General features: G+C 44.4%; 57 protein-coding genes and 1 pseudogene (2 of these 58 cut by a window edge). 26 read left to right on the top strand and 32 right to left on the bottom strand.

Going from position 1 to position 56,976, the window contains the following annotated elements:
- A protein-coding gene (gene glgX, locus NLZ44_RS17495; protein ID WP_315639163.1) for a glycogen debranching protein GlgX crosses the window boundary here: on the bottom strand, positions 1-2,088 show its 5' portion. 36 nt of this gene lie to the left of the window's left edge; 2,088 of the gene's 2,124 nt are visible here — the first part of the coding sequence; it begins with the start codon at positions 2,086-2,088; its stop codon lies off the left edge, out of view.
- Between the two features lie 25 nt (positions 2,089-2,113).
- Positions 2,114-3,148, bottom strand: a complete 1,035-nt coding sequence (gene tilS, locus NLZ44_RS17490; protein WP_493750595.1) for a tRNA lysidine(34) synthetase TilS — start codon at positions 3,146-3,148, stop codon at positions 2,114-2,116.
- A 101-nt stretch (positions 3,149-3,249) separates the two neighbouring features.
- On the opposite strand from tilS, the gene NLZ44_RS17485 reads away from it, so the two are divergent.
- Positions 3,250-4,290: a glycosyltransferase family 2 protein gene (locus tag NLZ44_RS17485; protein ID WP_008056460.1), complete on the top strand. Its 1,041-nt coding sequence runs from the start codon at positions 3,250-3,252 to the stop codon at positions 4,288-4,290.
- A 204-nt stretch (positions 4,291-4,494) separates the two neighbouring features.
- Here the strand turns inward: NLZ44_RS17485 and NLZ44_RS17480 are convergent, their stop codons facing one another.
- The 6 genes from NLZ44_RS17480 to NLZ44_RS17455 all read right to left on the bottom strand — a co-directional run bounded on the left by NLZ44_RS17480 (position 4,495) and on the right by NLZ44_RS17455 (position 9,522).
- Entirely contained in the window at positions 4,495-4,728 is a 234-nt protein-coding gene (locus tag NLZ44_RS17480) for a hypothetical protein (protein WP_008056462.1), read from the bottom strand.
- Between the two features lie 155 nt (positions 4,729-4,883).
- The gene (locus NLZ44_RS17475; protein WP_008056464.1) at positions 4,884-5,273 is read right to left on the bottom strand and encodes a hypothetical protein; all 390 of its coding nucleotides are present in this window, start codon (positions 5,271-5,273) and stop codon (positions 4,884-4,886) included.
- Positions 5,274-5,410: 137 nt separating this feature from the next.
- Positions 5,411-7,027 carry a 2-isopropylmalate synthase gene (locus NLZ44_RS17470; protein WP_046319062.1) on the bottom strand — a complete coding sequence of 539 codons (1,617 nt, stop codon included), beginning with the start codon at positions 7,025-7,027 and terminating at the stop codon, positions 5,411-5,413.
- A 33-nt stretch (positions 7,028-7,060) separates the two neighbouring features.
- Complete coding sequence (locus NLZ44_RS17465; protein WP_006618367.1) at positions 7,061-7,582, bottom strand: LabA-like NYN domain-containing protein; 522 nt, start codon at positions 7,580-7,582, stop codon at positions 7,061-7,063.
- 671 nt (positions 7,583-8,253) lie between these two features.
- A complete protein-coding gene (locus NLZ44_RS17460; protein WP_493750594.1) occupies positions 8,254-8,904 on the bottom strand; it encodes a response regulator transcription factor in 651 nt (216 codons plus the stop codon).
- A gap of 165 nt (positions 8,905-9,069) precedes the next feature.
- Positions 9,070-9,522 (bottom strand): (2Fe-2S) ferredoxin domain-containing protein, encoded by a 453-nt coding sequence (locus NLZ44_RS17455; protein WP_493750593.1) that lies wholly within the window; start codon positions 9,520-9,522, stop codon positions 9,070-9,072.
- 329 nt (positions 9,523-9,851) lie between these two features.
- Here NLZ44_RS17455 and groES point away from each other — a divergent pair, with 329 nt between their 5' ends.
- The 11 genes from groES (at position 9,852) to NLZ44_RS17400 (ending at position 19,841) form a co-directional block, all read left to right on the top strand.
- The gene (gene groES / locus NLZ44_RS17450) at positions 9,852-10,163 is read left to right on the top strand and encodes a co-chaperone GroES (RefSeq protein WP_006618364.1); all 312 of its coding nucleotides are present in this window, start codon (positions 9,852-9,854) and stop codon (positions 10,161-10,163) included.
- A gap of 110 nt (positions 10,164-10,273) precedes the next feature.
- Complete coding sequence (groL, locus tag NLZ44_RS17445) at positions 10,274-11,911, top strand: chaperonin GroEL (protein WP_006622402.1); 1,638 nt, start codon at positions 10,274-10,276, stop codon at positions 11,909-11,911.
- Between the two features lie 338 nt (positions 11,912-12,249).
- Positions 12,250-13,278: a chlorophyll a/b binding light-harvesting protein gene (locus tag NLZ44_RS17440; protein ID WP_111890900.1), complete on the top strand. Its 1,029-nt coding sequence runs from the start codon at positions 12,250-12,252 to the stop codon at positions 13,276-13,278.
- Positions 13,279-13,410: 132 nt separating this feature from the next.
- The gene (locus tag NLZ44_RS17435; RefSeq protein WP_164468737.1) at positions 13,411-13,578 is read left to right on the top strand and encodes a hypothetical protein; all 168 of its coding nucleotides are present in this window, start codon (positions 13,411-13,413) and stop codon (positions 13,576-13,578) included.
- A gap of 37 nt (positions 13,579-13,615) precedes the next feature.
- Positions 13,616-14,365: an alpha/beta fold hydrolase gene (locus NLZ44_RS17430; protein WP_493750592.1), complete on the top strand. Its 750-nt coding sequence runs from the start codon at positions 13,616-13,618 to the stop codon at positions 14,363-14,365.
- A 102-nt stretch (positions 14,366-14,467) separates the two neighbouring features.
- Positions 14,468-14,767 carry a hypothetical protein gene (locus NLZ44_RS17425; protein WP_493750591.1) on the top strand — a complete coding sequence of 100 codons (300 nt, stop codon included), beginning with the start codon at positions 14,468-14,470 and terminating at the stop codon, positions 14,765-14,767.
- Between the two features lie 282 nt (positions 14,768-15,049).
- Positions 15,050-17,614, top strand: coding sequence for an exonuclease domain-containing protein (locus NLZ44_RS17420; RefSeq protein ID WP_493750590.1), 2,565 nt, complete (start codon positions 15,050-15,052; stop codon positions 17,612-17,614).
- Entirely contained in the window at positions 17,602-17,745 is a 144-nt protein-coding gene (locus NLZ44_RS17415) for a hypothetical protein (protein WP_190490184.1), read from the top strand. The genes NLZ44_RS17420 and NLZ44_RS17415 overlap by 13 nt, the downstream gene beginning before the upstream one ends.
- Positions 17,726-18,883, top strand: coding sequence for a magnesium chelatase ATPase subunit I (gene bchI / locus NLZ44_RS17410; protein WP_006670057.1), 1,158 nt, complete (start codon positions 17,726-17,728; stop codon positions 18,881-18,883). The genes NLZ44_RS17415 and bchI overlap by 20 nt, the downstream gene beginning before the upstream one ends.
- Positions 18,884-18,928: 45 nt before the next feature.
- Positions 18,929-19,447 carry a crossover junction endodeoxyribonuclease RuvC gene (ruvC, locus tag NLZ44_RS17405; RefSeq protein ID WP_493753027.1) on the top strand — a complete coding sequence of 173 codons (519 nt, stop codon included), beginning with the start codon at positions 18,929-18,931 and terminating at the stop codon, positions 19,445-19,447.
- A gap of 10 nt (positions 19,448-19,457) precedes the next feature.
- The gene (locus NLZ44_RS17400; RefSeq protein WP_006622410.1) at positions 19,458-19,841 is read left to right on the top strand and encodes a hypothetical protein; all 384 of its coding nucleotides are present in this window, start codon (positions 19,458-19,460) and stop codon (positions 19,839-19,841) included.
- A 53-nt stretch (positions 19,842-19,894) separates the two neighbouring features.
- Here the strand turns inward: NLZ44_RS17400 and NLZ44_RS17395 are convergent, their stop codons facing one another.
- Both NLZ44_RS17395 and def read right to left on the bottom strand, forming a co-directional pair.
- Positions 19,895-20,095: a hypothetical protein gene (locus tag NLZ44_RS17395; RefSeq protein ID WP_006622411.1), complete on the bottom strand. Its 201-nt coding sequence runs from the start codon at positions 20,093-20,095 to the stop codon at positions 19,895-19,897.
- A 46-nt stretch (positions 20,096-20,141) separates the two neighbouring features.
- A complete protein-coding gene (gene def / locus NLZ44_RS17390; protein WP_008056475.1) occupies positions 20,142-20,705 on the bottom strand; it encodes a peptide deformylase in 564 nt (187 codons plus the stop codon).
- Between def and NLZ44_RS17385 the strand changes: the two genes are divergently transcribed.
- Together NLZ44_RS17385 and NLZ44_RS17380 are read left to right on the top strand one after the other, a co-directional pair.
- Complete coding sequence (locus NLZ44_RS17385) at positions 20,704-20,880, top strand: hypothetical protein (RefSeq protein WP_493750589.1); 177 nt, start codon at positions 20,704-20,706, stop codon at positions 20,878-20,880. The genes def and NLZ44_RS17385 overlap by 2 nt on opposite strands.
- Before the next feature lie 430 nt (positions 20,881-21,310).
- Positions 21,311-21,637: a hypothetical protein gene (locus NLZ44_RS17380; RefSeq protein ID WP_006622414.1), complete on the top strand. Its 327-nt coding sequence runs from the start codon at positions 21,311-21,313 to the stop codon at positions 21,635-21,637.
- On the opposite strand, the gene NLZ44_RS17375 is transcribed toward NLZ44_RS17380, so the two are convergent.
- Positions 21,638-22,075, bottom strand: coding sequence for a hypothetical protein (locus NLZ44_RS17375; protein ID WP_493750588.1), 438 nt, complete (start codon positions 22,073-22,075; stop codon positions 21,638-21,640).
- A 202-nt stretch (positions 22,076-22,277) separates the two neighbouring features.
- Between NLZ44_RS17375 and NLZ44_RS17370 the strand changes: the two genes are divergently transcribed.
- From NLZ44_RS17370 to NLZ44_RS17360, 3 genes are all read left to right on the top strand, one after another.
- Positions 22,278-22,901 (top strand): esterase/lipase family protein, encoded by a 624-nt coding sequence (locus NLZ44_RS17370; RefSeq protein WP_493750587.1) that lies wholly within the window; start codon positions 22,278-22,280, stop codon positions 22,899-22,901.
- A gap of 6 nt (positions 22,902-22,907) precedes the next feature.
- Positions 22,908-23,705, top strand: coding sequence for a TIGR00297 family protein (locus NLZ44_RS17365; RefSeq protein ID WP_111892730.1), 798 nt, complete (start codon positions 22,908-22,910; stop codon positions 23,703-23,705).
- A 123-nt stretch (positions 23,706-23,828) separates the two neighbouring features.
- Positions 23,829-24,593, top strand: coding sequence for a peptidylprolyl isomerase (locus NLZ44_RS17360; protein ID WP_493750586.1), 765 nt, complete (start codon positions 23,829-23,831; stop codon positions 24,591-24,593).
- A 1-nt stretch (position 24,594) separates the two neighbouring features.
- On the opposite strand, the gene NLZ44_RS17355 is transcribed toward NLZ44_RS17360, so the two are convergent.
- From NLZ44_RS17355 to NLZ44_RS17330, 6 genes are all read right to left on the bottom strand, one after another.
- Entirely contained in the window at positions 24,595-26,253 is a 1,659-nt protein-coding gene (locus tag NLZ44_RS17355; RefSeq protein ID WP_493750585.1) for an alpha/beta hydrolase, read from the bottom strand.
- 365 nt (positions 26,254-26,618) lie between these two features.
- Positions 26,619-26,969, bottom strand: coding sequence for a photosystem II reaction center protein Psb28 (psb28, locus tag NLZ44_RS17350; RefSeq protein ID WP_006622421.1), 351 nt, complete (start codon positions 26,967-26,969; stop codon positions 26,619-26,621).
- Between the two features lie 80 nt (positions 26,970-27,049).
- A complete protein-coding gene (locus NLZ44_RS17345; protein WP_493750584.1) occupies positions 27,050-28,339 on the bottom strand; it encodes a hypothetical protein in 1,290 nt (429 codons plus the stop codon).
- A gap of 31 nt (positions 28,340-28,370) precedes the next feature.
- Positions 28,371-28,799 carry an NUDIX hydrolase gene (locus NLZ44_RS17340; RefSeq protein ID WP_493750583.1) on the bottom strand — a complete coding sequence of 143 codons (429 nt, stop codon included), beginning with the start codon at positions 28,797-28,799 and terminating at the stop codon, positions 28,371-28,373.
- Positions 28,800-28,832: 33 nt separating this feature from the next.
- Positions 28,833-29,291, bottom strand: a complete 459-nt coding sequence (locus NLZ44_RS17335) for a DUF3531 family protein (RefSeq protein ID WP_493753026.1) — start codon at positions 29,289-29,291, stop codon at positions 28,833-28,835.
- A 140-nt stretch (positions 29,292-29,431) separates the two neighbouring features.
- Positions 29,432-30,430, bottom strand: a complete 999-nt coding sequence (locus NLZ44_RS17330; RefSeq protein ID WP_493750582.1) for a Sll0314/Alr1548 family TPR repeat-containing protein — start codon at positions 30,428-30,430, stop codon at positions 29,432-29,434.
- Between the two features lie 138 nt (positions 30,431-30,568).
- Here NLZ44_RS17330 and NLZ44_RS17325 point away from each other — a divergent pair, with 138 nt between their 5' ends.
- Both NLZ44_RS17325 and rsmG read left to right on the top strand, forming a co-directional pair.
- Positions 30,569-31,237, top strand: coding sequence for an ABC transporter ATP-binding protein (locus NLZ44_RS17325; RefSeq protein WP_317264391.1), 669 nt, complete (start codon positions 30,569-30,571; stop codon positions 31,235-31,237).
- 5 nt (positions 31,238-31,242) lie between these two features.
- The gene (gene rsmG / locus NLZ44_RS17320; RefSeq protein WP_493750581.1) at positions 31,243-31,998 is read left to right on the top strand and encodes a 16S rRNA (guanine(527)-N(7))-methyltransferase RsmG; all 756 of its coding nucleotides are present in this window, start codon (positions 31,243-31,245) and stop codon (positions 31,996-31,998) included.
- A 92-nt stretch (positions 31,999-32,090) separates the two neighbouring features.
- On the opposite strand, the gene aroH is transcribed toward rsmG, so the two are convergent.
- Both aroH and sppA read right to left on the bottom strand, forming a co-directional pair.
- A complete protein-coding gene (gene aroH, locus NLZ44_RS17315) occupies positions 32,091-32,477 on the bottom strand; it encodes a chorismate mutase (RefSeq protein ID WP_006670050.1) in 387 nt (128 codons plus the stop codon).
- Between the two features lie 92 nt (positions 32,478-32,569).
- Positions 32,570-33,391 carry a signal peptide peptidase SppA gene (gene sppA / locus NLZ44_RS17310; RefSeq protein ID WP_008056380.1) on the bottom strand — a complete coding sequence of 274 codons (822 nt, stop codon included), beginning with the start codon at positions 33,389-33,391 and terminating at the stop codon, positions 32,570-32,572.
- A 361-nt stretch (positions 33,392-33,752) separates the two neighbouring features.
- Between sppA and NLZ44_RS17305 the strand changes: the two genes are divergently transcribed.
- Genes NLZ44_RS17305 through treY form a run of 3 tightly spaced genes read left to right on the top strand, consistent with a single transcriptional unit; the run spans position 33,753 to position 39,504 of the window.
- The gene (locus tag NLZ44_RS17305; protein ID WP_006670049.1) at positions 33,753-34,799 is read left to right on the top strand and encodes a DMT family transporter; all 1,047 of its coding nucleotides are present in this window, start codon (positions 33,753-33,755) and stop codon (positions 34,797-34,799) included.
- 22 nt (positions 34,800-34,821) lie between these two features.
- Positions 34,822-36,642 carry a malto-oligosyltrehalose trehalohydrolase gene (treZ, locus tag NLZ44_RS17300; RefSeq protein WP_493750580.1) on the top strand — a complete coding sequence of 607 codons (1,821 nt, stop codon included), beginning with the start codon at positions 34,822-34,824 and terminating at the stop codon, positions 36,640-36,642.
- Between the two features lie 51 nt (positions 36,643-36,693).
- Positions 36,694-39,504, top strand: coding sequence for a malto-oligosyltrehalose synthase (gene treY / locus NLZ44_RS17295; RefSeq protein WP_493750579.1), 2,811 nt, complete (start codon positions 36,694-36,696; stop codon positions 39,502-39,504).
- Between the two features lie 4 nt (positions 39,505-39,508).
- On the opposite strand, the gene radC is transcribed toward treY, so the two are convergent.
- The 5 genes from radC to NLZ44_RS17270 all read right to left on the bottom strand — a co-directional run bounded on the left by radC (position 39,509) and on the right by NLZ44_RS17270 (position 45,811).
- The gene (gene radC, locus NLZ44_RS17290) at positions 39,509-40,240 is read right to left on the bottom strand and encodes a RadC family protein (RefSeq protein ID WP_111892010.1); all 732 of its coding nucleotides are present in this window, start codon (positions 40,238-40,240) and stop codon (positions 39,509-39,511) included.
- Between the two features lie 206 nt (positions 40,241-40,446).
- The gene (locus tag NLZ44_RS17285; RefSeq protein WP_493750578.1) at positions 40,447-42,438 is read right to left on the bottom strand and encodes a calcium-binding protein; all 1,992 of its coding nucleotides are present in this window, start codon (positions 42,436-42,438) and stop codon (positions 40,447-40,449) included.
- Positions 42,439-42,942: 504 nt separating this feature from the next.
- Positions 42,943-44,205 carry a glycosyltransferase family 4 protein gene (locus NLZ44_RS17280; protein ID WP_493750577.1) on the bottom strand — a complete coding sequence of 421 codons (1,263 nt, stop codon included), beginning with the start codon at positions 44,203-44,205 and terminating at the stop codon, positions 42,943-42,945.
- Between the two features lie 18 nt (positions 44,206-44,223).
- Positions 44,224-44,940, bottom strand: a complete 717-nt coding sequence (locus tag NLZ44_RS17275) for a class I SAM-dependent methyltransferase (protein ID WP_035759987.1) — start codon at positions 44,938-44,940, stop codon at positions 44,224-44,226.
- Positions 44,941-45,007: 67 nt separating this feature from the next.
- Positions 45,008-45,811 carry a sulfotransferase domain-containing protein gene (locus NLZ44_RS17270; protein ID WP_493753025.1) on the bottom strand — a complete coding sequence of 268 codons (804 nt, stop codon included), beginning with the start codon at positions 45,809-45,811 and terminating at the stop codon, positions 45,008-45,010.
- A 103-nt stretch (positions 45,812-45,914) separates the two neighbouring features.
- Between NLZ44_RS17270 and NLZ44_RS17265 the strand changes: the two genes are divergently transcribed.
- Positions 45,915-46,622 carry a methyltransferase domain-containing protein gene (locus NLZ44_RS17265; RefSeq protein ID WP_493750576.1) on the top strand — a complete coding sequence of 236 codons (708 nt, stop codon included), beginning with the start codon at positions 45,915-45,917 and terminating at the stop codon, positions 46,620-46,622.
- 83 nt (positions 46,623-46,705) lie between these two features.
- On the opposite strand, the gene NLZ44_RS17260 is transcribed toward NLZ44_RS17265, so the two are convergent.
- Together NLZ44_RS17260 and NLZ44_RS17255 are read right to left on the bottom strand one after the other, a co-directional pair.
- The gene (locus tag NLZ44_RS17260; protein WP_493750575.1) at positions 46,706-47,290 is read right to left on the bottom strand and encodes an NADPH-dependent FMN reductase; all 585 of its coding nucleotides are present in this window, start codon (positions 47,288-47,290) and stop codon (positions 46,706-46,708) included.
- Positions 47,291-47,296: 6 nt separating this feature from the next.
- Complete coding sequence (locus NLZ44_RS17255; protein WP_493750574.1) at positions 47,297-48,034, bottom strand: pirin family protein; 738 nt, start codon at positions 48,032-48,034, stop codon at positions 47,297-47,299.
- 633 nt (positions 48,035-48,667) lie between these two features.
- On the opposite strand from NLZ44_RS17255, the pseudogene NLZ44_RS17250 reads away from it, so the two are divergent.
- Both NLZ44_RS17250 and NLZ44_RS17245 read left to right on the top strand, forming a co-directional pair.
- A pseudogene (locus NLZ44_RS17250) lies at positions 48,668-49,059 on the top strand (zinc ribbon domain-containing protein); the annotation flags it as partial.
- A gap of 105 nt (positions 49,060-49,164) precedes the next feature.
- A complete protein-coding gene (locus NLZ44_RS17245) occupies positions 49,165-50,745 on the top strand; it encodes an NAD(P)H-quinone oxidoreductase subunit N (RefSeq protein ID WP_493750573.1) in 1,581 nt (526 codons plus the stop codon).
- A 94-nt stretch (positions 50,746-50,839) separates the two neighbouring features.
- Here the strand turns inward: NLZ44_RS17245 and cmoB are convergent, their stop codons facing one another.
- A complete protein-coding gene (gene cmoB / locus NLZ44_RS17240; RefSeq protein ID WP_493750572.1) occupies positions 50,840-51,829 on the bottom strand; it encodes a tRNA 5-methoxyuridine(34)/uridine 5-oxyacetic acid(34) synthase CmoB in 990 nt (329 codons plus the stop codon).
- Between the two features lie 35 nt (positions 51,830-51,864).
- Entirely contained in the window at positions 51,865-52,620 is a 756-nt protein-coding gene (gene cmoA / locus NLZ44_RS17235) for a carboxy-S-adenosyl-L-methionine synthase CmoA (protein WP_006622443.1), read from the bottom strand.
- A gap of 151 nt (positions 52,621-52,771) precedes the next feature.
- On the opposite strand from cmoA, the gene NLZ44_RS17230 reads away from it, so the two are divergent.
- Entirely contained in the window at positions 52,772-53,383 is a 612-nt protein-coding gene (locus NLZ44_RS17230; RefSeq protein ID WP_108615160.1) for a LysE family translocator, read from the top strand.
- On the opposite strand, the gene NLZ44_RS17225 is transcribed toward NLZ44_RS17230, so the two are convergent.
- From NLZ44_RS17225 to NLZ44_RS17210, 4 genes are all read right to left on the bottom strand, one after another.
- On the bottom strand, positions 53,354-54,001 hold the full coding sequence (locus NLZ44_RS17225; RefSeq protein ID WP_493750571.1) for a cyclase family protein: 648 nt from the start codon (positions 53,999-54,001) through the stop codon (positions 53,354-53,356). The genes NLZ44_RS17230 and NLZ44_RS17225 overlap by 30 nt on opposite strands.
- A gap of 82 nt (positions 54,002-54,083) precedes the next feature.
- Complete coding sequence (locus NLZ44_RS17220) at positions 54,084-54,794, bottom strand: tRNA1(Val) (adenine(37)-N6)-methyltransferase (protein WP_493750570.1); 711 nt, start codon at positions 54,792-54,794, stop codon at positions 54,084-54,086.
- An 8-nt stretch (positions 54,795-54,802) separates the two neighbouring features.
- The gene (locus NLZ44_RS17215; protein ID WP_008056387.1) at positions 54,803-55,963 is read right to left on the bottom strand and encodes a U32 family peptidase; all 1,161 of its coding nucleotides are present in this window, start codon (positions 55,961-55,963) and stop codon (positions 54,803-54,805) included.
- A gap of 14 nt (positions 55,964-55,977) precedes the next feature.
- A protein-coding gene (locus tag NLZ44_RS17210) for a U32 family peptidase (RefSeq protein ID WP_493750569.1) crosses the window boundary here: on the bottom strand, positions 55,978-56,976 show its 3' portion. Its footprint extends 252 nt past the window's final position; only the last 999 of its 1,251 coding nucleotides appear in the window; its start codon lies beyond the right edge, outside the window; it ends in the stop codon at positions 55,978-55,980.

Below are 56,976 nucleotides of genomic sequence, written 5' to 3'. Positions count from 1 at the left end.
AGTTAGGATAGGTTGATTACCAGAGTAATAGGGTCCTTCTGGCAGCAATAAAGATTCTTTCGTATCAATAATAACTTGCCAATGTCGAGCCTGTAAACCTTCTGGTAACACAAATTCGATTTCCTCATAGTGAGCATTAAATAATAGCATAAAGCTATCATCCATCACCCGTTCACCCTTAGGACCACGGGCGGGAATTTCCTCACCATTCAGAAAAACAGCGATCGCCTTAGCATATCCAGCATTCCATTGTTCCTCAGTCATTTCGCGGCCGTCTGGATTAAACCAGCCCAGATCATTAACCCCAGATCCGTGAATAGCTTGTCCTTGAAACCACTTACGGCGGCGGAAAATAGGATGTTGGCGACGGAAATAAATCAACTGGCGGGTAAAATCCAAAAGAGTCGCATTAGACCCCGGTAGATCCCAATCTAGCCAAGAAATCTCATTATCTTGACAGTAGGCATTATTATTCCCTTTTTGAGTGCGTCCCAACTCATCACCACTCACCATCATGGGTACCCCTTGGGATAACATTAATGTCACCAAGAAATTACGGCGTTGGCGGTTTCGCAACTCCAAAATATCAGGATCATCTGTTTCGCCTTCTTCCCCACAATTCCAAGATCGGTTATGGCTTTCCCCGTCGTTGTTATCCTCCCCATTCTCTTCGTTGCGTTTTTCGTTGTAACTCACCAAGTCATTGAGAGTAAATCCATCATGGGCGGTAACAAAATTAATACTAGCGTGGGGTTGTCGTCCATTATCCTCGTACAGGTCAGAACTCCCAGTTAACCGATAAGCAAATTCCGCCAAAGAACTATCCTCACCGCGCCAGAAGTCCCTGACTGTATCCCTATATTTGCCATTCCATTCAGACCATAACAGGGGGAATTTACCCACCTGATAGCCACCTTCTCCCACGTCCCAAGGTTCCGCGATCAACTTCACATTAGAAAGCACCGGATCTTGGTGGATAATATCAAAAAAGGCGGCGAGACTATTGACCTCATAGAGTTCTCGCGCCAAAGCGGAGGCTAAGTCAAAGCGGAAGCCATCAACGTGCATTTCCAAAACCCAATAGCGGAGGCTATCCATAATCAGTTTCAGAACTTGGGGGTGGCTAACATTGAGGGAATTACCGCAGCCAGTAAAGTCCATATAATAGCGGCGATCGTCTTCCACTAACCGATAATAACTAGCATTATCAATCCCCCGCAGGGATAGAGTAGGACCGCAATGGTTGCCTTCTCCGGTGTGGTTATAGACAACATCTAAGATGACCTCGATACCCCCAGCATGGAGGGCTTTTACCATTTCCTTAAATTCCCGGACTTGGTTGCCAGGGGTGGGGTCAGCACTATAGTTATACTGTGGCGCAAAATAGCAAATTGAGTCATAACCCCAATAATTTCTTAACCCCTTATCTACCAAGTGTCCCGGTTGAGATAGGAAATGATGAACAGGCATTAATTCGACTGCTGTAATTCCTAGGGATTGTAAATAGGCGATCGCCGCCGGATGTCCCAAACCCGCATAAGTTCCCCGTAACTCTTCCGGGATATCCGGGTGTAGTTTGGTAAATCCCCGCACGTGCATTTCATAAATAATTGTCTCATGTTGGGGAATATCCAGGAGTTGATCATCTTCCCAGTCGAAGGACTCATCTACAACCACTGCTTTCGGCACTAAATGAGCATCATCCAATTCCGAATAGCCTAAATCTAATTCGGGATCTTCCCATGGATAGCCAAAAATCTCTTCACCATAACCAATTTCACCATCCAAGGCTTTGGCATAGGGATCAATCAGCAGTTTATGAGGATTAAAACGATGCCCTTCATTGGGTGCAAAAGGACCATGAACCCGGAAACCATATCGTTGACCGGGGACTATTCCTGGTACATAACCATGCCAGACAAAGTTTTTCACTTCGGTTAGGGGAATGCGAGTCTCTTGGTCTTTACTATCAAATAAGCACAGTTCAACTGCTGTGGCATTTTCACTGAATAATGCAAAGTTAGTCCCTTTACCGTCCCAGGTAGCACCTAAAGTCTTAGCATTACCCGGCCAAATAGGTATATACATCGTGAAAAATTCCTGTTGTGAATGATTAATTAGCTTCATCACCCACTTGGGGCGGAAATTTTAACCAGATCCATTCTCCCTCAACTTGGGCGATCGCACCACCAGGAAAAGGATCACTTTGCGATCGGTTTGGGGCAGAAATTAAGCGGGTCAGCTTTTCAATTTGTTCAAAGTTAGTCCCTTTTCTCAGTACCTCCTCTAAAAGCCTTCTCATCACCCGACGTTGCAGGGCTAAGGGGGCTGATTTCAATTGGTGGCGATTTACTCCATAGCCATTATTACACAGTGCAGGAGCCATAGCCACCCTATATAATTCATCAGCTTGTTGTTCCAAATATTCTACATCAGCCCGCAATAATTCAGCCGTTTGGGCTAGGGCTTGTTCAACCTTGGGGTTAAACTTATTTTCCAACTCTGGTATCAGTTGATGTCGAATACGGTTTCTAGCATAACTCACATCTGTATTAGTGCTATCTTCCCAAATTGGCAAATTTCGCTGTTGACAAAATTCTCCCGTTTCCTTACGAGTTATCTCTAGTAAAGGACGCACTAATATTGGCTTTGTTTCTGTCTCCCTCCCGAATATAGGACGACTCCACACCAAAGAACTTAATCCATCGGCACCACTACCACGAATTAGATTATATAATAACGTCTCCGCCCGATCGCTTTTCGTATGACCTGTTACTACATAACCATAATCATCAGTTTGGGCAATTTCCCCCAACACTTGATAACGCCACTCCCGCGCCGCCGCTTCTGTTTTTGGTATTTGTGGGGCTGTTAATCGGTAACAGGGGACTTGCCAAATTTTCCCCAACTGTTCTATATAATCAGCATTAGCTACCGAGTCGCGCCGCCACTGATGATCACAATGAGCGATCGCAATTCGCCAATTCCATTTCCCTTGCAAGTCTAATAATAGTCTGATTAAACACATCGAATCTTGACCCCCAGACACAGCCACCAACAGGCCCTCTCCAGACGGTAAAAGATTTCTGCTTCTCAGAGATATATGTACCTTAGCATGAACATCAGTCCAGGGTGTTTGACTAGCCATCAACCGAACCACGAACCCGCACCAATTGGTTTACTCCCCTGTCAACTATACCCCGAATGTTGTAGGATTTCTAGGAATTGCTAAACGCTCATATATACCCAATGGATATTTTACCAGGAAAATCTGGCAGCGTCAGGGTTGATGATAGGTCGGACAAGCACACCAGCTTCACCGTTTCCGTAGTCGTACCTGTTTATAACGAATTGGAAAGTTTACCGACTCTCATCAGTTCTATTCACCAGAGTTTCACCGATGCGGCGATCGCCTATGAATTAATTTGCATCGATGATGGTTCTACAGACGGTTCCGCCGAATTACTCAAACAACAGGTTTTAACCAATCCTCACCTACGGGTAATTATCCTCCGTCGCAACTACGGTCAAACTCCCGCTATGTCTGCCGGTTTTAACCACGCCAAAGGTCAAGTCATTGTCACCCTAGACGGAGACCTACAAAATGATCCCGCTGATATCCCCCATTTATTAACAGAATTATCTAAGGGTTACGACGTAGTAAGTGGCTGGCGCAAACATCGTCAAGATGACTTCTTAACTCGCCTACTTCCCTCCAAAATTGCCAACTGGTTAATCGGTAAAATTACCGGAGTCCAACTTCATGATTATGGCTGTTCTCTCAAAGCCTATCGTTCCGAAGTCGTCCATGATCTGAAACTCTATGGAGAATTACACCGCTTTTTACCCGTTTTGGCTTTTATCGAAGGCGCGCGAGTCACTGAATTACCTGTGCGACATCATCCTCGCCGCTATGGTCGCAGTAAGTACGGTTTAGGTCGCACCTTTCGCGTATTAATGGATTTATTTACCATTGCTTTCATCAAAACCTTTCTCACCCGACCTATGCACGTTTTTGGGCTGCTGGGTTTTGTGCTTTTACTATTTGGTATCACCGCCGGAGGGTATCTCAGTTTCCTTCGCTTAGTATTGGGCGCTAGTATCGGACACAGACCTCTATTAATGTTGGCTGTTTTGCTCACATTAACTGGTATTCAATTATTGTGTTTTGGACTATTGGCTGAGTTACTTATGCGGACCTATCATGAGTCTCAGGATCGCCCTATTTATCGAGTACGAGAGTTAATTGAGTCCCCTGATACTCCTACTTTGGGTCGGCCTGACCTATAACACCATCATAGCCCCTATCCTTGGCAAAACCTCTATACACAAAAAGTCATTTTTGTCAATACCAGGCTGCGGGGCTGGGGTTAATTTACCCCAAAACCCGTGCATTGGCTAACTCCAATTTACCCCAGAAACTTACCCAAAATCACGAGATAATCATGGTTCTAGCCGATATTTTGCGAATTTTGCATAATAACCCCTGGATTATTATTCCCCTAAAACTACCAGAACCCCCATTCTCTCGTCAAGTATTGAGAATAATTTGTCATAAATTTTGCAACAATTATTAACAATTTTTTGAATATCAAAATTATTCGGGGAAAAATATTTGTATAACTTATCTAAATCGGGGAATTTTCGAGAATTTTTCAGCAGCCAGTTGACAGATTTAACCAAAACCTGATAAGCTGATGCTATGATGGTTCCTTTTCTTAATGCCAAAATTGATGATTTGGCTATAGCCGGAGGGCGGGTTGATTAATACTCTCACCCCCAGACCTAGTTAATACTGAAACCCTGGGTTAAGGGCGGGTTGATTAATACTCTCACCCCCAGATGTAGTTAACGGTGGAACCCGCCCCTACATGACCTCCCTATTAACTATTAATAAAGACGGGGAAAATTTTACACATCATGTATTGTGGGTGAGTGTGGGGAGAGCGATCGCAGTTAACTTCTGTGGTAGGTTGATCGCTAATATCTTGTGGGGGATGAATGCAAATAGCAACTTGTCCGACACCTCCCATGAGGTCAGCCACACGGTCGATAATAGTATCAATTTGATGGAGAAGTCGATCGCCAATTAACACAGAGGGAGCAATAATAAAAAAGGTTTTAACTCCCGTTGGACTCGGAGCCATACCTAAGCGACATTCGGTTAAAATATCCTGAATTGACTGGTGTAGAGAGTTAGGGAAGCGTTTAATCAGAGTTTGATAAAAGGACTGACTGAGAGAGCGATCGTCAAATATGGGTTGAGATAACATATTAGATTCTTCGATATCAACTTCAATAAATGAACTTTGACTAGCTTAACATTTACTTACGGACTGCCGAAATGTATTTCAGACAAAAAGGGAGGCTGGGGATTTGTCCCCAGCCCTCTCCCATGGAAACTAGCCCTTTAAACACTAACAACAGATTGGCGATCGCCCACCTGATTAGCGTTGGGTTCTAGGGAAGATTGTAGGCGGTTGAGAGCATTAATGTAGGCCTGAGCAGAAGCTACGATAATATCCGTATTAGCAGCATGACCAGAAAAGACTCGTCCTTGATAGCGTAAGCGAATAGTAACCTCTCCGATCGCATCAATTCCCGCAGTTACTGACTGTACAGAAAACTCAATCAACTCATTAGGAACATTAACCACGCGGTTAATAGCTTTATAAACCGCATCCACCGGACCAGTTCCCGTAGCCGCGTCAGTCAACTCTTGGCCTTCAGGAGTTCTGAGGGTAACAGTCGCAGTCGGACGAGCATTATTTCCACAGGATACCTGTACTAACTCCAGGCGGAACAATTCCGGGGTTTGTTGAATTTCATCATTAACGATCGCTTCAATATCCCAGTTAGTGACTTCTTTTTTCTTGTCAGCCACATCTTTAAATCGGACAAAAGCCTTATTAATCTCATCATCAGACAGGTCAAAACCCAACTCCTGTAGACGATTTTGGAAGGCATGGCGGCCGGAATGTTTACCTAAGACAATCAGGTTATCATTCAATCCAATGGATTGAGCATCCATGATTTCATAGGTTAGCTTATTTTTGAGAACCCCATCTTGGTGAATTCCCGACTCGTGAGCGAAGGCATTAGCACCGACAATGGCCTTATTAGGTTGTACTAACATCCCCGTTAGGTTAGATACCAAACGGGAAGTTTTGTAAATCTCACGGGTATTAATATTGGTGATGGGAGCTTCTGAGTCAGCCGGACGACCAAAGAAGGGGTTAAAGAATTGTCGGCGCACATGGAGGGCCATAACTAGCTCTTCTAGGGCTGCATTTCCGGCGCGTTCTCCGATACCATTAATGGTGCATTCGAGTTGTCGTGCGCCATTTTTAACGGCTTCTAGGAAGTTAGCCACCGCTAACCCTAGGTCGTTGTGACCGTGGACGGAAATGATGGCTTGATCAATATTGGGGACGTTTTCCTTAATTCCGCGAATTAAACCTCCAAATTCTGAGGGGGTGGTGTAGCCAACGGTATCGGGAATATTAACTGTTGTCGCACCAGCCGCGATCGCTCTTTCTAAAACTTGATAGAGAAATTCGGGGTCAGACCGTCCAGCGTCCTCTGGAGAAAATTCGATATCCTGACATAACGATTTAGCATAGGCTACCATCTCGCTGGTGATGTCTAGGACTTCCTGGCGAGTTTTTTTGAGTTTGTATTTCAGGTGAATATCAGAGGTAGCAATAAAAGTATGAATGCGGGGATGAGCCGCCGGTTTCAGAGCCTTAGCCGCCGCTTCAATATCAGCTTTGACAGACCGAGCGAGACTACATATAATCGGACCGTTTTCGGTTCCTACGGTTTCCGCAATGCGTTGTACAGCTTCAAAGTCTCCGCTACTGGCGATCGCAAACCCGGCTTCAATAACATCTACCCCTAAACGCGCTAGTTGTCGAGCAATTACTAGCTTTTCATCAACATTTAAGGTGGCTCCTGGGCATTGTTCTCCGTCCCGTAGGGTAGTATCAAAAATAATTACCCGATCTGGGTGAGGTTGAATGGTCATTGGTGTAAATCCTCCCATAGTCAACAGTTTAACTTAATAGTCGATTTTCTCAATCTGGTCTCGGATGTCGTTAAGATCTATATAGCGATCGGTAGCGTTGCGTAGTTCCCTCGCAATCATTCCTTCTGTGGAAACCACCGTGATATGAGTATTTTTAGAACGTAGCAACTCAATAGCTCGCTCAAAATCACCATCTCCGCTAAACAACACTACGCGATCGTATTGATCTACCGTATTAAACATATCGACCACAATTTCAATGTCCAGATTTGCCTTTTGAGAATACCTACCTGAACTATCATCATAGTATTCTTTTAAGATTTTGGTGCGGACTGTATATCCTAGGCTAATCAAGGCATCCCGAAACCCCCTTTGGTCTTGAGGGTCTTTGAGTCCCGTGTACCAGAAAGCATTAATAAAAATCAGATCGGCTTGTTCATGTTTAAAATAGTCCAAAACCCTTCGGGGATCAAAAAACCAGCCGTTTTTTTGTTGAGCGTAGAACATATTGTTACCGTCCACAAAAATAGATAGACGGTTTCTCAAGTTAGGCATACAAACTAAAGACCTAATATTTGTAGTAAAGAATTTAAACTAGATACTTTATCTTAGCACGTGAATACTCACTAAGTTTAACCCGAATCTCTGACAAGATTGATATTTCATATCAGAGCCGATAATCAAACCTATGCCTGGGTTTTACTATCCTCCAATAGGCTAACAAAACCCTAATTTTAGAGTGATCAGAACCATAGAAAAATATCATATTTATTGTTCAATATCCTAATTGCACGATAGTTTCACCTTTGATTATATTAGCTGCAATTGAAATCACTGCTAGCTGATTTTACCCTCCTTTCAATGGCGTTTATGATCTTCAGGAGTTTAGTTAAAGCCAGGCCAACAGCGAGCCACAGTAGTATCTTACTGCTAAAGTTAGTCAGCGAGCCATCAAGGTCTAAGATATAGCCAGTCCGACCGAGTGATTTCTGTGGTAGGTAATAATGCCATACTGGACTGATGACTCGACACCACAAACGCCACTAACTGACGAAATACCTAACTGGTACATTCGTAGCATGGGCGGCGCTTTGGCTGAAACTGACTAATAGTAGTGTTTTCTGGTCTCAATTTAAAATATAGAAGTCCGATTATGACTCTCATAATAGTATACAGTGTTGTGCGATCAACTTGCGCCAGCGATCGCCCCACTAAGCAGAAAACCCCTAAATTTCTTGACTCTCCAAAGCCCAGCGAGCTAGTTCGGTGCGGTTATGAAGTCCAGTTTTACCTAACATATTACTGATATGGCTTTCAATAGTCCGCTGGCTGACTTCCATAATTTTGGAGATTTCCCGGTTTCCCTTCCCCTTGGCTACCAACTCAACCACCCTTAACTCAGTTGGGGTCAACTCCACCCCCTCGCGAACTCTAATTTTTTGCGAGGTTTCGATTACGGATTTACGATATCGGGTTAGACGTTCAGTTTGTCGCAGAGATGACTCTATCTGAGCCATTAGTTCTTCTGGTTCAAAAGGCTTGACCATATACACATCAGCCCCGGTATTCAGGCCTTTAACCCGGTCTTCGCTTTGTCCTTTCGCAGATAGGAAAATTACCGGAATCCAACCAAATTGGGAATTATCCCGGATTAGCTTGACTAGGGTATAGCCATCCATCTCCGGCATCATAATGTCACAAATTATTAATTCTGGCACTTCCTCTTCCAGTTTTTCCAGGGCTTTTTGACCATTTTCGGCAATGGTGACTTGATATCCTCGCAATTCCAGATAATCGCTGACCAAAATCACGAGGTTAGGATCATCGTCTACTAGCATAAGTCGCCTTGGTTCCGGTGCGACAGTATTTTCGTTCATCTGACTGTTCCGTTGGAGATCTGATCTGATTGGGGTACTGTTAACAATTTCGTAAAAGTTACTAGGTGCAGCAGTTGATAGGTGTTTTTGTCTATCATATCCGAAAATTAAACGACTATAGTTAGAATGGGACTCCTGACCCGATAATCATGATCAAGTTGATGCTCAACTTTGATTTTCTAATTCCGATAAACTTAATGGGTGGGTGAGAAAGGCGTACTCCTCTACAACAGTAGACCCGATTAGGTGTTCTTGAATAATCCGTTCAATTACTTCGGGAGTGGCGGATCTGTACCAAACACCATCTGGATATACTACTAAAATTGGCCCTTGACAACACACCCGCAAACAATTGGCTTTGGTTCTAAATATACAACCGGGATGGTCGGCTGTGGGACGGTCTAGGTTTAGTTCTTTGAGCCGATTTTTGAGATAATTCCAGGATTCGATACTGGCTGGCTTCGAGCAGCATTTGGGGTTGGTTTGGTCAGCGCATAGGAATATGTGACGTTGAATTTGCGATAAACCTAGGTTCTTAACTGTGGCTGCTAGAGACCCTCCCTCGCAATACTGGGGGTTGTTAGTTTCCGGTTCTGGGTTTTGGGGATGTTCAATCATAGAGTTACGGATAATATGCTTGGATCATAATACCTGACGATACTCAATCATCCATTATACGGAAGACACGGGAAACATTGGTAAGTTCGCACTCACCCATAGTTTTTGGCTATTTTCACTTTTCACTACCGGATCGGTTCGGGAACCCGTACAGTTGATGCTGTTGCGATCGCCTTACTCGATTAGGTAAATTAGCACTCAGAGGTTGAGAGTGCTAAAAACATCAGATGGACATCCGACCGAGATGGGCAAACTTGAGACAGTTTCCCTAAGTGGGGTCTAAATGCTGTTAACTCTCAGCACAGTGTTTGAAAATAGGAGGTAATTGAATGGCTGCTGTCTCTCTTAGTGTTTCTACGGTTAAACCCCTTGGCGAGCGTGTGTTCGTTAAGGTCAGTGCTTCAGAAGAAAAAACTGCAGGCGGAATTCTGCTGCCGGACACCGCTAAAGAAAAACCCCAGGTTGGCGAAATCGTAGCCGCTGGACCGGGACGACGCAATGATGATGGCTCCCGCTGCGAAATGGAAGTCAAAGTCGGGGACAAAGTTCTGTATTCCAAATACGCCGGAACTGACATCAAACTCGGCGGCGATGAATACGTCCTGTTGGCTGAAAAAGACATCCTGGCGATCGTCAACTAAACCGATAACTAATCATTATCCCACATTTTGACTCTTCTGTGGGTCGCTAGCGTGTCAAAACTGATTGACAGTCCTTTGTAGTATCCGAATAGCAACTGAAATAGGAACCTATGGCAAAACGTATTATATACAACGAAAATGCTCGTCGCGCCCTCGAACGTGGTATGGACATCTTGGCTGAGTCCGTAGCCGTTACTCTCGGACCCAAAGGCCGTAACGTAGTCCTAGAAAAGAAATTTGGCGCACCCCAAATCGTTAACGACGGGGTGACGATCGCCAAAGAAATCGAACTCGAAGATAACATTGAGAATACTGGTGTAGCCCTGATTCGTCAAGCGGCTTCTAAAACCAATGATGCGGCGGGAGATGGAACCACCACTGCAACAGTTCTAGCTCATGCCATGGTTAAAGAAGGACTGCGGAACGTAGCAGCCGGAGCTAACCCCATTGAACTGAAACGGGGAATTGATAAGGCGACAGCTTTCTTGGTAGACAGAATTGCTGAACACGCTCGCCCTGTGGAAGATTCTAAAGCGATCGCTCAAGTTGGTACCATCTCTGCTGGTAACGACGAAGAAGTTGGTCAGATGATCGCTGAAGCCATGGACAAAGTGGGTAAAGAGGGTGTGATTTCCCTCGAAGAAGGTAAGTCCATGACTACTGAACTGGAAATCACCGAAGGTATGCGCTTTGATAAGGGCTATATCTCCCCTTACTTCGCTACCGATACCGAGCGCATGGAAGCTATCCTCGATGAGCCTTATATCCTGCTCACCGATAAGAAAATTACCTTGGTTCAGGATTTAGTTCCGGTTCTCGAACAAGTAGCGCGCGCTAGTCGTCCTCTGTTAATTATTGCTGAGGATATCGAAAAAGAAGCTCTGGCTACCCTGGTGGTTAACCGCCTGCGGGGTGTGCTGAATGTGGCTGCTGTTAAGGCTCCTGGTTTTGGCGATCGCCGCAAAGCCATGTTAGAAGATATTGCAGTTCTCACCGGTGGTCAAGTCATCACTGAGGATGCTGGTCTGAAACTGGAAAGCACCAAGATTGATATGCTTGGTAAAGCTCGCCGCATCACCATCACCAAAGACAACACCACCATTGTCGCTGAAGGTAACGAAGCTGGTGTTAAAGCTCGTTGTGAGCAGCTACGCCGTCAAATGGAAGAAACCGAGTCTTCCTATGACAAAGAGAAACTACAAGAGCGTCTGGCTAAATTGGCTGGTGGCGTAGCAGTTATCAAAGTTGGTGCTGCTACTGAAACCGAAATGAAGGATCGCAAACTGCGCCTGGAAGATGCCATCAACGCCACCAAAGCTGCTGTTGAGGAAGGAATTGTTCCCGGCGGTGGTACAACTCTCGCTCACTTGGCTCCCCAGGTCGAAGAGTGGGCAAGTAGCAATCAATTGACTGGTGAGGCTCTCACTGGTGCTATGATTGTCGCTCGCGCTCTGTTGTCTCCCCTGAAACGGATCGCTGAAAATGCCGGCGAAAATGGCGCTGTGGTTGCTGAACGGGTGAAAGAAAAATCCTTTGATGTGGGCTACAATGCAGCTAATGGCGAATATGTCAATATGTTCGAGGCTGGTATTGTTGACCCCGCTAAAGTGACTCGTTCTGCTCTCCAAAATGCCGCTTCTATCGCTGGCATGGTGTTAACTACCGAGTGTATCGTCGCTGACAAACCAGAACCCAAAGACAACGCCGCTCCCGCAGGCGCTGGCATGGGTGGCGACTTCGACTACTAAGATTTAAGTTAGGATATCGGTTAAGGTTTCGGGCCGCCTTGGGGTTGGCCCCCCTTAATCAAAAACCAGGGACTCCGATACTATCGGGGTCTTTTTTTGTCTCTGGCTACTTTAATTGATAATTAATACTTTTAGTTATTCACTATATTATTGATTATTGATAATAAATTTAAGCCAATATCTAAGGTTATTTGGCTAAAAGTCCTGATATATATGGCTTATAGCTATTCGTAACAAAACTTAACTTGCATTTTATTAAAAGTTATTTACAATAAGGCTTAACAGCTTATTGAGATACTTATGCAATAAGCTGGGAAGATGTATAACGTTGTAGCACTATGCAGACTTACGAAAATCCAACCGTAAAATATGACTGGTGGGCGGGTAATGCGCGCTTTGCTAACCTGTCTGGGCTATTTATTGCCGCCCACGTTGCTCAATCAGCCTTAATTGCATTTTGGGCTGGAGCCTTTACCCTGTTTGAGGTTTCCTGGTTCGACCCCACCCTACCCATGGGAGAACAAGGGCTAATTCTGCTACCTCACCTAGCCACCCTGGGATTAGGTGTCGGGGATGGTGGACAAGTGGTAGATACTTACCCTTTCTTTGTGGTGGGAGCCGTTCATTTAATCTCCTCAGCGGTATTAGGTGCGGGAGCCCTATTTCACACCTTCAAAGCACCCGAAGATTTAAAAACCGCCCAGGGTCAAGCCAAGAAATTTCATTTTGATTGGGAAGACCCAAAACAGTTGGGCTTAATTTTAGGGCATCACTTACTGTTTTTAGGTATGGGAGCCTTATTGCTAGTCGCCAAAGCTATGTATTTTGGCGGACTGTATGATGCAGCCACTCAAACGGTCCGTCTGGTAACAGAACCTACCCTTAACCCCGCAACTATCTATGGCTATCAAACCCATTTTGCCACTATCGATAATCTTGAAGATTTGGTTGGGGGTCATATTTATGTAGGGGTGATGCTCATCGCTGGCGGTGTTTGGCATATCTTAGTTCCCCCCCTCAAATGGGCGAAAAAAGTCCTGATTTTTTCAGGAGAAGCTATCCTGTCTTATTCCTTGGGTGGCATTGCTTTAGCGGGTTTTGTGGCGGCTTATTTCTGCGCGGTCAATACTTTGGCTTATCCTGTGGAGTTCTACGGTCCGCCTCTGGATATTAAACTCGGAATTGCGCCTTACTTTGCAGATACAACAGTCCTACCAATGGGCGCTCATACCCCCCGCTGTTGGTTAGCTAATGCTCATTTCTTCTTAGCATTCTTCTTCCTCCAAGGACATCTTTGGCACGCTCTGAGAGCCTTGGGATTTGATTTTCGTCGGGTTGAACGAGCTTTAAACTCTATCGAAGTTTAAGTCTGAGCAAGTCCCCCTAGACGGGTGGGTGGGTCAATTTCATCTCTGGATATCTATTGACTCATCCACTACTCGATTAGAGATGATTTCCCCCCCTGGTATCATATCCTTTCGCCAATGGAAATAGGTTAAATGAATTGTCCTTGTTGTTCGGGAGAATTACTGCTACATTGTAGCCATCATGGCTTGTATTGGCAATGCCAAAATTGTCGCCTGACTTTGCCAGCTTCCGAAACTCTTGACCGACTCTTATTTGAGGCTAGTTATTCGGAAAAACACTCCCCGACCTGCCCTCATTAATCGATACAATTCCCGGAAATATCATTAGGAGAAATTCATGGCTGTCTTACATGATGCAGTGTGGTTAAATGTCAGTCCTGCTTTCCAAGAGTTTAACCAACCCTGCTTAAATTTTTTGTCTCAATCTGCTTATCTTAGCCAATATAAGTATTATCTTAATCTGGATGAACCGCTGTCATTTAATACGCCGTTAATTTGGCTTAATAACTATCTCAAAAATTGTGATTATCCTGTGCATTTAATTGGACATGGTATGAGTGGATTGTTGGGGTTATTATATGCTCGTCAACATCCAGAAATGGTGCGATCGCTTACTTTAATTTCTGTGGGGTTTTATCCGTCTGTTGATTGGCAGGCTCATTATTATGTACAACGACAACTTCTCAATTGTAGTCAACAAAAACTGTTAACTCAAACAGTTTATAACCTCTTTGGTTGTCAATGTCCTCCCATTACTAAAAAATTGATTGGTATTTTGAAAGAGGATATGATTAGTTCCCTGTCTCCCCATACTTTATATAAACGGGTGAGTTTTTCTCCTGGTGGTGTCCCGGTTCCTTTACTGGTATGTAGAGGCGAACATGATGTGGTTATTGACCAGAATTTATGGCAGGGGTGGTCAAGGTTTTTTAAACCATGCGATCGCCTTTGGCAATGTCCAGATAGTCGCTATTTTTGCCATTATTTTTACCCCCAAAAAGTCGGTGAGATTATTGTTAATTTTTGGGATAATCTCCTGAAATCTTCAGATGTTATCTGCCCCGCCGATTCTCTGATTTATGACTGAATAACATAATCGACTAATTTTCCGTAGAATGCCTTAACTGATTACAGTTATAGGAAAGATTGTGCTGACAAAATTCACCTCAATTTTACCCAGGAGATAATCATGGCTGAACCCGCATTAACACCAATTAACTATTTGCCCATTAATCCCATATTTCCATTGTTTATATCCATGACATTGATGGGATTTATTTACTCGTGTATTATCGCTATAAAAGATGGATTAAAAAATGTCAAAAAACTCCATGATATTCCCTGTAGTCGCTGCGCTTTTTTTACGGGAGACTATCGCTTAAAATGTACCGTTCATCCCTGTAAAGCCTTATCAGAAGAAGCAATTAATTGTAGAGATTTTGAATTAAACACCCGTCCGGCGCGGAACCGACCACCTTTAGAAAAATAACATACCAGCATAGTCGGGTGTTGAGGATTTTTGGCGATCGCCCCTGACTTGACTCTAACTCTAGGGAAATGGGCATTGAGCCTCAATTCCCTTTTTTGCTGTCATAACGCCAGCTTGGGGAATTTTTGAGGAAATCTTAAAACTGTGGTATCCTCCCGAATTATTAAGGATTGTAAATTTTGAGTGCTGACAATGCCAGTGAAGGCATATAATTAACCCTTGGCGAAAAATCAGAGACCGGGAGAAATAGGTTAAACCAAAATCTAATGATCCATACTTTACATGACCAGGGATAACTACCACCTCAATACAAGTTCGTTTATTGTATTAGATACGGAAGGAAAAAACAGCTTAACCGAAGTGGCGCTGGTGGATAATCAGGGAGCAATTTGCTATCAAGCATTTGTTGCCAAAAACCATCCAGAACCGACATTTAGGCTGAACATTGCCACACTGCTAGATATAGTTAAACAAGTCGATAATCTGTGCCATAATCAAGTAATAATCTGCCATCATGCTGAACATGATCAAAGGATATTAGAGCGCAGTTTTGAACAAGTAGCAATTCCCTATCCTAATTATCAATTTATCTGTACCTGTAAGTTAGCCAAACAGCAGTTACCAAACCTTCCCGACTATAGATTAAGTTATTTATGTAAAACGTTAGACCTGCGATTAAATGGCGATCGCTTTGATGATCGCTATGCTCACCGTGCTAGTTATGATGCACAATTTACCTACCAACTTTATCGTTATTTAAATCCATTAAAATCACCCAAAATGTCTGAAAATATTGCCCAACTATACCAGAATACCCCTAATCCTTTCAGCAGTATCCGAGTTAATACACCCTTTGAATATCACCCGGACTATGCTGATATTTACAGCCATCAATTTGACACCCTGAAAGCCGTAATTCATGAAATAAAAGAATCCCCCAACCATCAAAGCCAAGGAGCCATAGTTTTGGGAGAACCGGGTTCTGGTAAAACCCATTTAATGATGCGACTGGCTCAAGAAGTCCTGAAGACAAACCGCCTATTTTTTATCCGCCACCCGACTAATGCTGAGGCGGTGAACTACCATACATATACGAGAATCCTAGAATCATTTTCCGAAAAAATTCCCCAGAAGAAGCTGACGCAACTCGAACAGTTTTTTGCGAAAAGTTTTGTCAATATCCTGAGCCAAACTGACTGGGTAAATAGCGAAAAAGGTAGACTAATGATCGCTAAACTACAGGATGATAACCTCTCGCTATATGAACGGGTAGGACAACCGGGAACAGACCGCTATCGCAAAAATTGGGATGCGATAGAAAAGAAAATTTTAGGGTGGTGGCGGGCTAAATATGGACTCTCCACGGACTACAGTTCCCAAGTCTTAATAGGGATTATACGGTTCTGTCGGTATACGGAAATTAGCCGAAAAAACCTGGTGCGCTATTGGTTATCTGGGAATGGAGATGCTGACTTCTCGGAAGAATTAAACCAGGTGGGATTAAAACCCTGGGGGGAAGATTTTAACCGGGAAGAATTTGCCCTAGAAGCTATCAAAACCCTAGGTCAACTGTCCCTATTAGATGAACCGCTGATTTTAATTTTTGACCAACTAGAGTCCCTATTTGAAGCACGTCACCAATCAACCTTAGAAAGTTTCGGTTCGACGGTGAAGGAAATTTTAACCCACGTTCCGAATAGCTTAATTATTCTGAATTTGTTTCCTGACCGTTGGGAGCGTTTTCAAGAACAATTTGATGGTTCAGTGATAGACCGTGTTTCTCAGTCTGTGGTGACATTGGCAAGACCATCTAAAGCACAACTGCATCAATTACTCAAAACTCTCTGTCAACTGAAAATTGAAACTAATTCCCCCCACGCTACGGTTGATATTGAAGTGCTGTTTACGAAAAAGGAACTCACAGAAATTGTCAATCAACCCTCAATTCGCGCAGTTATCAAACGTGCTTCTGACTACTTCCGCCATAAGGTGCAGGGTGTTCCCCTACCGCCAATTATTGCACCCCGGAAGGCTATCACAGTGGAGGCGGTGCAGTTTAAACAGCAATTACAAGGACTTTATCAAGCGGTACAAGAGGTGATTAAAACGTTCGATAATCTGACTCTATCTCCCCCGGAACAGCAACTACCGGAAACGGAGGAACTGGAATTAGATTTCGGGGATTTGCCTGAAGAAGAAGAGACAGAGGAAAAGGCGACGGAAGGGCGACCTATAGAGCCAGAAATTGCCATAAAAGCTGATGCGGAATCGGAAAAATTGGTCGATTTGCAATTAGATGAATATTGGCAGAACCTGTTAAACCAATGGGAAAAGGACTATGATAAACCTCGGGTTATTAGTGATACGGATGATGTGGGTAAACTAATGGCGATTGTTTCGGCATTTAATAACCGATATCCGCTGAAGGTTGAACAACTGTCATTTGGACAGCGAAAAATACCAGAGCATTTGTGTATTAAAACAGGTCAACAAACTTATGTGCTGGCATTTTTGCATGGTTCAGGGAGTGCGTTTACTGGGAGAATTAAAAATTTTAATCGATTGGCTCTTGCTCATAAAAAAATGCGGTTTCGGTTAATGCGGGATGCTGTGGAACCGCCGATAAGGGGAGATGTTGGTCTGCGAGAAATTCAGATACTTGATGCGGTTAACCATGGGGAATATGTGATTATGGATAGGAGCGATCGCATTTGTTTTGAGTGTATATATCAAGCGATTATTGATTGGGAAAATCGCGAGTTTGCTGTAGGGATAACTCTGGAAGATATAGTTGATTTTTTGTCGATGAAACTGCCAGATTATTGGTTGATTAAGTGCCTGAGTTAATGGTAGAATGGGGGAAGCGATCGCCCCACTTCCTGAAAAAATGGTCGGACCAGTGGCGCGGCGGGGGGTGGGTATCAATGACAAACAGCAAGGGGTCTGAATTAGCACGCTATGCGATCGCCCCAATATGAGACAATAGAAAACGGTATACCGGAAACTAGAGAAACAATTGTGAGTCCAACAGCCGTCACAACTGATACAGCCAAAATATCCCAAACCAGCCGTCGCGCCGTTTTTCCCTTTACGGCGATCGTTGGTCAAGAAGAAATGAAATTAGCCCTGCTGCTGAACGTGATTGACCCCAAGATCGGCGGCGTAATGATTATGGGCGATCGAGGTACAGGTAAATCGACCACCATTCGCGCCCTAGCTGACCTGCTACCAGAAATAGAGGTCATAGCCGACGACCCCTTTAACAGTCACCCCAGCGATCCTGAACTGATGAGTGATGGGGTCCGAGAACGCATGAGTTTATCGGAAGCCATCCCGGTGACCCGTCGCAAGGTACAAATGATCGACCTACCCCTAGGGGCGACAGAAGATCGGGTTTGTGGAACCATTGACATTGAAAAAGCCTTGGCTGAAGGGGTAAAAGCCTTTGAACCGGGACTATTAGCCAAAGCCAATAGGGGTATCCTCTACGTTGACGAGGTAAACCTTCTCGACGATCACCTAGTCGATGTCCTACTAGACTCCGCCGCCAGTGGTTGGAATACGGTGGAAAGAGAAGGCATTTCTATCCGCCACCCGGCGCGTTTTGTCCTGGTGGGTTCAGGAAACCCAGAAGAAGGGGAATTGCGACCCCAATTATTAGACCGTTTTGGAATGCACGCAGAAATTCGCACGGTGAAAGAACCTAGTCTGCGAGTCAAAATTGTGGAACAGCGGACAGCCTTTGACCAAAACCCGCCGGAGTTCTTAGGAGAGTATCAACTATCCCAGGAAGAACTACAACGGCGCATAGTAGAAGCCCAAGAGAGACTATCGGGGATTAATATTGATTATGATCTGCGGGTGAAAATCTCTCAGGTCTGCTCAGAATTAGATGTAGATGGACTGCGGGGAGATATTGTCACTAACAGGGCGGCGAAGGCTTTAGCTGCGTTTGAAGGGGCTACAGAGGTCACTGTTGACCATATTGGTCGGGTGATTACTTTGTGTCTGCGCCACCGACTGCGGAAAGATCCATTGGAGTCTATTGATTCTGGAAACAAAGTCCAGAAGGTGTTTCGCCAAGTGTTTGGATTACCCGAACCGGATCAAAATTAGTGAACAACATCACAGGCAACTTTGCCTGTGTTACCGTATCGGGTTATGGTGGTTCGGATTATGGGGTTGGACCCCGGTCTAGCAACTTTGGGGTTTGGGATTATTGAATGTCACACTTGCGAAGCAGCTAGGGGAGGGTCTTTGTTCTCGGTGATGGACTTTGGGGCGATTCAAACTGAGGCTAATCAACCCCTGGGCGATCGCCTACAAACTATTTATGCTGACCTCCATACCCTACTCGAACAATGGCAACCGGATCTTGTCGGTGTCGAAAAATTGTTTTTTTACCGCATGGGAAATACGATCACAGTCGCTCAAGCTAGGGGGGTTTTGCTGTTGGTTTTGGCTCAACGACACCTTCCTATATTTGAGTTTACCCCGGCTCAGATTAAACAGGCATTAACCGGATATGGTAATGCTAAAAAATATCAGGTGCAAGAGGCAGTAGCCAGGGAGTTAAACTTACAGGCGATACCTAAGCCGGATGATGCGGCGGATGCTTTGGCGATCGCTTTGGCGACTTGGTTTGATCATGATCGGGTTTCCGATTCAATTTTAAGCTGATTGATAATCTATGTCTAATCTCATTCTGACTTCTCAAGAAATTGCTCAATTTCGTTCCCAATTGGCTGAATATTCCTCGGCATTACAAGCCTTAGATATGATTGAAGACTGCGAGGGTGATATCGAAGATGCCGCGATTTCTATGGCGATTAATGTCGGTCAATCTCCCACTACATCGGAAAATTGGCTTGATGGTTTAGCCAAGCGCCACCGAGTTACTATCTGTGAACCTAGCTATCAAGAGGATTTATTACAGTCTAATATAGCCCCGATAGTCGCTCATTTAATTTACCAAAATCAATGCCCGCCACTACTGGTCACTCCCGTGGTTATTTATGTGTTAAAAACTGGGGTTGAACAATTTTGTGAGCCTTTAAAATACAAAAAAATTTAACTGATAAATACTGACCGTAGAGCCTTAACCCTACGGTCTTTGGGCGTGTTGGTCTACTGATTGGCGCGGGCATCTTGAACCGCTGCCCAAAATAGTAGCACTGATAGGGGTATACTCAAGGCTAGAATCACCCCTGTGATTAATCCCCCTAATTCCGGTTCCCCAGAGGAAAGTTCAAAAATTGAACCAACGGCGGCGATCGCTGTAATACACGATCCGGCTAATAATAAACCACTTTTTGGCGTTCCAACCATGATCAGTTTTGACCCCACATTATTTAACTTGTTGAGTGTAATCGTGCTATTTAACCGGCTTGACTGCTTTCGGAGAAAACTTATATTTAGCCAATTCCTCATTCAGGGCTAATTGATTGTCAACGCGATCGACAAATAACACCCCCTGTAGGTGATCGATTTCATGTTGAATGGCTCGACAAAGTAACTCCGTAGCCAATATGCTCCGAGGACGGCCGTTTTCATCCTTAAAGGCAACTTCTACCTCTTCTGGGCGGACTACATCCATATAAACCCCTGGAATACTTAAACATCCTTCCTGGAAAGGTGATAGCTGGCGGCTTGACTTTTTGATGGTGGGGTTAATCAACACTAGGGGGGGAGTCGCTGCATTATCAGGTTCGCAGTCAATCACGATTACCTGTTTGTGTACCCCTACTTGGGGAGCGGCTAAACCAATACCATCGGCACTATACATGGTTTGTAACATCTCCCGCACCAGTTGCCGAATTTCATCGTCAATGCGCGAAACCCGTTTGGCTGGCTGTCGCAAAACGCGATCGCCCAAATAGTGAATATCTAGGGGGGGTTTTTCTAACTTTTGCTTTTCCACCAGAACTTGAGAAGTCATGAAATCCTTACTCGCTTTCGTTAACACTTATTCATATTTGATTTTAGATCGCAATCGGGGTTTGGAGGAGCGATCGCTACATATTGCCTATCAGTATCCTGGCCAATATTCCCACCCAACCCAAATAATCCCATACAAGCGTCGCCGAAAAATTGACCAGGATTCCCAAAACTAACCAATAATTAAATTTTTACTAAGTTTTCCCGTATTTAGGCCAAATCGGTTTACGTTTGAGTATTTTATGGCCATAATTGACTCTGGATAAAAAAATCCACCAGCTTGCGGCTGATGGATAACTCACCTATTCGTAGCATCTCAATTATTAATGTATCAGTTCCCAACCATCTTGACATCACCTGACCGGGTGATATTCGGTAACTAGATATCCTCAAAACAGGGGGGATATTCTTGATCCACCATTTGCTAGGGGGTTTCACAGTGTACCTCCTCCTGTTTTTAGCCTCGTGGGTGAACTTTCACAGCTTGACCTAGAGAGTAGACAATTCAGATTCTGGCTGGAGTCCCCATTGACTGCATCTCTGTAATTCTCCATCCTAGGTAATAAGCTAAAAATCTTCCTCAACTCATTCTCAGGAGATTAAGACATGGCATCTCTCACCTATTTTGCTCACCTAAGACAAAAAAGCGATCTAATCAACAGCCCCACCTGTGCATACCCCAACAACCCATCACCCGTTGAACATAAGCAGCAAAACTCCCTTAACTACGTCCCTAGTAGCCAAGAACTTAAACGGTTTATTGGTTGTAAAGCTGGCGAGGTGATCAAGCAGATGAGGGTTTGGGGTTATCACCAAGTTACCCTCAACATTCCCAAAAACTTGATATCAGTTAAGACAGACCAAGGTTCGATCAATTTCCAGCTTTTGTCCTATGACACGATTATTGCTAATGTCAATTGCGATCGATACTAATTATTTCGAGGACATCTGACGCGCCATATCCCTAAACATATTCATGTTGGGACCGGGACGACGACGGGTCGCTGTGGACTTGGGAAGTAAGTAGTCTGTAGCAAATGTCATCCCCTCCGGGGTTTTGTTCATACCACCATTTAGAGGCGCAGACGATGGGGCTACCTTAGCCACAGCGGCCGGGGCTGGGGTAGCAGGTGCATTGACTTTGGCGGATTCTGGGGATTTCTTCGCTACAGATTTCTTCGTTTTTTCTGGCTTTTCAGCTTTGGGGGCTTCAGCTTTGGGGGCTTCAGCTTTGGGGGCTTCTACTTTGGGGGCTTCAGCTTTGGGGGCGATCGCTTGACTCGGTTCTGCTGTGGTTCCCTTAGCCTCATCAAACTCTAAAAAATAATCAGATTTTTGACCACGCCCAAACAGTTTACCAATGGCTAACATTAAACCTACTCCGTTCAGTTTTTATAAAATTGACACTCATTGCCTAACAAGTTAAATTTCAGATTAAAATTATCTGCAAGGTTTGTCCACAATTGTTTACAAAATTTTACAAAAATCCCATCAAGTGAGGGTAATTTGTGACAATAAGAGGCAAAATTGAGATAATTGTTTACACTTATTCACAAATTCTCATAATTTCCACATGAAGAACAATCAAGCCCTTAATCCGGTTTTACTGATTCATGGTATTTTCGACACGATCGCCATTTTCCAAGTGATGTCTAGGCATCTGAGACAAAAAGGCTGGGAGGTTCATAGCTTCAACCTGTGTCCCAATTACGGATTAAGTGGCATAGAATGCCTAGCAGAGCAAATTGTCGAATATGCTGCTCAAAACTTTGCCCCCAATCAACCCTTTGACCTGGTAGGTTTTAGTATGGGGGGAATTGTCAGTCGCTACTATGTACAGAAGCTAGGGGGAATTGAACGAGTCCAAAGATTAATTACCATTTCGTCCCCCCATAACGGAACGATGACAGCTAACTTCTATCCAACCCAAGCGGCGGCGCAAATGCGCGCCAACAGCCCCCTACTGTTAGATTTGAATAACAATATAGGAATGCTTGATCGCCTCAATTTTACCTCAATCTGGACTAGATTTGATCTGATGATTGTTCCGGCGAACAGTTCACACCTAAATTTGGGGGAGGAAATTATCCTTGATGTGCCACTACACGCTTGGATGGTTAAAGATCCCAATTGTATCGCAGCAGTGGAGAAGGCTTTGAGAACTGCTCTAAAATTCCAACAAGGCAAAGTTATTTAAAATCTTATGTATCCACAGCTATCATTATTATCGAATCCAGCGGTAGCAGCGATCGCTATTAATACCCTACTATTGGGAATTGTCGCCCTACTACCCAAAAAACTCTTAACCCCCTCTGGTATTGTACACGCTTGGATTTTAGGCGTGTTAGTCTGGGTAAGTCTCCAAGGACCCGGATATATGGTGGTGGGGTTTTATTTCGTGATCGGATCAGCAGTGACCCGCATTGGGATGGCTGAAAAAGAGGCGGCGGGTATAGCCGAAAAGCGATCGGGTGCTAGGGGACCGGAAAATGTCTGGGGATCTGCCTTAACTGCGGCGCTTTGTGCTTTGGGAATTTTGGGGTTAAGGGGGCTGATGGTTGATAGTCCTATAACTGCGATCGCCACACCTTTACTGATGTTGGGATATGTTGCCAGTTTCAGCACTAAACTCTCTGATACCTGTGCCTCAGAGGTCGGTAAAGCCTATGGAAAACGAACTTTCTTAATTACTACCATGCAGCCGGTGCCGCGCGGTACAGAGGGCGCTATCAGCCTAGAAGGAACTGTGGCTGGTGTCGTAGCATCCCTAGCCATGGCTATGGTGGGCTGGTCAGTGGGTTTAATTGATGCCATGGGGCTGTTATGGTGTATAATAGCAGCGTTTGTCGCTACTAACCTAGAAAGCCTGATCGGAGCCACTTGGCAAAATCAGGTGGGGTGGCTCACCAATGAAGTCGTCAATTTTATCAATACCCTAATCGGGGCGATCGTTGCTATCGTGTTAGCAGTTGTCTATTTTCAACTCCCGATTCACTTTTAAACCCCCAGATTTTTACCAGTATTAGCATACCAAAATCCCAGATAATTGCTATATTAGGGGTAGACCTCATCTGGGGTGTATACTCCAGTTAGATTAACAACCACGTTCAAATTACTTTTACCTATGTCTCAACCATTTTTGACCATTAATGATAACGACTCTCTTACCCTGAGTCAATCATTACAATATCTCCAAAATTCCGGCAAGTTGCAGGATTTTCTGGCTAATATTCTCAGGCAATATGTAATTGATAAAGAACTGCAATCTCGGGATGAAATCAACTCCAATGCAGCCGCCATTGAGCAAGCCGTGATTAATTTCCGCCTGGAACGTAATCTCAGCGACCCCCAAGCCTTCCAAACTTGGCTCGATGAAAACCGCTTGACCTATAAAAGTTTTCATGACCAGGTTTCTAATGGGTTTAAACGAGAAACTCTCAAACTCGCAGTAGTTAAAGAGAATTTGGAGGAATATTTCCAAGAACGCAAACCGTTTTTAGATTCCGTAGTCCTGTCACGAATTGTGGTTGATGACTATGAAATGGCTGAAAGTTTAAAAAGCAAAATTGCCTCGGGAGAAGGCAGTTTTGAAGCCCTAGCGCGGGAATATTCTATCACCACAGAACGCCGGGTTAATGGCATGATGGGAGCCGTAAGTAAAGCCACATTACCAGATGCGTTAAAATCTACCATTGAAGGGGCTAAGGTGGGTCAAATTATCGGACCTTTTGAAGTCGAAGGGCGCTGGTGTTTGTTCAGAATTGAAGAATTTATCGACGTGACTCTGGAAACCAAAGGCATTAAAAAACAGTTGCAGGATGAATTGTTCGATCGCTGGATGAATGAACAACTCAAAACCCTGACTGTGAAAATGCAAATTGGTGATTAATTTAGGGCTGTGGGAAAGCCCTTTGCAGTTGTTCAGGAGTCAACTCCTCCAAAATGGTCATCTGAAACAGGCTGGAACCGATAGTATTTAGATAAGTGTCATTTAAGTAATTGCGGTTATCTAGCTCTCGGCGGATATGTAGGTTAAAAAACGTCAGGCTGAGTGCTTTTAAATAGGGATAAGCGAAGTTGGGGTCAGGACCAATAATTTCTGGGGGGATGGGTAATTGTCCCCCCTCTTCTTGTAAAAAGGAGAAGTGAGTCCCTCCCTCAAATAACACTAGGATGTTGTCAGAGTTGGTTAACCAGGTGAAAGGCTCAATTTGTTCTGCAATGGCTGGGGTAATATAATCATTGGTTCCTGATACGATCGCCACTGGGATATTAATAGCAGCCATTCCCCTTTCACCAAAAACTAAGCTGCTAAAGGGATTAATAGCGATCGCTGCTTTAATTCTAGGGTCCCGAAAGTTCTGACGTTCTAAAGCCACTTCCAAAGCTCGACATTGGAGGATAATTGATAAATTGAGGGTAATGCGCCGATTGGGAAGATCAGGACAATACTGGCTCAGTATCTGGGGGTTCAATTTCGCTCCCGCTAAGGCTAACACCGTATACCCCCCAAAAGATTGACCAACTACGCCAACATTTTGCAAATCTAGCCTTTCTCGCCAAAATGGGTCAGAAGCTGATTTTTGTTCCAGTAAGTCTAGTAAATAACTAATATCTGTGGGGCGCGCGGCAAATTCTGAAGGGTTAGGAGGTTCCTCGAAACCTTGTAAAAATCCTTCAAAACGATTAGCACTGGTGGCGATATGTTCGGGAATGGCTACCGCAAAACCATGGGAGGCGAGATGTTCGGCTAAATAGCTAAAGGTTTTTGGGTCTGACCCTAACCCGTGGGAAATAATAATTAGGGGGGCGGGTCTGTCTATATTTTCCGGTAAGTATAAAAACAGTGGCGAAGGGCGATCGCGATTAGGATTGAAAAATACTACCTCTGCTTCTCTCCAGCTATAGGGTCCCAGATCGCGGGGGTTAGGAATGGTGAATCTTTGTTGCGGTCTCCGGTTAGCACTATTTTCCGCCGACCTCTGCTGTGAGATTTGCTCGATAATTGTCTGATCTCTAAATAACACCTGAGTTGTTTCGTTGATCAAATCGATACTAAAATCTAAATCAATGCGAATTTGAGGGTCAGGGAACTCCTGGAGAATACCCATAATCGTTAGACCTTCTGGACGTTTAGAGGCTTGAGCGATCGCTGTTTTTAGAGCCATATAACCATTTTCGCCGCCTCCAGTATTCACCACTCTACCCATGCGCCGCAAAATGGTTTCTCCTGTTGGCGAATTTAAAAACCGATCTATACTCCAAGGACTCGCTTCCAAAGGGGATTTTAAACCTCTTCTTAATCCTTCCGGGTCTTCGATATTCAGTAAATAACCATACACAAATAAAAGCGGTGTACTCTCCCCAGACTCGACAAATTTTTCCAGTTCAGCTATGGAAATTGAGGTGTTTGCTATACCATAGGATATGATCATCTCCTCCGCGCTGTGAGCGGGGCTTACTGATGCGATCGCACTCAAAATTACAGACGATAAACCCACCCCAAATATTTGCCATACAGACGAAAACCATTTACCAGCCACAGCCATAAATTCCAATTAATCCATAATCTAATAACTTTCGCTAATATATCAACCCGAATCGATTTAAATTTTAAAGTATTGTTAAGAATTGATACATTTTTATTGATAATGCCTCGCAAATAGTTGACGAGATTATGGGGGTTGTGGTATCCTCCAATAAATCGTTACCAAGGGCTTATTGTGTCCTTATCCCAAAATAAAGGCTACAACCCTGATTCTATCATAATCCAGAATATTATCTCAGCAAAATTTAAAATTCCCGATGCACGAGTTTTCCGAGAAAATCGCAGCGCCATTTCCCCCCTATTGACAAAAACCCAATTTTGTGATATGCAAGCCCCGTCCTCGGAAAGGGCGGGGAGTATCAAGAATCAATTGGCACTATACTCAAAGCCATGGTCATCAGCGTAGCGATGCAAAAATCTCATCACCCGCCCAAAAATATCCTCAGAATCAACCTCAAAAGTACATTCTGCTTTCGAGAGTTCATCATCTCCCACATAGAAGAACTTAACACCTGTGGGACTTACGCGGATTTCTCCTTCTTCATCCCGGAGCCATAAATGGCTAATTTGTTTGCGATAAGCCCTGAGTTTTTCGATCGCCTTGAGTTGTTTAAAGACTAAAACGACAATCTTGGTGTTGCTGTCTCGGCGTTTGCGGAGGCTAACCCCACCCAGTTCCTCGTCAAGTCCATCGATAAACTGGATAGATGTAGACACAACCTATTGCTCCATAGAGTTTAGCCAAAGTTTAACTCGGAATTAAGTAGAAACACTCAAAACCTCATAAAACTTAACTTCTAGGGGTTAGAGAAACTGTTGATTCTACCACCGCCAATCACGCGACCGGGAGTGCTGCGAGGAGAAGTAAAGGGAGCCTGTTGCTGGATCACTTGATTTTGATTATTTGGGTTTAAATTGGTGGGACCGACCACATAGTTATTGGGATTGGGGGTGGCGGGCTGAAAGTTGGGAAAACCACCAGAATTGTCCGTCTGAGGCTGATTACGCCCAAAAGGATTAGTTCCGGTGTAGTTATATTGTCCGTGGGGGTTAGCGCGGTTGGGAGGTAGCACGGGTGCTGGTGGTAAACCACCTGGCTGGGTTCCAGATAATGGCTGAGGTAGGGAACGGTTAGTTTGATATGGGTTGGGGGCTACATCAACAGTGGCTGCATTAGTTCCATCAATGGGGGCTACGGTTCTGGGAACCACCCAACTGGCTTCGGGAATTTGAACTGGGGGTGCGTATGCGGGTAGAGGAATACCAGAGGCGGTGTTATTATCCCCATTTGTCGATGATGGGGTAGCCACCTGACTATTGCTGCTTCCAGTGACTATCAGAGGGTTGAACATCCCTTGAGTTTGGGTTTGGGTTTCGCCTTCGGATTCACTTGTTGATGATGAGAAAGACTGACCCATCGCCGCCTGTAGTGGGGTGGGTGCTAAGGGGGAGTTAGTTAGGGTTTCTTGATTGTCCTCCTGGTTAGCTGGGGTTCCCCACCCTAATAAACCAAAGGATGCAGGTCTATTATTTTGGGTATTTTGGGCATTTTGCAGAGCCTGGCTGGTAGCATTGAAGGGACTGGTGGCTGTGGTTTCGGGGAATGGTTCAGGTAGGGTGGTTGTTGCTTCACTCGATCGCAAATTTCGGGAACTCTGGGTTTGGGTATTTTGATCGGACCGAGAGTTACGGCGGCGAACTTCCTCGAATACGTCTTCTCCGCCTTGGATGGGATTGTGAAATAGGTTAAAATCCTCCTGGTTGTTTCGGCGTAACTCTTCGAGTAGTAAGCCTGAACTGTCAATTTCGGCGGCGATCGCCAATTCTTCCGGAGATAGTCCGCTTTCGGAGGTTTCCGATTCCCAGTCAATCCGATAGAGTTCGGGATTTTCTGAAACTTCCCATACAAATATACTCACTAGGGAAATCACACCAATGGGTCCCCACACCCTCGGCTGGGCGATCGCCTTCAGTTTGGCAATAATCGGGTTAACTTGTTTTTCAACATCATGGTTGTGGTCGTGATGTTGATGTTGATGTTGATGTTGATGTTGATGTTGATGTTGATGGTGTTGTTGATGTGACATGATTGATCACCGATTGAGTATAAGGACAGGACTATCCCAGGAATTTGATAAAGCCTTCAGGAACAAGTTGAGCTTCTCCTGACTTAAATCTCTCCACGGGAACCCAGAGGGCTAATTTTTGGCGATCGCCTTCCTTAAATGGGATTTGTTCCTGTTGGTAAAATTGGCGATCAGCAAATTTACATCGATACAGTTGGATAATTTCATGTCCCTGACTACCATTATAAACGAAAATGCTTTCCAGGCAATCTAGGTATTCTATATCAGTAATTTCCGCGTTGAGTTCTTCGAGAAATTCTCGTCGGAGTGCATCTCGACTATGTTCGCCAAAATCTACACCTCCTCCTAAAGCACGATAAAAGGTTATTTGTTTTTCTTGGTCGTATCCCTGAGACACCAAAAGGCGATCGTTATCCTCAATTAATCCTAATGCAATTACCCTAATTTTCGGTTTAGACATGATTCTGAGTTAATTAGATTTTATCGGCAGCATTCAGGAGATACCATCGTCAGCAAAATCAGGATCATGGCGATTCGTTGAGACCGGCCAATCTTGATTTTCTCCGCCAATAATTAACTCTTCTATGGTGACATAATCTTCGCTGAGTTGTTCCAAAGAATTAATCAAAACATCCAAAGCCAAAGCATCACTGGTTCCCAAATCAAACCAACAACGCGCCCACAATCCCTCATATTCTACTTCCCCCATATTGTGCATGAGTGCCATCATAGCATCATGATTTCTGTCATTCTCATAGGTCATATAATTGAGGTCAACCCCCACTTCTTGTGCCTGCAATTTTTCCGCATTAAATCCCCCCAATTTTCCCAACAAAAACCAGGAATTAAACACCTCTTCAAGATACTGTCTTTCTACCATGGAAGGAATGGTGCTAAACCTTAACCAAATCCAGATATCAAATTGATTAAACTCTCGAAACTTTACATCCATGAGACCAGATGAAACCTCTCTATTTTTGGTCATGATTAAGGCATATTCCCCCCCAATCTGCCATGATATTACCTGAAATAACCGCGACTTATGGGGAACGACAGATAGATTTAGGGGGGGGTTAGGGGGGGGTTAGGCTGTTATAAAGGCGGTAACTGAGTAGGTCCCCATGAGCCATTAGTATCTCTGATGGTATTGCGTAGGGGATGACAAGGGCGGTCTAAGCTGTCAATATTATTAAGGGTTTTGCACTGCTCATAAAAAATCTGAGCGACAGTCAGCTTAGGAAGTTGATCAGGTTGTGATAATGCTACACTAAAGCTCTGGTAAGCAGCATCCAATAGCTGAGGGTTATTTTTCTGCCTACCGAGAGAGGCGAGAATCTGAGCCTTGAGATAGAACAATTCTGGATGAAAAGGCACTTCTTCTAAGGCTTGATTAACGACAGTTAAAGCCCGGTCTAATTGGTCAAGATCTCGATAGGCGATCGCAATTCCCCAAAGGGCGAGATAACGAGGACCTGCGTAACGTTCCAGGCGCTCTACAGCAGCCATGGGGTCAGAAAAAGGCAAATTTAAACCGAGAAATAAATCCATATATCCCTTGAGCAAATTTAGCTCTGGGTCTTGAGGATCAATTTGTTCGGCGGCATTCATCAATCGTAGCACAGTTTGCAGCTTATTTAAAGCCTGGGGAGCCCCCTTAATAGTTCCTTGAGTTTGGACAATATAAGCACCCTGTAAAAAATGACCCACCGCCATATAGAGATTTCCCCGTAGAGGGTCAGAAACCATAAGAGATTGAGCAGTTTGCAGAGTTCGGTCGGCGTAGCGTTTCATAGCATCCCAGTCTTGAGCCTGATAAGCTAGAGAGGCTTGGAGAGCAAAAACCATTGGTTCGTTAGTACCAAGCTGTTCAGCCTGTTTGAGGTACTTTTGCGCCTCAACATAGTGTCCTCGCTCAAACATAGCCCGAAAGGCGGCTTCGGTTTGTTCACCCATAACCCTAGGATTATTAGTGCGGAAGGGGTCAGCCGCAGTAGCAGTTAAAGATAACAGAGCGATCGCAATAGGGGTAATACCAAACAGGGTGATAGTTTTGGGGTGAATGGATTTTATAAGATTTGATAAGCTAATCATAGGGATCTTTCCTTGAAAATGCTAATGGGCTGGAGTTTTGCCAAAATTCAGCCCCTAGGGGAATCGAGTCATGCTATCATCTGCACCTAGTTTGTGCCAGGATGGATAGGGTTTGAGTAACATTGAGAATTGCTCTCTATGCTGTATATCAGAAATTTGCTTTATCATCCGGCCGCCTGCAATGCTCCCATTCTGAATAATATTAATTTAGAACTGCCTCCGCAACAGTTAGGCTTGATTGTGGGTAGTAGCGGTTCTGGTAAAAGTACATTACTAGAAATTTTAGCGGGTCTGGCTCAAAAAACCAAAGGAGATATTCGCTGGCGTGAACAGGAGTTAACTTCTGAACAACTACCACAACTGGCGGGTTTAGTGTTTCAGTTTCCGGAGCGACATTTCTGCGGTGGTTCGATTTTGGAAGAGTTGCGACTGGGACACCCAGAAATCAAACTCGATATGATGCAAAATGCTTTGGGGGAAGTGGGGTTAGAGAGTCTATCTTTAGAAAAGGCTCCCCATTCCCTCAGTGGCGGACAGCAGCGACGGTTAGCCCTAGCGGTACAATTAATCAGACAACCTCATTTATTGATGTTAGATGAGCCGACAGCGGGTTTAGATTGGTCAATGCGGCGGCAGTTGGTGGCTTTGCTGGACAAGTTAAAATCTCACTGGACTTTATTGGTTGTTACCCATGATGCGGGGGATCTGTTGGAAATTGCAGATTGTTGTTGGCGACTTGATCATGGCAATTTGCAACCTGCTGATCCGCAGACTTTGCTGAAAAATGTTGATCCGGCTGTGGTGTAACGATAGTGTTGGAGGAATTGGGTTTGGGGGAAATTCAGTCGGAAGGTTGGGAAACTCTGGGTTGGATACCTAGCGATCGCCAACTGCAAATGTTTAATGTACTCTATGAGCAGATTTTGGCGGGTAATCAACGGCTTAATTTAACCCGCATTACTGATCCGGTGGGGTTTTGGGAAAAGCATTTATGGGATTCTTTGCGGGGGGTCGTACCCTGGTTGTCCGGGGATAAATTGCCTTTGCGGGTGATTGATATTGGTACTGGCGCGGGTTTTCCTGGTGTTCCGATCGCGATCGCTATTCCCACAGCCGAAGTTACATTGCTTGATAGTACCGGTAAGAAAATTGCTTTTTTACAAACTCTCGTCCCTCGTCTGGGTCTGGAAAATGCTATCCCCTATTTGGGACGGGTAGAAGCGATCGCTCAACAGTCCGACCATCGCCAAAGTTATGATCTGGTCGTCTTACGCGCTGTCGCTGCTGCTACCGTGGCGGCTGAATATAGTTTACCCCTACTCAAAATTGGCGGCGTGGCGGTACTATATCGCGGTCAATGGACCCCCCCAGAACAGCAGGAGCTACAAAATGCGATCGCTCCCTTGGGCGGTAAACTAGACTCCGTGGAATCCTTTGTCACTCCTGTAACCGAAAGTGTCCGCCACTGCCTCTATTTACGGAAAATTAAACCCACACCCGATCGCTTTCCCCGTCCTGTTGGTATTCCCACCCAAAAACCCCTAGGGTCTCTATCCTCCAACTCGTAGGATGGTAGGGTGCGTCAGAGCCAGGAAATCGCCATGACAACCCGGTGAGCAACAACTGACCCACCATTTCCCCCGGCTGGGGCATGATTTGATCAATGATTTAAGGATGTTAAACTCCAGTCAGGGCGGAGGTTTTTTGCACCTCGTAAATAGGGATGATGTACTTGAGTTTTGTGGCTGGGAAAATTGACATGAACGAGTACGCGAATACAGCGTTCTAGGCTACCCTTGACATACATTTGCTGGACATCCAACAGGGGAACATTTTGCCAGTGGGGACGTTCTCTGGCGATCGCCGCCGGAAAAATCGCATCCAAATCGCGAGTCACAGAAAAAGTCGTACTGATAATCTGTTCTGGATCTAACTGGTTGCGAGTTTCCAATTCATCCAGTAGTTCCGTCACCGCTTCGCGAATTGCGTCAATGGAATTTTCCCTAACTGTCGTCGCGCCACGAATCGCTCGAACTTGCCACTCCACGCCAAATCCTCCTATGATGCTTAGTAGTATAGGTTAACGGGTGGTCAAACACCACCTCGCCTGTGATTGCTTAACCCCCTGCGTGGGAATGTTTAAGGTCGATACAGCCACAGGGGTAAACCACTGGTAGACAACTCAAATTCTACCCAATTTCGGGCATCCGAGATCCTGTTAGTCGCCGCCAGATTATTACTGAGAACCCGATTTAATAAAGATTTCGGCTTTTCCAGGGTACAGCATTCAGTTTTCTCCGGGTCAAGATTGACCATTTCCGCTGTCCACCGACGGGCATCTTCTTCACTCCCCAAGCGATCGACCACCCCCAACTGTAGGGCTTGTTCTCCCGTAAAAATGCGCCCATCAGCAAAAGATCGCACCGCCTCAATTTCCAAATTTCGAGACTCAGCCACAGTGCTGACAAACTGTTGATAACTCGTATCAATCAATTCTTGAAGAATTTGCTGTTCTGGTTCCGTTAATTCCCGGTCAAAAGCTAAAATATCCTTATAAGGTCCTGATTTTATTACCTTAAAAGAAACCCCAACTTTTTCCAGCAATCTTTCTAAGTTATTTCCCCGCAAAATTACACCAATACTGCCTGTAATAGTGCCAGGATTAGCCATAATATGTTCAGCCCCCATGCCAATATAGACACCACCAGAGGCAGAAATATTGCCAAAACTGGCAACAATTTTGACTTTTTTTCTTAAAGATTTTAGGGCGCTATAAATTTCCTGGGAGTCGCCAACGGTGCCGCCAGGACTATCAATCCTCAGCAGTAGCGCGGGAAATTTCCGTTCTTCAACGGTTTTCAGTGCCTCTAAAACCCGCTTGCGGGTATCACCAGCAATAGCACCACTAATTTCGATGCGAGCAATTTGTTTACGAAAACGAGACTTAAATGGCCAAATCATGAACTTTTGGGGCTTAATCAAATGGGACGGGTATCGCCGAGACCAGCAAACAGCTAAAATGGGCTAAAGCTAAACACCTCGTATATATCGAGGAGTACAGCCACCTTATTTAAGTATAATCCCACGGGGGGCTGTCTTAGCCGATGTTCTCAGCTAAAGTAGACTTTTTGGCAGTTAACCCCTATCATAGAAACAGTAACTTAACAAAACTACATATAGCAGCGGACAGGGAATCGGGAACACCGGACATCAAAAGGCCACCATCTAGGCTTCAAGTTGTGTCTACTGCTATAAATAGCACAACTCACCCCACCGAATCGGGTGAGTGCATATTCAAAGATTCCTGGGAGAAAACTTGCCAATGCTAACAAAGCAGACCAACACGGATTTACCCTTAAAACCATTATTGCTGATCGCGCCCTTTTTCCTGTGGGGTACGGCAATGGTAGCCATGAAAGGGGTAATTCCCCACACTACACCCCTATTTATGGCGGGGATGAGATTGGTTCCGGCGGGAGTGTTGGTTCTGTTATTTTGCTTAATCCAAGGAAGACCTCAACCTAAAACCTGGAAAGCCTGGTTATGGATTGGCTTATTTGCTTTGGTGGATGGCGCTTTATTTCAAGGATTCCTGGCTGAGGGACTGGTGAGAACTAATGCGGGTTTGGGTTCGGTGATGATTGACACCCAACCTCTCGCGGTAGCCATTCTCTGTCTGTGGCTGTTTAATGAAAGCATCCGCTTTTGGGGATGGTTAGGGTTGGTCATTGGGGTGATTGGTATTAGTGCCATCGGTTTACCGGATCAGTTGATTTTGGGGTGGTTTAACTTACTACCAGCAGAACAAATGGTCACCTCGCCAATATTAGAAAGTGGGGAATGGTTGATGCTATTGGCCGCTTTGTCAATGGCGGTGGGGACGGTTTTAGTCCGGGGAGTATGTCGCCACTGTGACCCGGTGGTGGGGACGGGTTGGCACATGATTATTGGCGGTTTGCCTCTATTTATGTTGTCCGGTGGCTGGGAAGCTGACCAATGGGTTAATATTGATGGCGGCGGTTGGATGGCGATCGCTTATTCGACTATTTTTGGTAGTGCGATCGCTTATGGCTTATTCTTTTATTTCGCTTCTAGTGGTTCCCTAACTAGCCTCAGTTCCCTCACTTTCCTAACCCCTATTTTTGCCCTGCTATTTGGTAATCTGTTTTTGGGAGAGGTACTCACTCCTTTACAGTCAATGGGGGTGGGATTAACTTTGGTCAGTATCTATCTGGTCAATCAGAGAGATATCTTGGCTGATAAGTTCAAATTTGGTCACTCTGCTGCTGAGTCTATCCCCTCAGAAACTACTCAACCTATGGAGGTATCCCTGCCCGTAAAAATCCCGGAGTCCGAACCTAAATTGTAAACCTGAACTGAGAGGTAAAACTATGAAAGTAGGTGCCAACTATCTAGGAGGCGATCGCTGCGAATTTGTCGTCTGGTCTCCCCTTCGAGAAACTGTCAATCTGCAAATCGAGACACCATCACCTCGGCTAGTTCCCATGACTAAGGACTCTCAGGGATACTGGCGGGTGACCGTTTCTGATGTACCAGCAGGGACTCGCTATCGTTATCAACTTGATGGCGATACCATTCGACCTGACCCCGCCTCTCAGTCGCAACCAGAAGATGTACACGGACCCTCTCAGGTAGTTGATCATCATGCCTTTCATTGGGAAGATGGCAACTGGTCAGGAGTCCCACTGGCTGATTTAATTATCTATGAATTGCACCTTGGCACTTTTACCCCAGAGGGTACTTTTCAAGCTGTTATTTCCCGCATTCCCGAATTATTAGAGTTAGGAATTACCGCCATTGAATTAATGCCGGTTTCCCAGTTTCCTGGTAGTCGGAACTGGGGTTATGATGGCGTTTATCCCTACGGTGTTCAGACTTCCTATGGGGGACCAGAAGGATTAAAAGCTCTCGTTAATGCCTGTCATAAACAGGGAATGGCTGTGGTTTTGGATGTGGTATATAACCACTTCGGACCGGAGGGGAATTATACCCGTGATTTCGGACCTTATTTTACTTCTAAATATCAAACACCCTGGGGAAGTGCCATTAACTATGATGATGCTGGTAGTCCGGGGGTGCGGAATTTCGTCTTAGAGAATGTTCTCTATTGGTTCCGCGATTATCATATTGACGCGCTGCGATTAGATGCAATTCATGCTATTTATGACTTTGGCGCTAAACATATTTTAGAGGAAATGTCCGACCGGGTAGCCGCACTATCTGAGGCACAGGGTCGCCAGTTTTACCTAATCGCTGAAAGTGATTTAAATGACGTGAGAATTATTAACCCCAAAAACCTGGGAGGTTATGGGATTGATGCCCAATGGAGTGATGATTTTCATCATGCTTTGAGAACCTTAATTACCGGAGATTTGACCGGGTATTATAAGGATTTTGGCAAAGGTGCCGATTTGGCTAAAGCCCTATCCGAGAGTTTTGTCTACTCCTGGGATTATTCCCCTAATCGCGATCGCTATCATGGTAGTTATGCAGGCTCGCGCCCTCCCTCTCAATTTGTGGTATGCTGTCAAAATCATGACCAAATTGGCAACCGGATGTTAGGAGAAAGGTTGTCTCAACTGGCATCCTTGGAAGCCCTAAAATTAGCCGCCGCCACGGTATTGTTATCTCCCTATATTCCTATGTTATTTATGGGCGAAGAGTACGGAGAAACCGCCCCATTTCTGTATTTTATCAGCCACAGTGACCCCGATTTAATTGAGGCAGTTCGCCAGGGGAGAAAATCGGAATTTGAGGAGTTTCACGCCGTCGGAGAACCCCCAGATGCCCAAAGTATTGAGACCTTTAAGCAATCTATTCTCCATTGGGAAAAACGCAGCCAGGGACACCATAAAACCCTCTTAGGTTTCTATAAAAAACTGATTAGCCTACGCCATGAGATTCCCGCTATTAAAAAAGGCGATCGCCAAAGCCAAAAAGTCACCAGCCACGAATCCCAAAAACTAATATCTTCCCATCGGTGGACTGATAACTCTCAAATTCTGTGTATATTGAACTTTAATAAACAACCAGTCACCTACCATTTCCAGAATTCCGGTCAAACTTGGCACAAACAGTTAGATTCCTCTGATTCTATATGGATGGGTCCAGGTTCTCATCTTCCTGATACCATTAACAATTCCCAGGAAATTACCCTAAACCCCGAAAGTTGTATCCTCTACAACTGTTAAACATCTGTTAAACATCCATTCACCCAACTACTACTTCCCTCGACATAAATTATGCGTATTCCTGTTGCTACCTACAGAATCCAATTTAACCCTAATTTTGATTTTGAAGATGCCCAAAAAATTCTGCCTTACCTGCAAGAATTAGGCATTTCCGATATCTATGCTTCCCCAATTTTTAAAGCCAGAAGTGGTAGTACCCATGGTTATGATGTCGTTGACCCCAACCAAATTAACCCCGAATTAGGTTCCCCAGAAACCTTTGATGAGTTAATCGAAGAAATCCAAAAACGCGACATGGGATGGGTTCAAGATATCGTCCCTAACCACATGGCCTATGATAGCGAAAATAAGCTATTGATGGATGTGTTAGAACATGGGCCAGATTCCGAATATTTTGATTATTTTGAAATTGATTGGGATCAGGCTTATGAAAACATCAAAGGACGAGTCCTAGCGCCATTATTGGGAGACTTTTATGGCAACTGTTTAGAAAACGGAGAGTTGAAACTTTCCTATAATGAATCCGGGTTAAGTGTCAATTATTACCATCTCAAATTCCCCCTCAGAATTGAATCCTATGCTACCCTCATCAGCCATAAAATTAACACCCTTTCCCAAACCCTAGGAAACCGTCACCCTGATGTCATTAAGTTATTAGGGGTTCTGTATATCCTCAAAAATATTCCCTCCGAAACCTCTAGCCAGCAGCGACGAGACCAGGCGGAATTTGTCAAAAAACTGCTGTGGGAAATTTATCAAGATAATCCAGAGATTCAGAAATTCATTGACGAAAATCTCGATTTCTTTAATGGGGATACCGGGAAAAGGGAGAGTTTTAATCTCTTGGATAACCTGTTATCTTATCAATTTTTCCGCCTGTCATTTTGGAAGGTCGGCGCAGAAGAATTAAACTATCGCCGCTTTTTTACCGTTAATGAATTGATTTGTGTTAGGGTCGAAGATTATAAGGTTTTTCAACGCACCCATGATTTAATTGGTGAGTTGGTCAAGTCCGGTAAATTTACCGGATTAAGAATTGACCATATTGATGGACTTTATAACCCAGTTCAATATCTTCGGTGGCTGCGGGAAAAAACCGGAGAGATTTATATTGTCGTTGAAAAAATCCTGGAATTAGACGAAAAATTACCCGCTAACTGGCCGATTCAAGGAACCAGTGGTTATGAGTTTTTGAATTATGTCAATGGCTTATTTTGCCAGAGTAAAAATCAGGAAAGGTTTAATCAAATCTATGCCGAAATGACTGGACTTAACCGAGATTATAATGAGTTATTGGTGGCGAAAAAACGGCTAATTGCTGATAAGAATTTGGCGGGAGATGCTGATAATTTGGCACAGTTACTCAAGCAAGTTTGTGGTGATTATCGCTACGGACGAGATTTCACTTTAGCAGGTCTAAAAACTGCGATTATGGAGTTTTTGGTCAGGTTTCCGGTCTATCGGACTTATATTAATCAGGAAGGTGTGGGAGACGATGACCGCGCCTATGTGCAACAGGCGATTCGGGAAGCTAAGGGGAAATTGCCGGAACTTTTGAATGAGCTTAATTTGATAGAAAAGTTCCTGTTTCTTGATTATGATGAGTTTTTGAGTGAGGAAAATCAACAGTTGTGGCTGCGTTTTGTGATGAAATTGCAGCAGTTTTCCGGTCCGTTAACGGCTAAGGGAATTGAAGATACTCTGTTTTATGTTTATTACCGATTTTTGGCGTTAAATGAGGTGGGAGGTGCGCCTAATCATTTCGGTATTTCTCAGGAAAAATTCCACGAGTTTAATCAGCAACGTCTGCACAGTTGGCCCCATGCCATGAATGCGACGGCTACCCATGACACCAAGCGAGGGGAAGATGTCCGATCGCGTTTAAATGTGATTTCAGAAATACCTGATCAGTGGGAAGAAAGGGTGAAGGTTTGGTCACAGTTGAACCTTGTTCATAAAACCAAAATTGATAGCAAGATAATTCCCGATCGCAATGATGAATATTTCCTCTATCAGACTTTGGTCGGTTCTTTCCCCTTCCTAGAAGAAGAATATCCTGAGTATATCCAACGGATTAAAGATTATGTCGTTAAAGCAGTCCGGGAAGCTAAAGTACATACGGCTTGGTTACGACCAGATACTGATTATGAAAATGGCTTTGTGAATTTTGTCGAGCAAATCCTGGATTTCTCCGAGGATAATAAATTTTGGCAGGAGTTCCGACCCTTCCAAGAAAAAGTCGCTTTTTATGGGGTGTTTAATTCCCTGTCTCAGACTCTACTCAAGTTAATCAGTCCTGGACTACCCGATATTTATCAGGGGACAGAATTATGGGATTTAAGTTTAGTTGATCCAGATAACCGTCGTCCCGTCGATTTTGATGGTCGCCTGTCCTATCTCCAGGAAATTAAGCGACGATCGCGCACCGGAATGGAGAATTTAATTGATGATTTAATGGCGACTTGGGAAGATGGTCGTTTAAAGTTGTTTTTAATTGCGCGGGTTTTACAAGCCAGACAGGAATATCTCGAGGTATTCCAACAGGGAGACTATCAACCTGTAGCCGTAACTGGTAAATATAGCGATCGCATTATTGCCTTTGCGCGCAGTCATGGTAAACAGACAGCGATCGCCATTGTACCCAGGTTTTTGACCGATATTATAGAACCCCCTCAATTTCCCCTAGGTGATATTTGGGGAGATACCGCTATAATTGTTCCAGAAGGTAGTGGGTCCAATTGGCATGAAGCGATCGTCAATCATGACATAGCCGCCAGTCCCAACATTCTCGTAAGTCAAATTCTCCAGTATTTCCCCGTCGGTTTACTGATTAATGAATCAGTCCCCATTTCCGACAAATAATTCCCTAGTCTCCTTGGGGGTATTCTTCCCATAACTTTGTCGTTTGGCGAATACTCCCATAATTACCATTCCCCAAAATCAGGTGGTCCAGGATAGGTAAAGACAATAATTGACCCCCTTCCAGAAGTTGGCGGGTCAACTCAATATCTTGATAACTAGGTTCAACATTTCCTGAAGGGTGATTATGAGCAATAATCAGACGGGTGGCATTGTGTTTGAGTACCTCCCGGAAAATGTCACGGGGATGAGCCAGGGTTTCTGTAGCCGTTCCTATGGTCAACAGCTTAGTTCCCAATAGGCGGTTTTTCACATCCATTAACAAGATAGCAAATCTTTCTTGTGTCTGCCACATCAAATTATGGCTGAGAGCATTAGCAGCCACCAGGGGACTGTCAATGACCGTCAATTCCGGGGGTTTAGATAGAAAGACTCGCTTTCCCAATTCGATCGCAGCTAGGATAGTAGTAGCCTTAGCCGGACCTACTCCGTGAATTTGAGTAAGTTCCCCGACGCTGATATTTCGCATCATCGAAAGGGGATCTTCCTCACACTGGCTGAGTTCCTTTAATATGTATTGTCCCAGACCAACCGACGAGAGTTTCCCTTTTCCCTGACCTGTTCCCAGCAAAATCGCTATTAATTCTGCCGTAGAGAGGCTTTGGGGTCCCAAAGCCATTAATCTTTCACGGGGTCTCTCACTCGTAGGGATATCCGCAACTCTGAGGCTGTAGGTCATGCCATAATTTACACTCGTAAGTTAGATTAAGCATTCCCCGATTGTAGCCCACAAATGACCAGTTAATTCCGAAATAAAAATAAAATTCCCCCGAATAGGGGGAATTGATTGAGGTCTTGCCTTTTTCAGGGATAGAAGCGATCGCTTTTGGTTTTTGGTAGCTTACGCCACCCCCAATCGCCTATCGCTCCTCAACCCTCATGTCACTACAGAATCAGAATGTCATTGGCGTTAATACGCGGGAAGGTTCCATCCGGCAGTTGACCGAACTGAGCAACAGGAAATACTCCTCCGTCCAGACTGCCGTTTTCATCGTACTTCAGCACACCAGATGCTTGTTCATAAATTAGCACTGGAGTATTAATGTTCGCATCCGCATCGCGATAAAGTCCAGTTGGCAAGTAAATAAACTGGTTCGGTCCAAGTTCATTGGTGCTGATTCCCGGAACCAGAGCAAAGCCAAAGCCACCAACACTAGCGTCTCTGACAAACACCATGCGGTCATCACCACTCTGATTAAAGTCCGTAATAAAGTCCGCACCAGTGGTTTTAACCGCATCACTGAAGCGATAGAAGAACTGGTTGTTACCCTCACCACCAACTAAGGTGTTAACACCGAAGCCACCTTCGAGGGTATCATCTCCAGGTCCACCATCGAGTAAATCATTACCGCTACCACCGAAGAGGAAGTCATTACCACCTCCACCGAGGAGAGTATCATCGCCAGCGCCACCTAAGAGGAGGTCATTACCTGATCCGGTGATAATCAGGTCATTGCGCTCACTACCCTCAACGGTATTGTTACCCTCAAGGTTGGTAATGCTTACGCCCTCATTACCTTCGTTAAAGAATTCAACATTAGCTGCCGTGATACTGTCATTACCCAGCATATTGGCAGTATCAGATAACAGGATGTCATTGGTGGTTCCTAACACAATGGTATCGTCACCAGCCCCACCAGCGATAACGTTAGTGATAGTACCTTGTGCGCCGATAATTAAGTCATTACCAGCACCACCAAACAGGCTAACCTCTAGGGGAGTAGTACCGGTACGCAACCACTCGCCACCGTTCAGGGTGTTGTTGCCATCGCCACCGTCCATGATACTGAAGCGTCGCCCCAGCAGGCTATCATTGCCTTCACCACCAAATAGGGAGTCACTGCCAAATATAGATACCAAGGTATCGTTACCAGGACCACCATCTAGGACGCTACCTCCCGCAAAACCTGATAGGGAACTATTAATACCCTGGGTGGTTAGTTGCGCTGAAGTGTTAGTGGATAGGAAGTCATCTCCCTCGCCGCCCAATAGGGTATCCTCAGCGGCAAAACTCATAATCGTATCGTTACCAGGACCACCATCTAGGAAGTTCTGGCCTTCTCCGAATCTGCCGATGGGACCCATAATTGAATCATTACCAGCACCACCCATCATGGTTACTTGGGTGACACCAACCAAGGCAGTCTGAGGATCAAAGGGGCTAATAGACCCTGTGGGGTTTTGAATTCTTAGGGTGTCGTTACCTTCATCCCCAGAAAGGTACGATAGGCTGCCAACTCCCACAATTGAGTCATTATCTTGACCACCATAGAGACTATCTCCGGTGTTGATCCCAACAATCGTGTCATTGCCAATGTTGCCGTTAACCCAGTTGTTACCTTGGTTAGCACCACCAACAGCAGGGGGAACCACTAGACCAACATTGCTCTGACCAGAGGCGCTGTAGAAACCGATTAGGTCATCTCCTTTACCCCCGTAGATGGTGTCATTACCCTGTAAACCACCTAATATCGTGTCTTCATCCTGATTCCCAAACATGAGGTTGCCGCCAGCGACTGCAACTAGCAAGTCTCTTCCGGCTCCTCCATACAGGGTTGCTGGTAGTTCAGCGACGATGGTATCGCGACCGTCTCCACCCACTAAAGCCACCCCAGCAGCACGACCTAACAGAGAGTCATTACCAGGGCCACCAAATAGGGTATCACCTTGGCCACGAGCTACCAGGACATCATTTCCACTAACGTCACTGCCAACTAGGCTATCTCCATAAACCAAAGTACCCCCCAGGGTTGAGGTGGTAATCGTGTCGTTTCCTCCAAGACCCAGGATTGTGTCCGGTCTAGGGGCAAAAGGTGCGTCCTGATTATATTGATCAGGTCCGCTAGTTAAAAAGGTTGGACCTCTTCCAGATGTCATTTTGTTTCACTCCTCCGCAATGATGTTTTTTGATCCGTTGGGACTACAGACACTGCCTGAAACACCAGAGATTGTTCCGCAGTAGTTTAACCTTTTTACCGTCAGCAAGTCTAGTCCCTTCCCCACTGTTCTGTCTACAATGTCTGTAGTGTGGTTAGGATTGCTTGGGTGTATTATGATTGGTTCTTGGGTCAATTTCTCCAGAATTGTCTGGTAATCATTACTCTTAAAGATTATCTTGGGTACTCTTGCTGTTGGGACGAAATATATCCCTACTATGTTCCTTATCACCCCTTATTTCAGGCAGTTTCAGCCAAAAAAGGAGTTATAAGCATCCGATAAGATTTGGTTGAGATTTGATTTTATTGCCGGGAACTCCTCCTTTTTTCGTCTAGTCAAAGGTCTATTTGATGGGAATTATATGTTATTTCTGACCACTAACTTTGCTGTAGCAAAATTAGATAATCTGGGGTCAAAGTTTCGGGTTAGGGAAACCTCGATCGCCTATGCAATGACTGGCTGGGAGGAAATCTGTTCCCCAGAGGTGGGCAGGGATTTTTGAGCGACTTGTTCGATCAGTTGCAGTTGTTTTGACAACAATTTGGACAGATCATAACGATCTAGGACTGTTTCCCTGGCTCGGACTCGCAAATCTGCCATGCGGTTGGGGTGGTCTAATACCTCATCAACCCGGTCGGCGATTTGTTTGGGGGAAAAGAAATCGACCAGTAAGCCGTTGTAGCCATCTTGAATCACCTCCCGAATAGGGGGGGTGTCGGAACCAATGACTAGACAACCGGTGGAAAGGCTTTCTATCATAGACCAAGACAATACAAAGGGTCGAGTTAAGTATACATGGACTGCAGAGGCTTGAATCACTTTCAGGTATTGGCCATAGGGCAAGGGACCGACAAAGTGAATCCTAGATAGATCCAGGGGGATCTGAGCCAGCATTTTGTCTTTGTAACTCATGCCATTGGGTAAGGATTTACCGTAGCAAACTCTCTCGGATCCGACAACTACCACATGGCAGTTTGGTCGTCTTTCCTGTATGTACGCCACGGCTTCGATAAATTCTGGAAAACCCCTATAAGGTTCCATACCACGCGCTACATAGGTGACTATCTCATCAACTTGACTCAAGTCTAAATTAGGTAGTACCAATTTAGCGCTGGGGTCGGGTTTAAAGTAGGTGGTATCTACGCCGTCATGAATGACGGAGATTTTCGATTGGAGTTCCGAGGGAAATTGCGATCGCTGCCAATAGGTGGGTGAAATCCCCCAATCACAGGAGTATAGGTCAATTAAAATCGGGCAATTTTTGACTCTAATCCTAGCCATATCATCAACGGTGAGGGGGTCGGCGGGGTCAAAGTCGGCATCGGAACCTTTAGCCTTATAAAACCACTCGAAATAACACAGTAAAGGGGTATCGGGAAAAGCCTCTTTGATGAAGAGGGTGGGACCCCAACCGGAGTGACCGCAGACGATATCGGGAACAAAACCCATGGATTTGAGTTTCTCAGCCATCCGATAGACGGCTTGACCATATATTACAGCACTTTCTATTCCCCGCAAATATTGGTGAGTTTCGGGGGCGCTCTCGCGGTTGGGGCTGAATAGGGCTTTAGTAACTCCGGGAATTTTCCATTCTGGGCGTTCGTATTTGGTACCGAAAATGATTTGATTATTGGGGTCTGCACCCAGGGCGGTGATAATATGTCGATATTGGGCGGGAAAGTTGGGATGTAGGAATAATGCTCGCATAATCAAGGAATAGTTGGGCTATGAAGTGATACTGACTGTGGGGGAAACGGGGGCGCGACAGATCCAAACGCAGTCACGGGGTACGGTGGTGGTGTCTTTGTGTAAGATTTCGTAGCCGATATGGCTGAGAAATTTAGCCATCAGGTTGTCGGTCATTATGGAAAAGGCGGTTCCTTGTCTACGTCCCAGCAGGTTCTGATCCCAATCTACTAGGAATTTCTGCCAACCGAGGTCACTGAGGGTGTTGGTGTGGTGGAATATACACAGGCGATCGCCTTTTAGTAGGGGTGGAATGCGGGTTAGATAGTTAAAAATATCACGGGGTTCGATGTGAACCATGGTGTCATAACAGAAACATACATCCAGCGAGGCTGGCGGAATGCGGTCTAGGGTAATGCCATCTAGTTTTACATAGTTTACTCTGTCTTCTCCCAGGCGATCGCGGGTAGCTTTTAACATTTCATGGGAGATATCCGCACAGGTAAGGCGATCGCAATATTTCAGCAGTAGGGCTGCTGTTTTACCGCCGCCAATGCCAATTTCTAGCACTCTATGCTGTTTCTGGATATACGGGGCGATAAATGTATTTTCTATAATTTGCTCATACTCAGCCCGTGATTGGGCGGCTCCTGCTGCTTTACCAATCCACTCATCACCGATATGATTAAAGTCGGGGTTGGTACTTACCCACGTTTGGGCGTAGTCATCCCAAGCGCCTTCATAGTCTATTTTCATGGTATCGCTCACGGTTTTGGGTTTAACCTCCTGGGGGGGTAAAGTTGACAGGTTTAACTTCTCGTGACTATCCCAACCTAAATCTTGGCTCTAGAAATTCTCGTAGTTTGAGATTGTAGGGTTGGAAGTAAGCCTCCAATTGTTCGCGCAACTGCGGGGAAACTGGGGAATAGTTCCCAGCATTGTAGCGATTGTAGTTGCCTTGGTGATAAGGGGGAAGGTCTAGGAAGTTAAATACTTGGTTAACTACGGTGTCGGGGTGGGTGTATAGATCTTCACTGCGGATAATCAGAAATTGGGCTCTGGGAAATATGGCCATCCATCTTTGTAATTGTTGGACATAGATACCTCGGTCAAGGTAACTATAGTGTTGATGGTTGAAACTGTAATAGGTTCCGTTGGCGCTGAGTTTTTCTTGTTCCCCTTTCAGCCGCCCGGCTTCGGCTGCGATCGCTTTTTCTAAGGATAGGGGTTCACAGCCTAGCTTCACTTCCCAGTAATAGTGAGAAATGGCCCGGTCTACGGGGTTCCTCAGTAGCACAATTAGTTTCACCTGGGGAGAATACTGGTGCAGTCTCTGGGGAACTGCGGGATGATATAAATAATAGGGCGACCCTTCCCCAGTTAGTTGCTGGGGGTGAGGTAGGCGGGGAAATTGGGATTGATACCACTGGGGTGGTTGATGGTAGTTGAGGGTGAAATAGTGAATTTCTTTGCTGGCTGCGGGGATAATTTGCGGATGTTGACAGAGATACTGATACAGAGAATTTGTCCCGCCTTTCTGGGTTCCGATAATTATAAAGTGCGGCGGCGGTGCGATCGCTTTAGTTTCATCTGGGGTCAAAGACCAAGGACTCCCTCCGGTTTCCATTACCACTATTTACTATTTCCTCAATGGCCAATTTCTCTAGCGATCGTACACTAAATTCAGCTACAATCACCACATCCCCGACAGTATTTTGGCGATTGAAACCATGTCAACGGAAACTATAGAGGCGGAACCCTTACTTTATCAGTATCGTAGATTTTTTGCTAATCAGTATCTCCATGGAGATGGCATTGAAGTGGGGGCGCTTAATCACCCTCTAGCTTTACCAGAAACTGCCAGAATTAAATATGTCGATCGCCTCTCGGTACCAGACCTCAGACGGCATTATCCTGAGTTGGCTGATGAACCTCTAGTTGAGGTTGATATTATTGACAATGGAGAACATCTCCAAACTGTTGAGGAAGCCAGCCAGGATTTTGTCATTGCTAATCATTTTATTGAACATTGTCAAGACCCGATTACCACCATTGACAATCTACTCCGGGTTATCAAAAAAGGCGGGATTCTCTATCTGGCGGTTCCCGACAAACGCTACTCTTTTGATAGCGATCGGCCTATTACTTCCTTTGAACATCTGTTGAAAGATTATCAGGAAGGCCCCGAAAATTCTAAGGTCAGTCACTATCAAGAATGGGCGGAATTAGTGCTTAAAGAAACTGATAAATCTCAGGTTCAGGATATTGTCAAAAAGTTAATTAAACGCGATTATAGCATTCATTTCCATGTGTGGGAGTCTCGGGACTTTTTAGATTTCTTGGTTTCCCTGAAAAACCACCTTAATTTTCCCTTAGAGGTTCAGCGCTTATTTCAAAACTCATCTGAGTTTATTACCATTTTGACTAAATCCAGATAGGCATCCCTTCGGGGTAGCGTCAGACCTGAAGCAGAAAGTCAGGCGGAAATCATCTCTGACGCACCCCCATTTCCAGGGGATATTTACAGCAATTTTTTAAGTAGGGCAGTTAGGCTCTCTCCTAATTTTAACACATCTTGCTGTTGTTGTTCATCTTTCAGATTGCCATCGGTGTCAAAAATCTGATAGCCATTGGGTAAAGTCTTCTGTTCGGGAATTACTAAGACACCAATACTTTCTAAAATAGACCGCACATGAAACAAGCCTCTTAAACCTCCTAAACCACCCGGAGAAGTTGCCATTAAAGCAGCTACTTTTCCGCGAAAACAGGTTAAGGCTAAAGGGGGTTCTCCCGGTTCTGAACGGGAAGCCCAATCAATCGCATTTTTCAGTAAAGGAGTAATTGAACTGTTGTATTCTGGAGATGCAATTAAAAAGCCGTGATGGGTTTTTAATAATTGCTTAAATTGCAGCACCGTTTCCGGTAATCCTTCCCGGTCTTGTAAGTCTTGGTCAAACAGGGGCATCGGCAAATCTTGGAAGTCGATAAAAGTAACTTCCGCCCCGGCTTGTCTTGCTCCTTCGGTAGCAATTTTGACCAGTTTTTTGTGCAAAGAAGCCTCGCGTTTACTGCCAGCAAATGCTAAAATTTTCGGTGTTGTTTCCATGATATTCTAGTTGGTATAATCTGAGAATACGGCTAAATCAAATAGCAGGATTTCCGCCGGGTCTGATGTGCCGGTTAATGGGATTATATAGGGTTCATCGGCGGCGGGAGTTATGGCGACTCCATCTCCCTGACTGAGAGTGCGATCGCCTAAAACTACCGAACCCCTAGCTATTTGAATCCAGGCAACTCTTCCCGGTTTTATGGTATAATTTATCTGGTCATCTTCGGTAGTTAATTTAGCCCCATATAGTTCCACATCTTGATGAATAGTGACCGAACCATTCCGACCGTCAGGAGAACCTAATAATTGCAGTTGACCCCACTGTTCAGCCTCAGAAAAGGCTTTTTGTTCATAACTAGGGGGGAGTCCCTTTTCATTAGGAATAATCCAAATTTGCAACAGGTGAACTGGTTGAGTTTCCGACCCATTAAATTCGCTATGATAAATGCCAGTTCCTGCAGTCATCCGTTGCACTTCTCCCGGTCGAATTACCGAACCATTACCGAGGCTATCTTGGTGTTCTAGGGTCCCCGATAACACATAGGTAATGATTTCCATATCTTGATGGGAGTGGGTTTTAAATCCGCCTCTGGGTTGGATATGGTCCTCATTAATTACTCGCAGGGTAGCGAAACTAATATGATTGGGATCATAATATTGACCAAAGGAAAAGGTATGGCGACTATCTAGCCAGTCTAACTTTACTTGGCCGCGATCGCCACTAGGCCGAATTTCGATCATAAAATTATCCCGGCTTTAGATAATAGTGATTTGTGGGCAACTATTGATATCATAATACACAACTCGATTATCTGCTTAATCAACTATCCGAGAATAATCGAGAATTGGCAATCGATAATATCGGGTGGGTGGGGCGGGTTTACCAATATCCTGGTATCCAATGTAATTGACCCCAGTGTTTATGGGGTGGGTGGGGCGGGTTTACCAATATCCTGGTATCCAATGTAATTGACCCCAGTGTTTATGGGGTGGGTGGGGCGGGTTTACCAATATCCTGGTATCCAATGTAATTGACCCCAGTGTTTATGGCGTGGGTGGGGCGGGTTTACCAATATCCTGGTATCCAATGTAATTGACCCCAGTGTTTATGGCGTGGGTGGGGCGGGTTTACCAATATCCTGGTATCCAATGTAATTGACCCCAGAACCCGCCCCTACAGTCTTGGGTTCCGGTAGGAAGATAAAGAGCATGATTTAATCTCAAATTAGGTTAACATTTTACGGCAATACGGTATAATACCAAGTATGGTGCGAGACCTTCGGGTATGAAATCGAGCTGAAATGGGCGAAATAACTACCCGGTGAGGACTTCAACCCCTTGGTTGATTGGGTCGCATCCCTGGCCATCCCATAACACAGCCTGATTTTTTTGCCCCCCTTCGAGACTTCCAATATGGTTGCCAAGGTGAAGCGTCTAATCAGGTCTAAGACTGCCCGCGCCATGCTGAAATGGGCGCATTATCGATTCAAACTAACCCTGAGACATCAAGGGGAAATAACTGAACAGTTGTAGATGTGACCGAAGAATACACCAGCAAAACCTGTACTCACTGTGGTCATGTCCATTCCCAGCTAGGTGGCTCAAAAGTGTTCCGATGTCCGGAGTGCGGGTTCACTCTACCACGGGACTGGAACGGTGCTTTTGGAATCTTTCTAAAAGCTTTGCGGGATACCGCCTCTGTTACCTTAACGGGTAATAGTGCTATCGTTGCATTGTCCGGGAACAACCGGAAAAATGTCGCGTAAATGTATCAGACCCAACAGGTGGTAAAATCGGAAAGCTAACAGACCCAAGACTGTCCCCTAGGGGCCAAATGTATCAGTGTGTGAATTTAATTGCTGTGGGAACCTATGGATTTTTCTAATCTAGCAGCCCAGTTGAATGCTGGGGCGATTTTACCAGAAAGTATTGTATTGATCACTTTGATGGTGGTCTTGATCGGTGATTTAATTGTAGGGCGGACAGCATCTGCTAAATGGACACCATATGCCGCCATTGGTGGGTTGCTGCTGTCTATCGTGGCTTTATACTCCCAATGGGATAATACCAACACCCTAGCGTTTTTGGGGAGTTTTAATGCTGATCCTCTGAGTATAGTATTCCGGGGAATTATTGCCCTGTCGGCCGCGGTGACAATTTTGATGTCCGTTAGCTATATTGAACAAACGGGAACCGCTTTAGCAGAATTTATTTGTATTTTGCTGACAGCGACTCTGGGGGGGATGTTCCTGTCTGGGGCTAATGAGTTGGTGATGATCTTCGTCTCCCTGGAAACCCTCAGTATTTCCTCTTATATGCTGACAGGATACGCTAAACGAGACCCTCGGTCTAATGAGGCGGCGCTGAAATATCTGCTAATTGGGGCAGCTAGTGCGGCCGTGTTCCTGTATGGTTTATCGTTGCTGTATGGTTTATCTGGCGGTGAAACTAACCTAAATGCGATCGCCCAAGCCATTACTAATAATGGAGTAGGTGAATCTCTGGGGCTGGTAATTGCTTTAGTATTTGTAATTGCGGGAATTTCGTTTAAAATATCGGCGGTTCCTTTCCACCAGTGGACTCCTGATGTCTATGAAGGTTCACCAACTCCTGTGGTGGCATTTCTATCGGTGGGGTCTAAGGCTGCCGGGTTTGCTTTGGCAATCCGTCTGTTATTAAATGCTTTCCCTGTATTGTCCGAACAGTGGCACTTTGTGTTTACCGCCCTAGCTATCCTGAGTATGATCTTAGGAAATGTGGTCGCCCTAGCCCAAACCAGCATGAAACGGATGTTGGCTTATTCTTCCATCGCCCAGGCTGGGTTTGTCATGATTGGGTTAATTGCCGGAACTGATGCGGGTTATTCCAGCATGGTATTTTACCTGTTGATTTACCTGTTTATGAACTTGGGCGGTTTTACCTGCGTGATTCTGTTCTCTCTGCGGACAGGTACAGACCAAATTAGTGAATATAGCGGTTTGTATCAAAAAGACCCCCTACTAACTTTGGGGTTGAGTATTTGTCTGTTGTCTTTGGGTGGTATTCCTCCCCTGGCTGGATTTTTTGGGAAAATTTATCTATTCTGGGCTGGTTGGCAAGCGGGGTTATATGCCCTGGTTTTACTGGGTTTAGTTACCAGTGTGGTTTCGATTTACTACTACATTCGGGTAGTGAAAATGATGGTGGTTAAGGAACCTCACGAAATGTCTGATGTGGTGAAAAATTATCCGCCAATTCGCTGGAATTTGCCGGGGATGCGTCCCTTACAGGTGGGTTTGGTTTTGTCGGTAATTGTCACCTCTCTGGCGGGGATTTTATCTAATCCTTTGTTTACCCTGGCTAATGATTCTGTGAGCCGTAGTCCCCTATTCCAACAGGCGGCTATTTCTCAGGCGGAAACTGTGGCAACTGTTGATGTGATTTCTAGTCCGGCAATACTCGCTAAGGATTAGTAATCACCTGGTTTAGGGGCGGGTGATATCGACAGCTTTTTAGTTGGTCGCCAATCTGGCTAAACTCGCCCCAAATCATAGCGGTTGACAGTAATTACCCCCGTTGGGCGATCGCATAATATCTCCACGGGGCGGGGTATCCTTCCATGGTTTCTTGGGGATTTTTGGGGTTGAGAAACTCCTGTAAACTGTCGATATTAGCCCAGGGAGTCCGGCGTTGTTCTTCTACTGATAAAGGTGAGGCGAAAATACAGCGAACTTTAGTAAATCCTGCCCTAATCATCCAGGTTTCTAAACAGGACTGGGTGGGGAGAAACCAAATTCCTTTGGCGTTGGCGTAACGTTGGCGAGGGGTGAGGGCGATCGCTTTTTCTCCGGGGATACCCTGACAGTCGATGATGATTTCTCCTTTTGGGGCTAGGGCTTGCCGCATTTTTCGCAATAAACCAATGGGGTCGGTGTGGTGATAGAGAATACCTAAGCAGAAAATGGTATCGAAAAATTGGGGATAATAATCTATATGTTCGACTCCTAATAATTCAAAATGTAGGTTTTCCTGACGGACTAGGTTTTGCATTAGTTGGAAGTTCCAAAAGTGTTTGGCGTAGGGTTCAAAGCCAATTACACAATCGGGTTGCTGGTCTGCCATGCGAAACATATAATAACCATTATGGCAGCCAATATCTGCTACTTTTCGCTGTGTGAGGGGCTGAATATGGGGGGTAATTCTTTCCCATTTTAAATGCGATCGCCATTCCGCATCTATCAGCGTTCCAAATAATTCAAAAGGTCCTTTTTTCCAGGGACAGAAAGTCTTTAATGTCGCCTCAAACCGCTGTTGCTGGTCTGGGGAAAGTTCCCCCAAGCGTCCGATTTTCACCACCGAACCCGAAAAATCAAACCATTGGGTTTGGATATCCTCAACTGCTTCTACTGCTTCTCTATACCGCTTGATTTTATCATCAAATAACCGAGGATAAGCCCATTGGCGCTGTTGCTGAATCCCATCACGGTTAATGTCGATATCATAGGCGGCTAAATAATCATCAGCATGGTACATATAATAATCCTGATTACCTGTCAAGTTTTTATCAATAATTAGGGAAGGTTTATTTGGGGTTATTTTAGAGCAATAAATGAGGTGAAATTGTGAAACTTTAACAAAGAATCAACAGCCGCAAAGCCACTGTCATGCAGCATGGCTACCTGTTGCATTTGAGTGAGGGGAATCAAGACATTTTCTAGGGCTTCCTTTTTGCGTTCAATCTCATTTTGAGCATAGCCATTTCGGGTTTTAAAGGCTTCATAATGGCGGGTCATGGTTTCCTGGAATTGGGGATAAGGCGATCGTAATTTTTCACTCAGGAATAATAAACCACCCGGAACTAACCCTTCATAAACCGCATTTAAAACCTGTTGTCTCTGGTGAACTGGCAGAAATTGTAGAGTATAATTCATCACCACAATACTACTATTTTCAAAACTACTATTTTCCGCACTTTGACAGATTAACTCTATGTCGTGAATGTCTTCTAAACCTGATAACTTTTCTTTAGCTTTCGCTAACATGGGTTCCGAGTTGTCAATACCAACTAGGGTAGCAGGTGTTTTTAAAAATCGCCCCAGTAACTCTAAAAACGTCCCCGTTGAACAACCCACATCAATAATTTTAGTACCAGGTTGATAATAGGCTTTCGTCCATTGTACCGCACAGGCGACCACTTCTTTATATAGGGGAACCGAACGGGAAACCATATCATCAAAAACCCGCACCACATCTTCATTAAAAGTAAAAGGTTTTGGCCAGGTTTCCTGTTCAAATAGTTGGTCTTTGTCGGAACTTAGATAAAGTTCTGTATCCCAGAAATTAGTCATAATTTAATTTTCCATATCGGGTCATACAATCATATTTTACAACCAACCTGCCTCCCAAACATCAATAATGACGGTAACAGACATTACTGATAATTTTTGCAATTTATAAATTTGATAATATCATGTAATAGTTCAACCATCAAATACCCAGATGAATATTATGTTTTTGGCTAAAGGTTTAGTTATTGGCTTCTCCATTGCTGCGCCAGTTGGACCCATTGGAATTTTATGTATTAGGAGGTCTCTTACTCAAGGTAAAATAGTTGGCTTATTATCTGGTTTGGGCGCGGCTACTGCTGATGCAATTTATGGCTTTATGGCTGGCTTTGGACTCACCGCAATTTCTAGTTTACTCCTCGGTCAACAAACATTATTAAGAATATTGGGCGGTTTATTTTTATGCTATTTGGGCTTAAAAATTTTTCGGGATAAACCAGCTAATGAGTCTGCTCAAATTAACCATAAACTCGGTGCTTATGCTTCCACATTTTTGTTAACTCTCACTAATCCCATGACGATTTTAGGGTTTATTGGTATTTTTTCGGGTTTGGGTTTAGGGGAAACCAATAACTATTTTGATGCAACTTTGTTAGTGTTAGGAGTCTTTTTGGGTTCCGCCCTCTGGTGGTTACTCTTGGTGGGGTTCATTGAATTATTTCGCGATCGCTTAAATTCTACTATTTTTCAATGGGTTAATCGAGTGTCTGGGCTAATAATTATCAGTTTTGGCATCTTAGCCATTGCTACAGTTATATGGCAATAAAACCGCCCTAGCTGGCGCACCCTCTGACCCGATAATTTTTAAAGGTAGACAAATTAACTGATATTCTCCCGGTGCAACTTCAGCTAAATTAATGCCTTCTAAAATAACCACTCCTGCAGTCAATAAGATTTCATGGGTTAAGGGACTATCATTAAACCTTTGAACTGAAAGATAGTCAACACCGACTAATTGAATACCAGCATCAACTACCCATTGGGCTGCATCAGCAGTTAAGGCAACATAATCTTGTTTAAATTCCGATATTCCTCGCTCCCAAAGCTGAGAATTGGCAGTTTTAAACAAGAGTCTTTCCGTGTCTTTGGGGATGTTTAATTTATTTAATAAATTAGCAGTAATTGCGGTAACATCAGCCACGGAAATTACTAAAGCCCGCCCGATTAACGTCTCTAATGATAGTTGTTCAACAGTAGGACCACCATCAATAAAATGAGAGGGGGCATCTACATGGGTTCCCACATGAACGCTGCTTGCCATTTTAGAAACATTTACCCCATGTTGGTCAATGGTTTTGGTAGACTCAAGTTGAAAGTTTAAACCTCCTGGCCAAGTAGGTAGTTGGGAGTGTAGACCAACGGAAATATCGAGTATTTTTACCATGTTGATAACTCCATTAATTGACAACTGCTATCTAATTATAGCATGATTTATCTCACTATTCATCTGATGACAATTCGAGCCTTTAATATTTTAAATAAAAATCACGAATTAAGGCGATAAATTCATCACTGTAAATGTGTCGGTCTTTTTCAATTATCAAGGTGTTTGTCTGACAGGTTTTTGGAGTTTTTCCTAATTCCATAATTATGCGTTTAACGGAATGTGTAGCTGTGGGTTTGATTAACAATTGACGATCGCAATATAATCCGAAAGTGGCGGCGATTTCTTGAAACTTGATGGCGGCTGCTGTGGGATAAATTATTGCCAGTTTCCCGGTGGGTTTTAATAATTTGGTAGTTACTTGTAAGATATCTATCTGGGAGAGGCTGTCGCTATGTTTGGCGAGGGCTATTTGATGATTATCGGGTTTATAAGCATTGGCAAAAAAGGGGGGATTAGAAATGATTAAATCGTATTGTATATCACAGAAATCCGCATATTTTTGGATAGAATTATGATAGATTTTTAGACGCGATCGCCACGGGGAATTAGCTATATTTTCACTGGCTTGTATATAAGCATCTTTATCAATTTCTACTGCCTCAATTTCCGCCGGTGAACGTTGGGCTAAGATTAAAGCAATTAATCCGCTTCCCGTCCCAATATCTAAGATATTATCGACAGATTTTATATCTGTCCAGGTTCCTAATATTACCCCGTCTGTGCCGACTTTCATCCCACAGCGATCCTGAAAAATAGTAAACTGTTTAAACTGAAATTTATGGCTGACCATACCTAGGATTAATTGCGTAAAATTAAACTACCTGGGGTAACTTTTTTAATCCAGTTGGTGATGATAATTTGGTCACGATCGCCTTTTGTGATTGGGTATCCTTGGAGATTTTTAAATGTCACAGTTTCAGGAATATTAACTTTTTCTCCGGTGGGAATTGCCACTTGATTAATTTCGGAGATATCAAAAGGACGTAGGACTTGGAAAACGATATATTTACCACTTTCTCCCCCCAAGGCTTCAGCGACACATAAATCATTGCGATAATGGGAAATTTTGGATTTTGACTTCATTCGGGAGAAAATAGAGGTAGTTCGATTAGCTTTAAAAAATGGCGATCGCGCTTCAGTCTGCCAATGGTTTTTAAGGGTTACTGGGTCGGTGAAAATTTGCTCACATATCTGGTCAATATCTGGGGCTAAATTACCATTTTTCCCGAAATGTCTGAGGTCTAGGCGCAGGGTATGTAAACCCGCCTTTTGTAGTCCCTCAAGTTGATCTAAAATAAACCAATCTTTATCTAAAAATAGAAAAGTTCCGTGGTGAGTTTCTACCGCTGGAAGGGGGCGATCGCCATTTTCTTCTGCCCTAGCTTTGACCTCAAGAAAACCTTGATTATTCTCCTCTGATATATGTTCAGCTAATAGCGATCGGGGTGAGTAAAAAAGCAAAATTCTCCCCACCCCCAAGACTTCACAGGGTACTGGTAATTTCTGGCAATATTCAATTAACTTATTTTCGGGAATTTCAATTGATAAAATCAGACGTTCTAAACATCCAGCGAACAGTTCACACCATCCTGTTAATGCCTCAAAATTATGATTTCCTGTCTCTACAATTAACTGAATAGGTAATTGGGGATAATGAACGATTAACCATTCTGCCGCGCCGGGATCACATACTCGAATAGCGGCAAAATTTAGGAGATCCCAATCACAGAGGCGATCGACAATTTGCATCATCACCCCTTCGGTCATTAAAATATCCCACACCAAAACCGGACGCAACCCCCGCTTTTTCGCCTCTTCCGCCAGAAAAAACACCTCTGGCGCGGTTAACTTTCCCTGTCTAGCTAATAAAAAAGGTTCTAATAAAACCTCCCTCAAATTAGCTACCCTAGCGCATCTATCTAAGTCCTCTAAACTACCCACAAAAGTATTAAATATCATCAATTATTCCCTAATTAACTACCAGTAACCATAGAGTATGGGGCTGCTATTTCTACTTTAGATGGAGATAATCTCAGCAAATGCAGTTGGTTAACCTGCGCCAATTCGGGGAATTTTGGAATACAAACAATACCATCTTTTCGCATAAAATTAATCTCCTCACCGACTACGGAAAATAAACGATTAACTTGATAATTAATAGGCTGACAATGGGGCAGGATAAACTCGACTTTATCTCCCACAGATAAAGGTTCTACCAATTTGATAGCGATCGCCTCTTCAGTCGTATCTAAAACCATCCCTAAATAATCATGAGTTCCGGTATTATTTCCGGCGGCTTGCTCAAAAACCGAACCCTCACCCGCCGCCGTTTCTAGGGAACCAGAAAAATAATCCCTGTGGGGAATTGACTGTAAATCTGCCACTATTTCCTGCAATAATTCCGGGGTTAACTCACCTTGAGAATAAGCATCAATCGCCCGACGATAGGCTTTACAAGTCATCGCTACATAAAAGGATGATTTCATCCGTCCTTCAATTTTTAGGGAACAAATGTGATGTTTGAAAAAATCACCGACCTGATAGATACCCCACAAATCTTTGGAGGACATAAACGTAATGGTAGAATCCTCAGAAGATAGTTGATAAGGAAGGCGACAAGATTGAATACATCCACCTCGGTTAGAATCCCGTCCGGCGGTATAATTAGAAATGGTACAATGTCCAGAATATGCCATACACATCGCCCCATGAATAAACATCTCAATTTCTAAGGGTGCTGCTTGGGGATTTTCGGCTGAGAATTTAGCCCGCATTTGACCCGCTTCGGTGATGCTAACTTCCCTACCTAAAATTAGGCGATCGACCCCAAATCTAGCCCAGAGTCTGGCTGCATATCCATTTAAACAGGAAGCCTGAGTTGATAGGTGAATTTTCAGATTAGAACAGTTTTTAATAACTCGCATAACTCCCAAATCGGAGACAATGACTGCATCCACATTGAGCTGTTCTAA

This window comes from Arthrospira sp. PCC 9901 (assembly GCF_059013425.1).
The sequence above is the reverse complement of the archived record's forward strand: the minus strand, read 5'-3'. Positions and strand labels throughout refer to the sequence as shown.

What these genes read in the sequence shown, in the direction of transcription:
- NLZ44_RS17370 (WP_493750587.1), top strand. Translation starts at nt 22,278, where the DNA reads ATGAAGAACAATCAAGCCCTTAATCCGGTTTTACTGATTCATGGTATT.
- cmoA (WP_006622443.1), bottom strand. Translation starts at nt 52,620, where the DNA reads ATGACTAATTTCTGGGATACAGAACTTTATCTAAGTTCCGACAAAGAC.
- NLZ44_RS17325 (WP_317264391.1), top strand. Translation starts at nt 30,569, where the DNA reads ATGCTGTATATCAGAAATTTGCTTTATCATCCGGCCGCCTGCAATGCT.
- NLZ44_RS17285 (WP_493750578.1), bottom strand. Translation starts at nt 42,438, where the DNA reads ATGACATCTGGAAGAGGTCCAACCTTTTTAACTAGCGGACCTGATCAA.
- tilS (WP_493750595.1), bottom strand. Translation starts at nt 3,148, where the DNA reads ATGGCTAGTCAAACACCCTGGACTGATGTTCATGCTAAGGTACATATA.
- sppA (WP_008056380.1), bottom strand. Translation starts at nt 33,391, where the DNA reads ATGATTTGGCCATTTAAGTCTCGTTTTCGTAAACAAATTGCTCGCATC.
- treY (WP_493750579.1), top strand. Translation starts at nt 36,694, where the DNA reads ATGCGTATTCCTGTTGCTACCTACAGAATCCAATTTAACCCTAATTTT.
- NLZ44_RS17420 (WP_493750590.1), top strand. Translation starts at nt 15,050, where the DNA reads ATGACCAGGGATAACTACCACCTCAATACAAGTTCGTTTATTGTATTA.
- NLZ44_RS17335 (WP_493753026.1), bottom strand. Translation starts at nt 29,291, where the DNA reads ATGGATGTAAAGTTTCGAGAGTTTAATCAATTTGATATCTGGATTTGG.
- NLZ44_RS17440 (WP_111890900.1), top strand. Translation starts at nt 12,250, where the DNA reads ATGCAGACTTACGAAAATCCAACCGTAAAATATGACTGGTGGGCGGGT.
- NLZ44_RS17215 (WP_008056387.1), bottom strand. Translation starts at nt 55,963, where the DNA reads ATGATATTTAATACTTTTGTGGGTAGTTTAGAGGACTTAGATAGATGC.
- NLZ44_RS17355 (WP_493750585.1), bottom strand. Translation starts at nt 26,253, where the DNA reads ATGGCTGTGGCTGGTAAATGGTTTTCGTCTGTATGGCAAATATTTGGG.
- NLZ44_RS17385 (WP_493750589.1), top strand. Translation starts at nt 20,704, where the DNA reads ATGAAATCCTTACTCGCTTTCGTTAACACTTATTCATATTTGATTTTA.
- bchI (WP_006670057.1), top strand. Translation starts at nt 17,726, where the DNA reads ATGCGATCGCCCCAATATGAGACAATAGAAAACGGTATACCGGAAACT.
- ruvC (WP_493753027.1), top strand. Translation starts at nt 18,929, where the DNA reads ATGGTGGTTCGGATTATGGGGTTGGACCCCGGTCTAGCAACTTTGGGG.
- NLZ44_RS17270 (WP_493753025.1), bottom strand. Translation starts at nt 45,811, where the DNA reads ATGGAAACCGGAGGGAGTCCTTGGTCTTTGACCCCAGATGAAACTAAA.
- NLZ44_RS17345 (WP_493750584.1), bottom strand. Translation starts at nt 28,339, where the DNA reads ATGTCACATCAACAACACCATCAACATCAACATCAACATCAACATCAA.
- NLZ44_RS17245 (WP_493750573.1), top strand. Translation starts at nt 49,165, where the DNA reads ATGGATTTTTCTAATCTAGCAGCCCAGTTGAATGCTGGGGCGATTTTA.
- NLZ44_RS17275 (WP_035759987.1), bottom strand. Translation starts at nt 44,940, where the DNA reads ATGAAAATAGACTATGAAGGCGCTTGGGATGACTACGCCCAAACGTGG.
- NLZ44_RS17465 (WP_006618367.1), bottom strand. Translation starts at nt 7,582, where the DNA reads ATGCCTAACTTGAGAAACCGTCTATCTATTTTTGTGGACGGTAACAAT.
- NLZ44_RS17220 (WP_493750570.1), bottom strand. Translation starts at nt 54,794, where the DNA reads ATGGTCAGCCATAAATTTCAGTTTAAACAGTTTACTATTTTTCAGGAT.
- NLZ44_RS17305 (WP_006670049.1), top strand. Translation starts at nt 33,753, where the DNA reads ATGCTAACAAAGCAGACCAACACGGATTTACCCTTAAAACCATTATTG.
- NLZ44_RS17435 (WP_164468737.1), top strand. Translation starts at nt 13,411, where the DNA reads ATGAATTGTCCTTGTTGTTCGGGAGAATTACTGCTACATTGTAGCCAT.
- treZ (WP_493750580.1), top strand. Translation starts at nt 34,822, where the DNA reads ATGAAAGTAGGTGCCAACTATCTAGGAGGCGATCGCTGCGAATTTGTC.
- NLZ44_RS17455 (WP_493750593.1), bottom strand. Translation starts at nt 9,522, where the DNA reads ATGATTGAACATCCCCAAAACCCAGAACCGGAAACTAACAACCCCCAG.
- NLZ44_RS17280 (WP_493750577.1), bottom strand. Translation starts at nt 44,205, where the DNA reads ATGCGAGCATTATTCCTACATCCCAACTTTCCCGCCCAATATCGACAT.
- def (WP_008056475.1), bottom strand. Translation starts at nt 20,705, where the DNA reads ATGACTTCTCAAGTTCTGGTGGAAAAGCAAAAGTTAGAAAAACCCCCC.
- NLZ44_RS17255 (WP_493750574.1), bottom strand. Translation starts at nt 48,034, where the DNA reads ATGATCGAAATTCGGCCTAGTGGCGATCGCGGCCAAGTAAAGTTAGAC.
- NLZ44_RS17265 (WP_493750576.1), top strand. Translation starts at nt 45,915, where the DNA reads ATGTCAACGGAAACTATAGAGGCGGAACCCTTACTTTATCAGTATCGT.
- NLZ44_RS17430 (WP_493750592.1), top strand. Translation starts at nt 13,616, where the DNA reads ATGGCTGTCTTACATGATGCAGTGTGGTTAAATGTCAGTCCTGCTTTC.
- NLZ44_RS17365 (WP_111892730.1), top strand. Translation starts at nt 22,908, where the DNA reads ATGTATCCACAGCTATCATTATTATCGAATCCAGCGGTAGCAGCGATC.
- NLZ44_RS17230 (WP_108615160.1), top strand. Translation starts at nt 52,772, where the DNA reads ATGAATATTATGTTTTTGGCTAAAGGTTTAGTTATTGGCTTCTCCATT.
- groES (WP_006618364.1), top strand. Translation starts at nt 9,852, where the DNA reads ATGGCTGCTGTCTCTCTTAGTGTTTCTACGGTTAAACCCCTTGGCGAG.
- NLZ44_RS17400 (WP_006622410.1), top strand. Translation starts at nt 19,458, where the DNA reads ATGTCTAATCTCATTCTGACTTCTCAAGAAATTGCTCAATTTCGTTCC.
- NLZ44_RS17375 (WP_493750588.1), bottom strand. Translation starts at nt 22,075, where the DNA reads ATGTTAGCCATTGGTAAACTGTTTGGGCGTGGTCAAAAATCTGATTAT.
- NLZ44_RS17380 (WP_006622414.1), top strand. Translation starts at nt 21,311, where the DNA reads ATGGCATCTCTCACCTATTTTGCTCACCTAAGACAAAAAAGCGATCTA.
- NLZ44_RS17360 (WP_493750586.1), top strand. Translation starts at nt 23,829, where the DNA reads ATGTCTCAACCATTTTTGACCATTAATGATAACGACTCTCTTACCCTG.
- NLZ44_RS17485 (WP_008056460.1), top strand. Translation starts at nt 3,250, where the DNA reads ATGGATATTTTACCAGGAAAATCTGGCAGCGTCAGGGTTGATGATAGG.
- radC (WP_111892010.1), bottom strand. Translation starts at nt 40,240, where the DNA reads ATGACCTACAGCCTCAGAGTTGCGGATATCCCTACGAGTGAGAGACCC.
- NLZ44_RS17225 (WP_493750571.1), bottom strand. Translation starts at nt 54,001, where the DNA reads ATGGTAAAAATACTCGATATTTCCGTTGGTCTACACTCCCAACTACCT.
- NLZ44_RS17425 (WP_493750591.1), top strand. Translation starts at nt 14,468, where the DNA reads ATGGCTGAACCCGCATTAACACCAATTAACTATTTGCCCATTAATCCC.
- groL (WP_006622402.1), top strand. Translation starts at nt 10,274, where the DNA reads ATGGCAAAACGTATTATATACAACGAAAATGCTCGTCGCGCCCTCGAA.
- NLZ44_RS17470 (WP_046319062.1), bottom strand. Translation starts at nt 7,027, where the DNA reads ATGACCATTCAACCTCACCCAGATCGGGTAATTATTTTTGATACTACC.
- NLZ44_RS17330 (WP_493750582.1), bottom strand. Translation starts at nt 30,430, where the DNA reads ATGATTAGCTTATCAAATCTTATAAAATCCATTCACCCCAAAACTATC.
- NLZ44_RS17460 (WP_493750594.1), bottom strand. Translation starts at nt 8,904, where the DNA reads ATGAACGAAAATACTGTCGCACCGGAACCAAGGCGACTTATGCTAGTA.
- NLZ44_RS17475 (WP_008056464.1), bottom strand. Translation starts at nt 5,273, where the DNA reads ATGTTATCTCAACCCATATTTGACGATCGCTCTCTCAGTCAGTCCTTT.
- NLZ44_RS17260 (WP_493750575.1), bottom strand. Translation starts at nt 47,290, where the DNA reads ATGGAAACAACACCGAAAATTTTAGCATTTGCTGGCAGTAAACGCGAG.
- NLZ44_RS17340 (WP_493750583.1), bottom strand. Translation starts at nt 28,799, where the DNA reads ATGTCTAAACCGAAAATTAGGGTAATTGCATTAGGATTAATTGAGGAT.
- NLZ44_RS17395 (WP_006622411.1), bottom strand. Translation starts at nt 20,095, where the DNA reads ATGGTTGGAACGCCAAAAAGTGGTTTATTATTAGCCGGATCGTGTATT.